Origin of the sequence: Pseudarthrobacter sp. WHRI 8279, from assembly GCF_040224115.2 — a bacterium.
In the GTDB taxonomy this organism is placed as follows: Bacteria; Actinomycetota; Actinomycetes; order Actinomycetales; family Micrococcaceae; genus Arthrobacter.
Genome location: NZ_CP168164.1, coordinates 55,440 through 103,360, shown reverse-complemented (window position 1 = coordinate 103,360; position 47,921 = coordinate 55,440). Strand labels below are relative to the sequence as shown.

The window sequence follows — 47,921 nt, the reverse complement described above, 5'->3', positions numbered from 1 at the left end:
CGACGTTCCTTGCTCCGCTTGTCGTTACCGGAGTCCGTGCCGTTTTAAGACGTTTTGGAGGGAGCGCAGCACAGAACGTTGTACGAGCCGGGGGACGCGTCCCAGGTCTTCGCGGTACAGTCAACCGCAGCCTCAATCAAGTGGAGGGTTCGTCTCCTGATGACTGATTCGAGTTCCTCGATGGCGTCCTGGTCGACTTCGAGTATGTGGACGACCATCGGCTGCATCAACGCCCTTAGTGCGGGTGGAGGGCTTTAGGGACGAAGTTTCCGCTTCGATACCCTGCTCTATGAAGGCAGGACAGACGGGATTTGTGCAGGATGAAGCTCACAACACGGATTAGATCGGCTGCTGATGGGTGGCTTGCCTTGGAGGTCCTTGAGCTGCCCGGTCTAGAGGCGTATGCGAAAGCTTTTGAGGACATTCCTCAGGCAGTGCAGGCGGCGGCCGCTGCACTGACAGGCCGGCCAGCGGATAAGTTCGACGTCGATGTGAAGCTGTAAGGGATGCTGCAGCTATTTTCATTGGTGGTCGGAATCCGTTGCTGACCACGCCTTGGCTTCGACGAGGTCGACTGGAACACCCGACTGGACGTCGGCGACCCCTCCGGGAGCTGGACGTATCCGCCCGCGCTCGGTGAGGCCATGACCCCGGCCGCGAGTTCGTCGGCGAGGAACTCATCGTTCATGTCACCCCAAGGCCGGGGACTGGCTCACCTGTTGCTTCTGTTTCCTGTTCCGGCGCCGGTCCCAGCTCGCGCGCGAAAAGAAGGCCACTCGTACTGCATCGAGTGCGATGGATAGCACGATTCCGGCTGAAATGCCGGACGCTTTATGTGTCAGCGGTGGAGTGGGCCGTCTTGGTTGCCGCGGCAATGCCGTCAATGTCGACCGGCAGGTGCGAAGGTCCGCGCAGGAAAGGGCTCGGTCGGTAGGGTGGTGGGTCGGCGACCAGCCGCGGGTTCTTCAGTCTGCTGGCGAATGCGGTGAGGGCGATTTGGGCTTCGAGTCGGGCGAGGGGTGCGCCGAAGCAGATGTGGATGCCGCTGCCAAAGCCGAGGTGTTGGTTGTTGGGTCGGTCCGGGATGAACAGGTCGGGGTCGGTGACGTGTGCGGGGTCACGGTTGCCTGCGGCCAGGAGCATCGTGATGGAGGCGCCTGCGGGAATGGTCGTGCCGGCGACGTCGATATCGTCGAGGGCTGTGCGGAAGGGAAGGAAATGTACCGGGGGCTCGTAGCGCAGCAGCTCCTCGACCATCGGAATGGCCAGGTCGGGATCGTTGCGCAGTTTCTGAAGCTCCTGCGGGTGGCGTAGCAGTGTCAGCGCGCCGTTGGAGATGAGGTTCACGGTGGTTTCGTGTCCTGCGATGAGCAGGAGAAGCCCGGTGCTGACCAACTGGTCGGCGGGCATGCGGCCTTCCGGGCCGTCGCCCGTGGCCATCGCCGAGAGCATGTCATTGCCTGGTGCCTGCCGGTGGGCCTCGACTAGTTCTTCCATGAATGCGCGCAGTTCCTTGCCGGCCTCAGCCCTCTTCTTTTGTTGTGTTTCCGGATCGAGGCCGGGATCCGTGGATTGCAGGGCAACGTCCACCCAGACCCGGAAACGCTGTTCGTCGCCCGGGGGGACGCCGAGAAGTTCGCAGATCACGGTGACGGGCAGTGGATACGCAAGGTCATCGACGACGTCGATCCTGGTGCGGTCAGCCATGTTGTCGATCAGTTCGGTGACGATTTCCGTCATCCTTGGCTCCATTCCGGCGACCCGGCCCGGCGTCGTGGGCGGTCCGAAGTCGCGCATGGCGATCCGCCGGAATTTGTCGTGGTCGGGCGGATCCATGCTCAGGAACGTCGGAGTCATGCCCAGGATGCCCCCGTCGTCGTCATCGTCACCGGCGGCGCCAGCGGCTGCGGCAGCGGCAGCCGGGTTGCGGCTGAGGTCAGAACTTACCCGCGGGTCATGCAGCAGGGCGGCGATCTCCGCGTAAGTGCTGACGACGTAGCTTTCGTCCGGAAGCTTTGTCACCGGATTCTTGCGGAGTTCCGCGTAGAACGGGTAGGGGTTTGCCCTGTTGGAGGGATCGAGGATCTGCTCCCAGAGGGTGGCCTGGCTCATGGTGGAGGCTCCTTTATTCGTGGAACGCGGTTTCTGCGGTCCTTCGCGACGGCATGTCACCGGCGGCGAGGCGGGTTAATCTGGCGCGGCGTTCATTGGGATCGTGACCGGTCACGACGACTGTCGCGTCCTGGGTGGGGCTGGTTATTGGCCGGAACTTCGCCGGCACGGGCCGGGCATCGGCTGACTCGTCGACGTGGCTAAACGACGGCGGGAAGGGGGCGGCCTGCTCAATCAGCGGTTCGTAGAATTCGAGCCATTTGTTCTGGTTGAAGGCGACGGCCGCAACGATACGCCCCTTGTAGCCATAGACAGCGACGAAACGTTTCAAGGCCACCGATCCCTGGACGATGGCTACCTCATCGGCGACCGAAGGCACGCCGACGCTCTTGATTTCGGTGCCGAACTGGACGGACCAGAATTTTGGCATCGCTAGGTGCGGCCACCGTTCCGTCTCGCGGCTGACCATGTTGTGCGCCGCGACCTCGGCCTGGGAGATGGCGTTGCCCCAGTGCTCGACGGCGAGGTACTGATAGCCGTACATCGGCTGCGGGGCGCGCGCTATGTCGCCGGCGACGAAGACGTCATCGGTGACCAGGCCGTTCGCGTCGAAGGCGCGGCAACCGGTGTCGCATGCGACGCCCCATACGCCGCAGGCCAGGCCTGAATCTTCCAACCATTCGACATTGCGGACGGCGCCGAGCGCGGCGACCGCCACGTCCACCTCCAGCGTAGTGCCATCGGACAGGACGGCCCGGCGCAGCTGCCCGGTGGCGTCACCCTCAAGGGTCAGGACCCGGACACCGCAGCGCAGATCCACACCTTTCTCGAGCTGCAGCTCCCCGGCGACTGTGCCGATCACCCCGCCGAGGGCGGCAACGAGCGGTGCCGGGCCGGCCTCCGCGACGGTGACCTGCAGGCCGAGTTCACGGCACACGGAAGCGACCTCGCACCCGATGAACCCCGCGCCGATGACCAGCACCCTGCGTGGCCCCCGGGCGAGGAGGTCGCGCAGCTTCGCTGAATCCTCCCGCGTGCGCAGCGTGAGCACTCCTCTCAGGGCTGCCTCCGCTGCGTTGGGCCAGGGTCGGGCGCGCAGGCCGGTGGCGATCAACAGCTTGTCGAATCCGATCCGGGCGCCGTCGGCGAGGTGAAGCTGCTTCGCGGCCAGGTCCAGACTCGTGGCCGCTACGCCCAGCCGCCAGTCGGCGTCGATGTCGCGGCGGCGTGGCAGTGTTGTATCGTCCGACCGCGCGGACCCGGACAACAGCTGTTTGGAGAGGGGCGGCCGGTCGTAGGGTTGGTGCGGTTCCTGCCCGACCAGGGTCAGGGAGCCGGTGAAGCCTTCCTCCCGCAGCCGCTCTGCTGCGTGCAGCCCAGTCAGCGATGCACCGACGATGACGATCCGTCCCGTCTTCCTGAACGTTTCGGAGCCCTCCCAGTCGTCCCTGGCCGTGTCCGGTGTTCCCGCCTTGGTGCCCGGGTGCAGCGACCCGGTCTGTCCGTCCGCGTGTTCGAGTCTGATGGCCTGGACCGGACATGCAGCGGCTGCCCGGCGGATCCTGGTGCGCTGCGTCCCGTCGGGGTCGGGGTCGTAGGTGAGTGCCTCGTCTCCCTGGATGGTGAAGACATCCGGTGCGAGGAAGGCACATTGTGCGTAACCCTGGCATTTATTGAGATCGACGACGATCCTCATGCCGGTTTCTCCGTCCTGCCGGCTTTCCTCTGCCGTGGGGCCGACGCCTCGCCCGATTCGAGCGGGCCGCTCATCTCAGAGCATGGAGGGGGTCCGGGAAGGCGTCGATTCCATTCACGATCAAGTGAATTTGAGTCTAGACCCGGTGCGCAGCCAGCGGAAGAGTGTGCAGTTACTGCATATTTCTTCCAACTGCACTATCGTGCGTGGCCTGCTTTGACGCAGGGCGCCGAGTGTCCTTGGGGTCTGTTCGCTGATCGGCAACGACCCCGCGGACACGCTCCTGTCGCACCTGCAGGACATCAGATGCTGGATTTCGCGCCCACCCTTCTGTGGGCAGGATTATCCTGTGGTCATGCTTATCGCGTTCCTTGGCCGCACGTTGCCCGCCGGCCGGGCATCCCGGCACAACCCGATCGTAGCGCCGTGTTCCGAGTAGGGAGCACACCATGGCTGTAGACGGGTTACGGGAACGCAAACGGGCGGCTACGCAGGCCGCGATCGAACGCGCTGCGATCAATCTCGCACTTGAACACGGCTACGACAACATCACTGTAGACATGATCTGCGAATCCAGCATGGTCTCGCAGCGCACCTTTTTCAATTACTTCGGTTCCAAGGAAGGCGTCATCCTCGGGGTGATCCCGCCACTGCCCTCCGATCAGCAGATCGACGCCTTCGCCCGGAAGGCGGGAACGGACGTGTTGGGAGACTTCCTGACGTTGGTCGTGGAGTGGCTCCTGGACCAGGAGCCCGACGCCGACGTGGTCATGGCCCGCCGGACAGTGATCATGCAGACTCCGGAACTGCTGAACAAGCAAACGGCGCGGATGGCCGAATTCGAGGAGCAGTTTGTCGCGATCGTCCATACCCGCTACGAGGCTCAGGGACGCGACCGGGCTGCCGATCCAGACCTCGAAGACGAGGCGCGCATGGTCGTCTCCCTGAGCACCGGCGTTATGCATTACGTGATGCGTCAGCGGTTGAGCGCCTCGCCGGCGGCCTCCACGTCGGAGCTGTTGCGCAGGTCCATCAAGCTGATCCACCGCATCACGAACGATGCGTCGCAACCCCAGAACCGCATGGCACCAAAACCACGATCGATACGCTCCCGAACGCGCCGGTAGCTGGCGCCGATGCGGCGTCCAAGCGCCACATCCTGCTGATCTTCGCCGGCTGGCCTGTTCGTGGCGGAGGGAGTTAATGGGTCTCGGCTTGCTGCGCGCCAGGTTGGGAGGGTGGCGGCCGATGAAGGCGATGGCTCCTGGACCAGGAGGCTGACACCGCGGCTGGGTTCCAAGGGGAGAGGGCAAGGATCTGCAGGCCTTCGAGCTATTCGGAGCGGTCCCGGGAGAGGGCGCCGCTGATTGCAGCGCCCTGTCCGACAGCGGTGATGAACGGATGAAGTTGCCGAGGAAGCCGGTTACTGGTGCTCCTGTGCTGAAGAACACAAAAGACTGATGTGCCGCCCATGCCATGGCGTTCATCAGGCCTAGCTTCGCGGGCCCTTCGCCGCATCGCTGCGCGGAATTTCAAGTATGCATTTGTGCAGAAAATGCATTCATGCAATTATCTATGCATGACCAAAACTGCGACCCCCTCCCTGCGGGAGCGTCGGAAGGCCGAAACCTGGACTGCCCTCCATGAGGCTGCCGCGTCGCTGGCTCTGGAGCGTGGCCTTGAGCACGCGACGGTGGGGGCCATCGCCGACAGTGCCGGCGTATCATCCCGGACATTTTTCAACTATTTCCGGGCCAAGGAGGATGCCGTCCTGGGCCTCCAGGAGCCTGTACTGGATCCGCAGCTGCTGTCCCGGATGTCCCCCGGCGTTGATCTGGTAGGGCAGGTTTCGCGGCTGCTGGTGGCGGTGGCGCGGACGGCTCTGGGGAGCACTGACGCGCTCCGACGCCGTCAGCTCATGGCCGCGTATCCCCATCTGGCCCAGCGTCAGATGGAATACATGGTCAAAGCCGAGGCACTGGTCTGCGAGGCCGTGGCCAGCGTACTCGCCAGCGATCCTTCATGGGCTGCCGGAGACGAGGGATTCGGCGCTGACGATACGGCGCGGATGCTTGTCATGATCGCCGGCGTCCCCGTCCGATTCAATCTCACCTCCGCGGGCTACGACCCTGTCAGGGGCCTCAGACCGCAAGACCTTGATCCCTCCCTGGCCCTTCTTCGCCAAATTCAAAGGAAACTTTTATGACTAACATCCCTGCCCGCCAGGCCGCGACGGCCGAGGGAAAGCAGCACATCATCCTGCTGTTCGTCGGGCTGATGCTTTCCATGCTCCTGGCCGCGCTGAACCAGACAGTGCTCAGCACCGCGCTGCCCACGATCGTGGGGGAGCTTAATGGTGTGAGCGACATGCTCTGGGTCATTACCGCGTTCATCCTCGCCTCAACCATCACGATGCCGGTTTACGGCAAGCTGGGCGACCTGATGGGCCGCAAAGCCCTTTTAATGGCCGCGATCGTGCTGTTTATGGCCGGTTCCGTGGTCGGCGCGCTGGCAGAGAATATGGGTGTTCTGATCACCGCCCGTGTCATCCAGGGACTGGGTGGAGGTGGCCTGATGATCCTGTCGCAGGCGATCATCGCCGATGTTGTTCCGGCCCGCGAACGCGGCAAATACATGGGCGTCATGGGTGGCGTTTTCGCTATTTCTTCCGTTGCCGGCCCGCTGCTGGGCGGCTGGTTCACCGAGGGCCCGGGGTGGCGCTGGGTCTTCTGGATCAACATTCCGCTGGGCCTGCTGGCACTGGCCGGCGCTGCGTTCTTCCTCAAACTCCCCAGGCGCAGCGGGAAACCGCGTCTGGATCTGGGCGGCATGGTGCTGATTGCCGTTGCGACGACCTGCCTGGTGCTCTTTGCCACCTGGGGCGGGAGCAAGTATGAGTGGAACGATCCCATCATCCTGGCTCTGATTGCCGGCACCATCGTGGCGGCCGTGGCTTTTGTCCTCGTTGAACGCCGCACGGCCGAGCCGATCATTCCCCTGCACCTGTTCAAGGACCGCAACTTCAACCTCACCACCATCGCCGGCCTGCTGATTGGAGTGGCGATGTTCGGCGCCATCGGCTACCTTCCGACGTATCTTCAGATGGCTTTCAGCGTCAACGCCACGGATTCGGGACTGCTGATGATCCCGATGATGGGCGCCCTTCTCGTCGCCTCGGTCGTCTCGGGTCAGCTGGTGTCCAAAACCGGCCGGTACAAATGGATGCCGATCGCCGGCGGAGTCATCGTGGCGGCGGCATTGGCTCTGCTCTCCACCCTCAAACCGGAGCAGCCGCTATGGGAGATCTGCGCCTATCTGGCCGTCATGGGCCTGGGCCTGGGCCTGAACATGCAGATCCTGGTCCTGATCGTCCAGAACTCCTTCCCGCTGCGGGAGGTCGGCACGGCAACAGCATCGAACAACTTCTTCCGCCAGATCGGCGCCACCCTGGGATCAGCTGTCGTGGGAAGCCTCTTCGCGAGCCGCCTGCACGACCTGCTGATTGAACGCCTCCCGGCAGCGGCCGCCGGCGGCGGGGCGCCAGGCGGGTCCAACTCGCTGACGCCGGCAGTAGTCAACGCCCTCCCGGCGCCGATCAAGGAGGCCATCATCTCCTCCTACAACGATGCCCTGACGCCCATCTTCGTCTGGATGGTTCCCCTGGCGCTGATCGCGACCGTGCTGCTGTGCTTTGTTAAGGAGAAGCCGCTGGCCACCGCCGTTGAACACGACGTGCTGTCAGAATCGATTTCCGAGGGCAACATCCTGATCACCGCCGACGACGCCGAAGACGACGCCCCTGCCCAGGCGGCCAGCTCCGGCCGCTAAAGTCCCTGACACCTGCCCGCAGGTTTGCACGCCGTGCAAACCTGCGGGTAGGCTTTTTCCATGAGTGTTTCTCCGGGCACGGTCCGGTCCGTCCAGCCCGGATGGGAAGCGAACAAAACCGCGACCCGCAACGCCATTGTGGACACGGCGTTGAATCTTGTCCGGGTCAAGGGCCCGGGCCGGTTTACAGTGGACGACATCGCCGCGGCCGCCGGGGTGTCACGGCGGACTTTTTTCAATTACTTCCCCAGCCGTGAGGCGGCCCTGGTGGTCAACATCGAGGAGTTCCTGGACCATGCGGCGGACCAGTTCCTGGCCCGCCCTGCCGAAGAGCCGCTGGTCGAGTCCATGTACGAGGTGCTGACCGCCCTGGCGGATCCGATCCACCTGGCCGCGATGGCCGAGGTGTACGGCCTGGCCGATACTGACGCGCAGATGAACCGGTTCCAGCTCCAAGGCTGGGAGAACTGCGCCGAGAGGCTGGTCACCGCTATCAGTCAGCGCCCGGGAGCGGATCACGATCCCCTGTATGCCAGCGCCCTGGTCGGCTCGGTGCTCTCCTCAGGGAAAGCCGCACTGTCCCAGTGGTACCGCCGCACCGGCGGTGATGTTACCGAGGAGTCCCTGACACTCCTGCGCCAGCTCCTGGTCGACGTGGTCGGATACCTGCGCCACGGCTTCACCCTGTAGTCCAACCTATTAATCCCCCCCTTTTATCAGAACGGCTGAAATCCATGGCATCCATGCTTTACCACTTGGGCCGGTTGGCCTATCGTCGCCGCTGGTGGGTCCTGGCGCTGTGGATAGCCGTGGTGCTGGGCACCGGTGGCGCCGCGGCCGCGTTCCACGGCACCATGAGCAACAACTTCAGCATTCCGGGCACCGAAAGCCAGCGCGTCCTGGACCAGCTCGAAGAGGAACTGCCAGAAGCAGCCGGAGGCAGCGGCGCCGTGGTCTTCCATGCCACCTCCGGCACTTTCACGCCCGACCAGGAAAAGGCCATCGGAGATGCCCTGGAGCGGCTGAAGGACATTCCGGAAGTCCAGTCAGCTGCCAGCCCTTTCGAACTGCAGAACCAGATCGACGCCGGAGCAGCCCAGCTCGCCGAGGGCAAGGCCCAGCTGGACGCTGCCGGGAAACAAATCACTGAAGGCCGCCTGCAGCTGGACGCGCAGCAGGCCCAGTTGGACGCCGCTGCAGCCGCCGGGGTCCCCGGCATGGACCAGGCCCTCGCCCAGCTGAAAACAGCCCGTGAGCAGCTGGACGCCGGTGCGAAGGAAATCGCCGCCAACGAGGAAGCTCTGGCCTTAGGCCAGCGCAAGCTGGATGCCTCAGCCGGGATGCGGACCGTGTCCGCGGACCGAAAATCAGCCGTCACACAGATCCAGTTCACCCAATCGATCTACGAAGTCGCTCCCGAAGTCCGTGAAGAGGTGAAGGAAACCATCACGGCTGCCTCCGCCTCCGGGGTGGAGGTGTATCTGAGCCAGAGCATCACCCAGGATGTCTCAGAAGTCCTCGGCACAGCCGAAATCATTGGTGTGGGCGTCGCGGCCCTGGTCCTGATCGTCATGCTCGGAACCCTGGTCGCTGCCGGCCTGCCGCTGCTGATGGCCATCATCGGCGTAGCCGTCGGTGTCGGCGCCACGTTTGCGCTCTCCGGTGTGATCGAAATGGCATCCGTGTCGGTATTCCTGGCCCTGATGCTCGGACTCGCTGTCGGCATCGACTACTCACTCTTCATCGTCAACAGGCACCGGACCCAGCTGCTGCACGGGATGGCCATGGAGGAATCCGTGGCCCGGGCCACGGGTACGTCAGGAAATTCGGTGCTGTTCGCCGGGCTGACCGTCGTCATCGCCCTGGCCGCCCTGGCCGTACCCGGCCTTCCGTTCCTGACCATCATGGGCCTGGCAGGTGCCGGCACCGTCGCCCTGGCCGTGCTCGTCGCCCTGACCCTGACCCCCGCAATGCTCGGATTCATCGGAACCCGAATCCTGTCCAAACGGGCATGGGACAAGGCACGTGCCGCGGCTGCCGCCGCTGCCGAGAAAGCGACCCGGGCCGGGACATCGGCCGAAGCCCTGGAAGAAGCCGAGGACCAGGAACACAGCCGCCACGGCTGGGGCGCGTTCGTCACCCGCCATCCCATCATCGTTCTCACCGTGACGGTCCTGGCACTGGCCATTACCGCCCTTCCGGCGGCCCAGCTCCGGGTAGCCCTGCCCGACGGAGGCACCGAGCCGGTGAACTCCGACGCCTACAAGGCCTACTCCACCCTTGGCGAGTCCTTCGGCGAAGGCGTCAACGGCCCGATCATCGCCGTCGGCAAACTCCCCGAAGGGCTAAGCGCCGCCGAATCAGAGAAACTGCAGTACGACGTCGCGGACCGGCTCCGGGACGTAAAAAACGTCACCGCCGCCCTGCCCGCCCTCCTCAGCGAGGACGGCCGGACCGCGATCTTCCAGGTCATCCCGGCCGAGGGGCCGGCCAGCGCCAGTACCGAACAGGTCGTCGCGGACCTGCGCAGCGCCGCCGCAGACATCGAAACGGACACCCGGGTGAGCATCGGCCTGACCGGCCAGACAGCAGCCAACATCGACGTCTCCGAGAAACTGTTCAACGCCCTTCCCCTGTACCTGGGCGTCGTCATCGGACTCTCCCTGGTGCTGTTGCTGCTGGTCTTCCGCTCCATCCTGGTCCCGCTGCTGGCAACGGGCGGGTTCCTGCTCTCCATGGCAGCGACCTTCGGCGCCATCGTCGCCGTCTACCAGTGGGGCTGGCTCGGCGAGATCTTCGGGGTCCACAACCCGGCGGCGGTCCTGAGCTTCCTGCCGATCATCCTCATCGGCGTGCTGTTCGGCCTGGCCATGGACTACCAGGTCTTCCTGGTCTCGGGCATGCGCGAATCCCACATCCACGGAGAAGACGCCCGGACCGCCGTCCGGACCGGCTTCAGCCACGGTGCACGCGTCGTGACCGCCGCCGCGATCATCATGACAGCCGTCTTCGCAGGGTTCATCTTCTCCGGACTGACCATGGTCCGCCCGATCGGGTTCAGCCTCTCCTTCGGCGTTTTGGTCGACGCATTCCTGATCCGGATGACCATCATCCCCGCAGCGATGCACCTCCTCGCCGAAAAAGCCTGGTGGATCCCCCGCTGGCTGGACCGCATCCTGCCCGACGTCGACGTCGAAGGCGCCAAACTACCGGCCGCCCCCGCCGCCACCGGACCGTCAGCCCCTGTACTGGTCAGCACACGCGACTGAGCAGGATCTCAGGTGCCGCCTTGAACATTGCCCCAGGCCGCTGTCGCTCAGGAAGGCACCTTTTCTGCCCTGCAGCAGGTCTCCTGTGGGCATGTTGCGTCGCGGGACCGCTGGAAAAGATTGGATCCGTAACGCATGATCCATGCCCCTTCCCGCAGCCGCGGGACTAAGCGGACAATGCCCTGCCGCTGTTTGGAAAAACCGCCGGACTTCCCTGCGCCGGACGCGGCAGGGAGCCCGACAGTTTTTCAGGCTACGAACTGTCGGGTCGCCGTAGCAGGCAGGACAAGCCCCAGGGAGGCAGGGGACTCAGCGTCTCGGTTGTTCTTCCCTGGGCAACCAACCAACGTTCGTGGTGGCCTCCGGAGTGGGAAAGCCTCAGTAAGCCAAAAGAGCGAGGCTACCAATGCTGCGGCATCGGCGAGGAAGCACAGCGCCGGCCTGCTTAGCCCAAATGTATAAAGCGAAGCGACTCCGGAAAGAAGGCAGGAAGTGACCGGTCATGCAATGGACGCTCAACCATCCGGCGGTGGCCCGCAGTATTCCAATCACGGACGGGACAAACTGTCCCGGGACGAAACACGCACGCAGTTCCTAAGTGCGGCTCAGGAAGTGTTCGCAGATAGGGGCTATCACGGCGCCGGCATGAATGAAATTGCCCGGGCGGCCGGAGTAAGCAAGCCGGTACTCTACCAGCACTTTCCCTCCAAGCGGGAGCTCTACATAGAGCTGCTGGACATCAACCTCAGTACCTTGACCGATCTCCTGCTGCGAACCCTCAACTCCACGAAGGACAATAAGGAAAGGGTACAGGCAGCCATACATGCGTTCTACCGCTTCATCGACAGTGACAACCGGGCCCACCGCCTCGTCTTTGAATCCGGCCTCATAAACGACCCTGACGTAAATTCGCGCCTTGAGACATTCAACAACGCCTTTGCCGGTGCCATTGCCCGGGCCATCAACGAAGATACAAAACTACCGGTAGCAGAGGCAGAACTGCTGGCCAGAGGGCTGGCAGGCTTAACCCAGGTAAGCGCACGCTATTGGTTGGAGACCAACGGAAACCTGAACCTCAAGACGGCCAGCGGCCTCATCTACAGCTTGGCCTGGCAGGGAATTTCCGGCTTCCCCAAGGAAACCTGAACCGCTTCCCGGCGGGCGACCGCTAGTCCACGCTCCCATAGCTGCAGGCACCAGCCACTTCAGCAAGGGTGGCTCAACTAATGGGAGCCTTACCAAAAAGCTGCGGACGGCTTCATCGAACTGAACATTCGGGCTTCAGCACGGCAGGAGTGGCGCCGCTCCATGCCGGTGGCAGCAGGCTCCGGTCGGTGGTTGGCTGTTCGTCGGTTCAGGGTCCATGAGCTGCCCGGGTCTTTGTTCGACGCAGCTTGCGTATCGAGAGGACGGACGAGCAGCAACAGCAGCTGAACGATGCCGCCGCTATCAGCAGTGCCACCCAGTCACTACATAAGTAGTATGGAGTATGTTCACTCGTGCACGGATCCTGGATGCTGCCGTAGAGCTGCTTGGCACACAGGGCCTGAAGGCGCTCACACATATCAGGGTTGATGTGGCCGCAGGGGTTCCTAAAGGTTCGACATCGAACTATTTCCGCACTCGCGCCGCGCTCCTGACCGGTGTGGTTGAGTGGCTTGCGGACCAGGACCAGGACCTGGCTGTTCTGGTTCGGCGGCCAAGCCCGCCGGCTAATGTTGGCGCCTTTGTCGCTCTGCTGGCCCACTGCATTGAAGCCGCCACCACAGCATCCAGGCCCCGGACCGTTGCCCGGTATGTGCTCTTCCTCGAAGGTACGCACAACGAAGACGTCCGCCGCCCCCTGCTCCCCGGACGTGCGTACATCCGATCCTTCATCGAAACCTCGATGGAGAGCCTCGGAGCCCATGATCCTGCCGGGGCGGCGACTGCCATCACCGCAGTCGGCGAAGGAATGATTATTCAGCGGATGACTGTAGACCCGGATGCGGACGTGCGCGCACCCATTGATGCCGTCGTGCGCGCGTTTGTGCCGCGTCGGCACAACCGCGCGGACTGATAGGGCACTGCCGGAGACCATGGCCACCAACGCCGGCCCGCTGATAGGTGTGGCGATGGTCGGCGCCATATCGGCTGCCTTCCGACGTATCTTCAGATGGCCTTCAGCGTCAACGCCACCGATTCGGGGCTGCTGATGATTTCGATGATGGGAGCCCTGCTCGTCGCCTCGGTCGTATCGGGTCAACTGGTGCCCAAAACCGGACGGTACAACTGGATGCCGATCGCCTGCAGTAGTCAACACCCCGCGGGCACCAATCAAGGAGGCCATCAACTCCTCCTATAACGACGCCCTGGCACCCTTCTTCATTTGGATGGTTCCCCTGACGCTGATCGCCCGTACTACTGTGCTTTGTCACGGAGAAGCCGCTGGCCACCGCGGTGGAGCATGACGTGCTGTCAGAATCGATTTCCGAGGGCAACATCTTGATTACCGCCGACGATGCGAAGACGATGCCCCCGCCCAGGCGGCCAGCTCCGGTCGGTAAATCCAACTGCCACACCCTGCCCGCAGGTTTTGCACTCCGTGCAAAGCTGCGGGTAGGCTTTTTCCCATGAGTGCTTCTTCGGACACAGTGCGCTCCGAACCGCGATCCGCAACGCGATTGCGGGGAGACGGCAATGAATCTGGTCCGCGCCAAGGGCCCGGGCCGGTTTACCGTGGACGACATCGCCGCGGCCGGAGTATCACGGCCCTCAGCCCGTGAACTGGCCAGCACAAGCGCCTGACGCGATGTCTCCAGCCTGCCGAACGTGGCCCCCGACAACCGGCCCTCAATGAACCAGCTCAGGCCACCATCCGGGCCTCCCGAAAGGAAGCGAGAGCACCATGACATTGCAGGAGGCAACCGTTGCGGCCCTGGAAGAAAATATTGTTACCCTCCAGCGGGTTTTGCGGCGCCTGACCGTCGCCAGCATGAGGCCTGGCCGGCCGGGCGCGGCCCTGCAGACTGTAATGCGCATGATCGCCGAGTCAGGTGAATGCCGGGCCCGGGACCTTTGCACGGACCTCGGGGTCGGCGCCCCCGTGCTGAGCCGCCACATCGCCGACCTCGAAGAGCGCCGTCTCGCCGTCCGCCGCCCCGACCCCAAGGACGGACGCTCACAGCTGATCACGCTCACCCCGGCAGGATTCGCCGAGCTGCAAGAAGCCGGGGACAACCGGTCAGTGCTGCTACGAAGCGCCCTTGCCAGCTGGCCAGAAACCGAGGCACGGAACACCTCCGAAGTCCTCGGCCAGCTCTCCCGAACCCTGAACACCTACCTCCGCGAACACCCCGATCCCACGCCCCCTCCACAGAACCTATCTGGAAAATAGTTCCCGACCTATCTGGAAAATGGCTTCTCCCCGTCGGTCGGTAGTCCCTCCCGGCGAGAGGCGTCGATACACCACAATGAGCGGGCGATCCGTTCCCGGCCCAGGCGGTTCAACTCCGCGGGGTTTGTCCGTGGGCCGCCGCATAGGTAGCTATCACTTGACCCGGAGTGTCCCCGCTGCCCAGGAAGTCTTTCTTGAGCTTGTTCGTCAGTTGCACCAGTGCATCAGACGCGGGGTCAGGGTAAGACCGGTAGGCTGGGCTATGGCTTGCGGTGTGTCTTCCTGCTCAAAGCAGCAGGCACGCTCAGGCTGTGAGTGCAGCGAGTCGGCCATCACAGGCGAGGCTGTGTCACTGGCATGCCCTGCAGAAGCCGGCGCCGCGGAGGTCATAGCCATCGACCTCATTTGGTCCGTCTGCAGGCACATCACCGCTGCCGCCGACGTTGTGAAAGTCACCGTGCCAGCATCAGTGATCACAGCTGCCTCCGGAAATAGTTGCCAGGAGCGGGCAGGAGGTCCTGGTTACGGGCAGCCCATCCCCGATCCGGCCATTATCTCCTGCCCCCTGCCGAACCGTGAGTTTCCTATGCATCAAGGTGGAGTCCTGCCGGGCCATCAAGGCCTAATGGAGCAGCCATTTCATGGCCTCGGTTCTGGACGTGAAGAAGCGTGTCGGGCAGGGATAGTTTTGTGAGCCGCCAAGGGACCAAGTGGCGAGTACCTGGTCCACTGGGCTGGTGCCCAGCAAGGCGATGCGTGAAGCGGCGCATCGAATGGCGAAGACCGAGCGAGCCTGGCGGCTCAGGGACTCAGTGGCGGCCATGTTCACGAGCAGTGGGTATTTCGATTCTTGCGCAATGGTGTTTACGGCCGCCAAGGCGGCTCTGGCGTCGGCGGCGTCGATTTTGACTTTGGGCTTCCAGAGAAGATGAATGAGTTCGTTGTTCTCGAGCGCCACGGTGGCTTTGCCGCCCTCAACCACGATCGGTTCCATCTATTCATCCGCCCCAGGCTCGTCTTGACACGATCCTAATGGGACCGGAAACCGCAGGCCAGAAAGATCAGAGCTGGAAAAGGATGCCGACAACAAAGCTCTGGCACCCGCATATCGCCTCGGGGCGCAGTTTTGCTGACCGCCCCGAATTTTCTTCATAGCTCTTGGTAAGCCCCATGAACGCCTGAACCATGTTTCCGGCACGACCCGATATCACTGAGCCCCGAACTTCCCGAGACTGCCCTGCGGGGCCGGCCTGACCTGGCATTTGCTGGGTGCGGCGTCGATATTGTGGAGGTGAACAAGCGCACTGCATGGACAACGGCTGCCTTGTGTCGGCGCTTCGCTTCGCTTATTTCCTCCGCAAACCCCTAAACCAGCCGCAGGAGTCCGTGGACGACATCACTGAGATGCCTCCGGCTTCTAGGCGTAATTGTCCAGTGTCGCTGCCCATGTATAGATGGCTTCGATGACCGGACGCAGACTCTGCCCTTTTTCGGTGAGTACATACCTTGGAGCCGCCGCAGGCTCCCCGCAGCGCATCAGAAGTCCTTCGCATTCGAGCTGCTGAAGGCGCTCGGTGAGCATGCGGTCGGACAGGCCAGGGACGGCTGCGCGGATGCCGTTGAACCGTTCAGTTCCGCTCAGCAGGGCAAGGATGATCACGCCGTTCCAGCGGCGCCCCAGCAGCTCGATCGCGTGATGAAAGGACTCGCAGTACCGTCCGCTCGTTTCGTCCATTCCAGAATCCTGGGCCCTTTCCATAGCCACCGAATCGACTTACTATTAGTAATTACTAATAGTAAGGGCATCTCGAAGGAAATCACTATGGACGTCCTTGTCCTCATTGGTCGTATCCTATTCTCCGCCATATTTCTCACCTCTGGCTACGCACATCTTGCGCGGCGGCAGATGATGACCGCTTATGCCACTGGCAAGGGCGTTCCCTTGGCCCGACTGCTAGTGCCCGCCACGGGAGTGCAGATCATCCTAGGTGCGTTGATGATTCTCCTGGGCATCTGGCAGGACCTCGGCGCACTGCTTCTCGTAATATTCCTGGTGCCGACGGCCGTTCTGATGCATCCCTTCTGGAAAGAAAACGACGCTCAGATGCAAGCCGTCGAGCAAAGCCAGTTTATGAAGGATATGGCGCTGGCCGGCGCCGCGCTGGTGATGTTCGCGGTATTCGCCGGGCTCGGGGATGATCTCGGTCTGGTCGTCGCCGGGCCGTTGTTCAATTTCCACTGAGCGCCGCTCCCGTGAGGACAGGCAACCCCTCGGGGCCGCGACCAGGCATCGAACGCATGCGCCTGAGCCTTTGACCCTGAGTGGAGGTAAAGAGATGATCGCCAGGGACCCGAAGAGCTTCTTCACGCTTCCTGGGTAGTGCTCCCCTAAGAATGGGGCTAGTTGCCCCTAGCGGATTTGTCGGGCAAGCACCTATCTTAATCGCCTGATGAGGATCGGAATCAAGGGGCATCTCATCGAGGAAGCGGTGATCTCATTCATGACCTACATTGACCTCAGTGCTGAAAGCACCGCGGCAGGCGGTTCTCCCGGCCTTCGTGGATACCTTGCTACCCCCGCCGGTGCAGGCCCGTTTCCTGCTGTCCTGATGATCCACGAGATCTTTGGGCTGAACGACATGACCCGAGGGCACGCTGACAGGCTCGCGCGCGCCGGGTATCTCACCTTTGCGTTGGATTTGTTCGCCAGCGGAGGGGCTCGTCGGTGTCTTGCCGCGACGATACGAAGCATGGCCCGGGGGAGCGGCAGAGCCTTCACCGACATTGACGTTGCCAGGGCATGGATCGTTGCCTCGCCGCAGAGCAACGGCAGGACAGGTGTCATTGGATTTTGCATGGGAGGGGGCTTCGCGCTGTTGCTGGCCAATGACGGCTATGACGCAGCGTCCGTCAATTACGGCCAGCTGCCCAGGGATCTGGAGAGTGCTTTGCAAGATGCCTGCCCGATCGTTGCCAACTATGGGGCCGAAGACCGGATGCTGAAGGGTGCCGCGGCCAAACTGGAAAAGACACTGGACCGTCTCGGCGTCGAGCACGACGTGAAGGAGTTCCCCGGGGCCGGACATGCCTTCCTCAATGACCAGGATCTGGGCCCCGCATTCTTGAAGCCGCTGATGCGGGTCATGGGTATAGGGCCTAGCCCTGAGGCGGCGCCTGAAGGCTGGCAACGTATCGAAGAATTCTTTGGTCGGTACCTCAAGAACTAAGGCCAACCAGCGAATGGACCGAAGATTGCGGGGCTCTAGGTAGACGGCCCGTCGTTTTCCGAAGAACCGACCAGGCCATACCTTTTCAGCAGATGGGGAAGAGACTCAAAGTCCAGCTCTAATCCATATTTCTTGGCCACCAGGGCAACGTTCCCAAGGTCAGGTGCGCCATTCTGCAACAGGGATCCGATCTACTGAAAATAGTGCTCGAACCCGGCGGGGAAATGATCTCAAGCACCTGGGCAGGTTCGTAAAGTGTGCCCCTGCCCGCGCGGCTTCCGGACAGGGCCCCCGGTCCGGCATGCGATTACGACGGTGAACTCATCCTCTCGGCTGTGTCGATGCAGGGGCACCGCCTACTCACTGCCTCCCAAGCTGTTCCACAAGGGAGAAGCCACCGATCTAATGTCGCCTGAAGAAGTGTTCTAGCCGTCATGGCATGGCCGAGATGTACCACTGGGCATGCGTCTGTTCCCACGGGACCTGCCCGGTTGTCACCATGATCCATGGTGATGCTGCTTATCCCGCGTTAGCAACAGCCACACGCTAGCTGCCATCGCTTCTAAATTAGGCAGCCCTAGTCGAACGGCGGCACATCCTCTACGCTGCCTCGCCATCAGTCGTTTGGGCCTCAGCGTGGACTGCGCTCCCGACTGCAGAAGGAGGCCGGCGCCGGGCTTTGGTCAGAACAATCAACAAGGTCAGGATGGTGACCATCCAAGCAAGCCCTGTAAGGAACACCAGGCCGATCGCCACTAAGGGGTGCATACCTAAAGTCTAGGACTGCGCCCCATTCATTTTCGGACGCAACTCCACAAGGATCGGAACACGAAAAAGCTCCGGCCCGCTCGCTGAGCCTGAAGTGCAGCGATTCGCGAAAACACGCATGAGCAGTCTGAGACGAGTTCTCTCATCTACTTCTACTCGTCCCCTTCAAGAGCCGATAATAAATATTCCGTCAAGCTGCACATGTTTGAGAAGTCGCCGCCGGTGCCCCGCAGCGGCTACTCCAGGGGACTCGAGCGGCCGATGGTGGGGGTCAATTCTGGCTTTCCACGGCTGGAAAATGGGAGTCGTTGATGTAGCTCCCTGGTTTCTTCTCGTTATGGCGGTCAGGTGCGGCTAATCAGTTGAACTCGAAGGTGCGGTAGCTGCTGCGAACGTTGAAGCGTTTCCCTTCTTTGCGGCGCTGTACGTAGCTCACGATGGTGTCCACATCCTTTGGCCGCATTCCGAGCTCACGGCACTTGGTTTGCACTTGGTCGGCGGTGACGGCTTTCCACCGGTCCGGGCGGTTCATTATGTCGGCCTTGAGTTTGTCTTCTTCGTTCCATTTCATGCCGGATGAGTAGCCTGCCGCCATGCTTGCGACATGCTTCAGGATTGAGTCGATACCGTTGGGAAGTTCCTCGCTTACTTGGGAAGCTATCGAGTCCACGACGGGGTGGACGGTTCGATCGCAATATAGCTGTATGGACCTCGCGTCCTCGATCCACTTGGTGGTGTGGTCCTCGTTCCATTCGATGACGGCGATCGCGTCGGTGCCGCTTCCCCATAGCTCGTTAAGGTGTTCTCGGTCCGGCCATGCGTAGAGCACCCGAGCGCCGGCGAGTGATCCTGCGGAGAAGCCGCGCCATGTCATGTGGGTGACGTCGGGTCTTGCGACCAGCCGTTTCATGCTCTCGCCGGAGAAGTCTTTTCGTGGCGTAACCACGACTAAGGGTCCGCCCTCCTGGGCAAGTAGCCATCTGATCGCTCGAAGGTTTTGCGGCTCGCGCGACTGTTCCCCTTCGCTCAGGCGGGAGATAGCGACGCTGTTCGGGTACGGGGCAGATGGCATGTTGGTCTCCGGTTAGTAGCGAATGCGCTGACCGTAGCATCGGCCCCCGACAAGCTCTCCCGTCTACGCCTCCCCGCTGTCACCCTTAGAGCCGTGGTCCTCGGCGTCCTGCCTCGGGTCCGCCGGTTGCGGGGCCGGCCTGTTGTGCCCGCCGCTTGGCGTCCTCGGCTTCCTGAGCTTGTTGGGCTTGGTGGATCTTCTCGGCGGCGGTTGGCGTCTGGGGCAACGCCGCTTCGGTTTCTTGGCGTACCCGGGCCAGCCGGTCGCGCAGAGATTCTGCCGGCGCTGAGGGTTGGGTGTCTTTCTCAGCGTGCCGGCGTTCGGCGATGTCCTTCATGGCTTCAGTGACTGCTTCCGGGGTTTGTTCTGGCGTGGAGGTTTTGCTGGTGCCTCTGATGCGGCGTGCCATCGCGGCGATGCGTTCGGCTCGTTCCTGTTCCGGGGTCAGGGTGGTGTCCTGGGACCGTTCCTGGCGCAGCTGGTCCACTACCTGCTCGGCGGGTGTGGGTGCTTCGGCCACGGTAGCTTCCACGTTCGCGGCCTCTGCCATGAGTGCCGCGTCAGCGCCGGACAGGGGCTCCTTGGCGGTCTGGGCGGAGTATTTGTGCATGGCGGTGACGCGGGTCCTCAGTTCGGCGCCGGTGCCCTGCTGGGTGTACTGGTCCGGGATCACGGTGGTGTCGGATTCGAGGATCCGGTAGGTGTCGCGGAAGGTCTTGACCTCCACTGCCAGGTCCCGCCATTGCTGCTGCTTGGCGGTATCGGAGGGGACGGGGCCAAGGGCCGCCGCCCAGGCCGGCGGTTCGGCCGCGAGCTGGGACCCGAGACGGTTCACTTCCAGTGCCATGGCCTCGCGGCGTGCCTGCAGCTCGGTCCGCCACGGTGCCGGGGTGTCCTTGTGGGTGATGACGTCCGCAGGTGCCATCCATGGGGCAAGGCCGTCCGGGGCGGGTGTGGTGGCTACGGGTTCGGGGAGGCGTCGGCGGAGGTTTTGTTCGGCCTCGATGCGGCGGAGGATTTGTTCTGCTGCGCGGACGCGTGGGGCGTTTTCGTCGCGGGCATAGTTGGTGGTCGCGCCACGTTCGTATGCTTCATCTGCGCGGACGGGTTCTGGCATCAGTTCACGCAATGCCTTCTCCTTTTGCAGGGAACCGGCGAGCCAGTTGGCTTTCGCGGCAGCGGGGGAGTCGTTGACCGTTTCATCGGTCCGCAGTGTTTCTTTGGCCCGGCGGATCCGGGTATCGAGGTCATCGTCAGTGAGGTGTCCGTGGAGTCGGGACTGCCACGGGGTTTCCTTGTTTTCCTTTAACCAGTTGCGGCTTAGTTCCTGGCGGTCCGGGGTGGAGGCGGGGTTCGTAGCGGAGTCTGCGCGGGCGCGCATAAGGTCCCCGGTGGCGCGACGGGCGAGGCGTTCCAGTGCCTGATCGCTGACGGCTTCAAGCGGGCGGCGGGACGGGGCTTCGGCGCGGGCGCGCCAGTAGTCCAGTTTGTCCTCGACCCTCCAGGCCAGGACGGCCCCGGAGTCCTGGGATTCTTCGAAAGGTGTCCCGGTGGCGTCGGTGAGAAGGTTGGCGATATTGAAGCCTTCGGATTCCGCGTTGCGCAGATGGGTCGCGACAGCTCCCCAGGCGTCGGAGGCGATGAACGGTTCCGCGGTTCGTTCGCCCAGGATGCTCCGGGCGGTGTTGGCCATCCTCAGTTCGTTGGCCTGGTCGTCGATGTCTTTGTAGACGGTGACCATCTCCGGCAGGGACCGGGTCGCTGCCCGGGCGGCGTCGATCTGTTCGTGTGCGGTGAGGTTCCCGTGGTGGTTTCCTGCCACGGACCGCAGCACATCGGTGAGGGTTTCGCCGTCGGTGAGGACACCGTAAAGGTGGTTTGCTTCCCGGCCGCGGGACGCTGCGACGTAGGCGAGGGCGCGGGAGAGGCCTGAGCCGATCATCGCGTGGGTGGTATCGCACGTCATGCCCTGGGTGCGGTGGATCGTTGCTGCGTAGCCGAGCATCGCGTTGTCCCGCACGTAGTCGGCGGGCAGGGTGATGGTGCCGTTGTGGTTCTGGTGGCGGACGGTCATGGCACCGTCAGGGTGGACTTCCCGCACGGTCCATACGTCGTTGTTTTTCACGAAGTCTTTGCCGTAGTTCACGCTCAGGCGACGGTCGTTCTTCCGGGTTACGACGACGTCACCGGCGCGGGCGGTGAGCCCGTCACGGAGCGCAGCGGCCGGCCCGTCAGCCAGTGCGCCGGTACCGAGGCGGTAGGCCTGGGCGCGGGCGTTCAGGTCCGTGACAGTGGCATTGTCGAAGGCCATCATGACCGAGTGCTTCCCGGCTGCGGTGTCCTTTTCCCAGGCGGTGTAGACCTGTGAGGTCATCGTTTCGACGTCTCCGCCGACCACGCGGCGGTTTTGCCGGTAGAACTCCCAAGGGTCATCTTCGCCAACGGCCGGCGGTTCGCGGAGCGCCAGGGTCGCGGCGGCTTCTGCGGTGTTTGGGGTGCCGTCTTCGTTGCGGAACCGGTGGAGGTCTTCGAGGTACACGGCGCCAACGGTGTTCTTCAGGTAGCGCATCGCCCCGCCGGAGGCGACGGCGGAGAGCTGCTGGTCATCGCCCAGGGCGCGGACGAGAGCGCCGTGCTGCTCGGCGATGGTGACCGCGGACGCGAACAGTTCGGTGCCGACCATGCCGGCCTCATCGATGAACAGGACGTCCCCTGGATTCAACGGGATCCGGTTCGGGCTGTGGTTTCGGTGTCCGAGGACAAAGGAGTCGATGGTGGTCGCATTGGCTCCCAGTTCTTTGCCCATCACGGCGGCAGCGGCCGCCGTGGGTGCCAGGCCAATAACGTTTCCTCCAGCGGCGCGGATTGCGTCCGCGGAGAGTTTCAGCGCTGTGGTTTTACCCGCACCGGCAGGGCCAACACCGATGACCAACAGCTTGTCGCTGCATGCGAATTCGCTGGCCATGCGCAGCTGCCCGGCATCGAAAGTCTTCTCTTGGGACGCAGCGGCAGTTTCGAAAAATTCGGTGGTCGCTGCGGGGATGACAGTCCGCTGCGCGGCCGTCAGCAACCGGTCCTCACTGTGCAGAATACCGGAAGAGGTGTAGAGCGTGGAGTGGACTTTCCCGTATCGGCTGGCACCATTGCGAAGGCGCAGGGCTTCCGGGCCGGCGGCTGGAACGTCGGTGGTGATGCGGAGGGAGAACTGGTCAATGGCGCGGGCCTTGACCTGTTCAATGAGTTCTTTCGGGATGGTCAGTTCCGCGAACCTGGACCCGAGCTGGCGGCGCGTTTCGGCGTCGATGTGGTGCTCTCCCCACGTACCGCGGGACCGTTCCAGGGTCCGGATAACCTGCGCGGCTTCAACGGCCGGATCCACTTCATCAGCGTGGGCGACCAACGGTGTGTTGTTCCGGTCGGCAGCGTTCCTGGCGTCGTAGCGGTGCGCACGGGCAGCTTCCACGGCGGCCGGCCCGACGAGCACGCCAGGGACCTGGGCGAATTCCTGCTGCCATTGGGTGACCAGTTCCGAAAGGCGGCGGGCCGACTTCTTCGCCGGCCTCGTGGCCAGGGTTGCCTGCTGGGCCAGGGCGATCATTTGCTTCTGGTTGGGAGCATATCCGCGGTTCTCAGTGAACTCCTGGACGAGGTTATCCAGGACAGGCTTGATATCGCCGCTGCGTGAGGATCCGGCTTCAATGGCCGCGACGTTGACTCCGGCGATTTCGATGACGGGCCGGTCACCATTGACCTTGCGGGTGGTGACACCAACGCCCAGACGGGCACAGACCTTCTCCATTACCGTGCGGTTGTAGTGCTCGGACGCGGCAACCCCGTACTGGTAAAGGAGCCTGCCATCCAGGCTGGACCACTTCCCGTCAGCGCCCATAACCTTGTTCGCCACCACGATGTGATCGTGGAGCTGGGGGTCACCATTCCGGGAGTCATAGTGCCTGAAAGCGGTATAAACGAGTCCGCCTTCAACGTCTTCCTGCCGGACGCCGTTACGTCCCCGGCGGGTGAACGTCGCTTCCTTTTCCAGGAATTCCATCGTCTCTTCGATGGCTTCGTGGTGGGCCGCTTCGATCTGCTGGCGCGCTTCGTCCCCGCCAGTGGCCCACAAAATGGACACCGATTTAGCGGGCGCAAATACGAGGTCATAACCTGCCACAGCCTGCGCTGCTGGCTTGGTTTGAGCCGTAATGAACTTACCTAGTTCTTCCTTATCGGCCGGGTTACGCCCGTTGAGTTCGCGGAAGTACTGGGCACCTTCCTTGGTGCGGATCAATCGCCTGTTATCCGCATCAGGAGCGAAATGGTTCATGCGCGTGTAATCACCGATGCCACGGTCTATGCGTGACTGAAGCTCGTTATCCGTCTGGGAGAACCGCTTGTACCGCTGCCCCAGGGCAACTTTCGCAGTGGGGTCCTTCGCAAGAATCGCGCCCGCATCCGGATGCAGCCCTTCCCCGTAAAGGGCGCTCATCTGCGCCTCGCTGACCTCTCCTGAGACCTCCAGAAGGGCAGCTCCACCGCCACCCCACTGACCAGGAGGGTTCCCGTCCACGGTGTAGTAATCACCCAACGAACGGTTCCCTGCACGCAGCTCATCACCGGTAGCGACTTCACGCGTGTAGTACGTGTATCCGTCGCCGGCACTGAGCTTGTGCACGGTCATCATCGCCTCAGCATACCGGGAAAGGAACCTCACTTATCGATGATGCAAGAGGTGTGACGGATTCAGACGGATTTGCCTTTCGACAGCGGAGAAAGACAGAAGGCCAATCCATCTGTTTTTGGCCATCAAGACTTTGATGCGGTTCTGCACATGAGAATGGGCTGTGGGTAACACGCTTTTCGTTATCCACAGTGCGTTCGATTGTGTTGAACCGCATCGGACTGGTTGTCCCCAGGTGGGCAGCGGAGAGACTTACGCTCTCTCGGAGCTTTCCACGTGTGGGCAAACAGTCCAGGCCACAATCCGAGCGCAGCGAGGTCCGATCCTGTAGGTTTGTGCACAAGTGAATTTCCGTCAGGGGGCGCTTCAAGCAAAAGCAAAGAAGCACCCGGCGGCCACATCCGGACATGGACCAGACGCGGCGCTAGCCGTTAGGTCTGCTCCATGGATCAGTCCAAGGGGAGGGACCCGAAACATGGCAGCACCACGAAAGTCCGCAACGCAGGTAGCGGCCCGCGAGAAAGCACGGGCAAAAGCTCAGGAGCTGACCGCCAGGCATGAAAAGCTCATTGACCTCGCAGCGGAATTCTTTGAACAGCAGGAGGAGGCCGAACAGGTCCGTGCGGATGCACGGACCAAGGCGGAGGCAATTCTTGCCAGGGCTGAGGAAGAAGCCGCAGCAGCAACCGCCGGCGCCGCCGGCACTGTTGCCGCGATGGTCGCCGCAGGCGAACCGAAGGCATCCGTCGCTGCCCGGCTGGGCATCACCGGAGCCGAACTGAAAAAGCTTCTCGACCAGGCACCTGCTGCCTCCGGCCCGGCAGCAGCAGAAGAAAGCGATGCGGCATCTGGGGTACAAGAGGAAACCGCGGCTGAGGCCGCGTAGCTAGCCAAGGGAACTGTGGTTCGCCGGGACCACAGTTCCCTAACGGCTAAGACACTTAGAAGAGTGTTGGTGCATCCGGGTCAGCTCCCTGAAGGAGCGCCCGGATACGCTCCGCGCGTTCCCAGCCGTAAGCACGCACCTCATCACGAAGCGTCCGGGAGCGTTGAGCGAAAAGACCACGGGAAAGTCCGCGCCACCTGAACATGGATCCATTGGAGTCCCGGCCTTTGGCGAGCCGGTCGGCCATGTTCTCCCTGTTCGATCCCGGGTGCAGATGGGTGTCCTCACCGGTGGTTGCGCGGACACAGATCGGAACATCGCACCGGTGCATCAGATCCCCAAAGGCGTCCATTCCAATCCCGTACGCGAGATGGAACGCGTAGCGGTGAGGCCGCACAGCCTGCGTGCGGCCACCGGAGTTCAAGGTGTACCGCCCGTACCCGTCATCGGATACGGCGCCGGCCCACAACCAGCAGTCACCGGCCCGAGGCCCCTTAATGACTTTGGACCAGAAACGGTCCTCCGGCGGGCGCGTCATCGTCGCCTCACCAGGTGCGCCACCGCAGTTCGAGCTTGTTCGCTGCGAAGAAGAAGCCGGCCATAAACAGGAAGGCCGGAATCGCCTGGGCGAAGCCTTGGCTGATCCAGAAGACCAGGGCGCTGAGCAGTGCGACAACCCCGGCTGCCTTGCACAGGAAGATCAGGATTCCCTGCCCGGCCTGGACCGGGTGGGTCAAGGCGTAGATGATCCAGCCGGTGAGGGCCACCGCTGCAAACGCTGCGAGGAAGATGATGATGAACATGTCTGCTCCTAACGTTACCGGTTGGTCCACGGCAGTTTTTTCCTGCCCCCGTCTCTGCTGCGCTGTACCCAGGGCAGGGCCGGCGGCGGTTGCGTTGGGACGGCGGTCCGCCGGTGGTGACCACGCTGGGTGCTGCCACATGGTGAGGCGGACCGCCCGCGTTTTCAGCGGTTCCGGGCCCTGCCTCTCGATCGGTCGAGCTTTGGAGATATTTGCGGTTTTGGCCCGGTAGGCTGTGAGGGAAGAACCCCGGAGCCCAGATACTTGTCCTATCTGGGGTCCGGGGTTCTTCTATGCCCGGTGGATGTTACTTGCCGCTGTCGATGATGATCTTTTCAGTCTCCGATGCGGTGTAACCCCATATGACCAGCTGGTTCAGGTAGTCGCGGTGGGACTGGTGCGGGGACCGCCATGAGTCCTTGGCGATCGTCTTTTCGTACCCGGCGCAGATCAGGGCGATCAAAGAGAACTCGGGCCGGGTCGTGGTCTTGGCCACGTGCTCCCTGAGCGGGTTCCACGCCCACGTTTTCTCCCCTTCGATCTTGGCCCCTGCCATGTTCGCGGCTACCTCCCCGTCGTAACCGCTGGCGGTTTCGGGGTGGTGGGTGATGGCGTGGACGGTGAAGTACTGCCAGCCCTTGGGGGCCTGCTTCTTCGCCAGCAAAGCCGTGACCCATTCCCGCCGGACGGTCGTGGCTTCTCTGCACTTTGCAAATGCGACGTCAGCGGCGCCCCGCAACGAGCTGCATGACCAGTCGGGTGAAAGTCATGTGACATGACCGGCAGGAGGGTGTGAGGTAGCGTCGATGGCAGAATTCCGTACTTTGGGGGAACAGAAATGAAGAAGTTTAGAATCTCGTCGGCAATCGCACTTTTGGCAGTTCCGCTGCTGCTTACTGGCTGCTCTAGTGATGGGTACGGAATTGCGGCCCTGGACGCGCCAGCAGGACCGGATGACGTCCTCCCGGCCGGCACTGAGCTGCGCTTCCCACTACAGATCGATGAAGCTAGCCTGCGCTTGTTAGTCGAGGATGATGATAGGCAGTACTTCGGAGCCGAGAGCGCCGATGGCGCTCACTTCTGCGTGGCAGTGCGCTCTGTTGATCAGCAGTTTGGCAGTTACGCCGGTTGTGGAGATGCCAAGGCCAGTACTGCAAACAGAATCATCACTGTAGGTGGTCCTGACGGGAAGTCTACGACGCTAGTCCGGGACAATGCCGACACTGAACGGCTGGAGAACGAAGGCCTAAAGCGTATTCATCAAAACGTCTACATAGCCGGCTAGCAGGCCGTAGTAAACCGCAGTTAGGCAGCGGCTGACACGAGGGCTCTGTGCCTCAGAACGTCCTTCTTGAGAGCGTAGTAGAGCTTCCGTGCAACATAACGTTTGAGGCCGCGGATGATGTCCCCCGGCAGTGGCCCTGGTTACGCTTTCGATCCCGGTAGGCGGACGTAGCCAGCCAGGTCCTGAATCCCAGCTGCGTATTCACCGTATGGCAGGCATGCCCAGATCAATCGGATCGCGATTGGCTGATCTTCGTGCGTCGGTGCGTTTTTCTTCGAGGAATTGAAGCGTGAGGTCTATGCCCTCAAGTTCGCCCAGCCAGCCCTTAGTTTGGGAGAGTTCGCGGCGGGCTATGAGATCGGTATTGATTTCGTCGAGCCGGGCGGTCATGCCAGGGTCCACTTCGAGCATGGGGCAGCGGATGCAGGCATGTTCGTGTTCGCAGGGGGTGGCGTATGGCCGGGCGCAGTTGCCGAGTTCGACTTTGCGTTTGTCGAAGTGTTCTTCGAATTCAGCCCATTCTGTCTCGGTTGGGGATTTGTATTCCCGTGCCGGGCGGGCGGCGCGGCGCTCATTGAGGTGTTTTTGGTAGTGCCGGATAACGTCTTCGCGGAAGACGGTCACGTAGCCGTGGGTTGTTTGGATATCGAGGTGTCCCAGGAGTGCGGCGCCGATGTGGATGGGCAGGCCGTTATTGACCAGGTCCGTGGCCAGAAGGCGGCGGAAGTCGTGCGGTGTGAAGCGGCAACCGCCCAGCTCGGGATGGTCGATGGCGACGGCGTCACTGAGCTTGGCCAGTTCATCTCGGAGCGTTCCGGCGTTGATTACCTCGGTGCGTTGTCCAATGGTGCGCTGGAAGAGGAACGGCAGCGGCTCGCTGGTCACTCTTTCCGATGGGTTGAATCGCGTCGCCAGTGGCACGCTTTCCCTGTTCCTGGTCAGACGTCGAATGATCGTGGCGACGACGTGGAAAAGGTCAGGGCTCATGGGGATGACTCGTTCCCGATCATTTTTTGAGGGAGCGACAACCAGGAGTGCGATGATTTCGCCGTTCGGCCGGATGTATTGGCGGATACTCAGCTGGGACAGTTCCAGCAGTTCGTCGCATCGAAGGCCGGTATGCCTCAAGGTCTCCACGGCCGCCCACTGCCAAAACACGGCATCTTCGGTGAAGGTCACATTGATCTTGCGGTTGGTGGACAGATCAAGCACGCGGACGTTCGATACTCCATGGAAGCGGCGGTGCCTGGCATCTCCTTCGGTATATAGCCGTTGATACTGCTTCCCTCCGACTGTGATGACCTCGTCTTTGCGGGTTTCGCCGGCCACTTTCAGAAGTTCTTGGAAGTGGTCTTTGCGTTCTGTGGCAGCCGCTATGAATGCCGGCAGCACTGGCTGTAAGAGGCGGATTCTGGAGTCCATGCGTTCTTTTGCCCGGCGCGCCGCTTTGCCCAGCGTCCGGGTCTCTCTGCCAGCGATCGGGCAAGGTGCTACCCATCGGGCCCAGCGTTCGGGTTCTTCGGCCGCCCAGCCCTGCAGGTCAAGATAGAAGGCCCTGATATTCGTCATGACGGCTTCGAGTTGAAGGCGTGGCTTTCCATCGCGGCGGAGGGCCACCACGGCCCGCCAGCTTTCGTAGTGCTCTTGCGAGATGACAAAATTCGGTTGGCCGGGGTTGATCTGTTGCAGGCCCGTCCAAAACTTCCCGCAAATGTCTTCTCCCAGGTCGCGCAATGTGGCGAAGTCGATGTCGTGGCTGCGCCGGGTCAGGTAAGCAATGAAGACGTCACGGACGTCCGGGTTGGTGATGTTGTGCTTGTCGACCAGCTCAGCCGGCGTCTGAGCCGGGGATCGCATTGCGCCGCGGAGAGTTGGCGGGACCTGGGCGGGAAAGTGCCCGGATTCAGACATCACCCGCCAGGCAAGGTAACCGACGTGCGTTTCGTAGCCACGGCCCCATCCGCCTTCGCGCGTGGCAATGGCGTAGTGGAGTAACGCCTCAGCGCTCAGATCAGCGAACCGGATTCCTTGGGTCGTTAGCGCTGATGCCACATCCATCCGCGCGCATCGTTTGAAGTGATTGGACGTGTCCTGTTGTTCAACGAGGGCCAGGAAGCGGTCCAGGTCAGGATCGTTTTGCGCTTGCTCAAAATGCTCGTGGTAGCGGTAGAACGAGTTGATCTTGAACGCTGCCAGCGAAGGGCGAATGACACGTAGACAGCACAGCAGCATCAGGGAATGTCCCAGCTCACCGTCCAGACGGAAGTTTCCCGTGGTCAGCTCCCGTATTTTGCGGTGACCATCATTGAACCCCGACGAGATCCATTTCTCCTGCCAGGTCTGTCCGGCATGCCTCGCTAGATAAGACAGCAGCCATTTCAGCCCGTGATGGCGCAGTGATTCACGTGGCTGGGTGCGGGGCCATATCGCGTCGGTCAAGGCGATGAGACTCTCGGGGCTTGCCGTGTCCAAGTCACCGCGAGGCCATGGCGGAATTTCCGGTCTCGGCGCCGGAGCAGCGATGATGACGGATTGGTTCCGAGTTCTGCCGGGAACAGCTGCGTTTATCGGCCGCTGTTGTGGTCGTTTAACAGCCTTAGGCACCGAACACCACTGAGAAGTCGTCGGGATCGTAGCCCGGGGTCAGCGTAGGTTGGGGCCGTGGGGATGCCATGTGCTCTTGTACTTTTTGGAAGACCTCATCGACCCGAGGCCGTAGATAGGGAGCCATCGAGGAGACCTGTCGGTGCCGGCTCACGGCCATGATTTCAGGCAAGGTCAGATTCGGGTCCGAGACCATGCGGTTGATGGTCGTGTGTCTGAAGTCGTGCAGTGACCAATCCGTGCCCAGCACGGCATTCACCCGTTGCAGCATTCGGCGGGCGGCGTGATACGTCAACGGCCGCGGTTTGCCGTGGAGCGCCCGCCAGATCAGTTCATCTGGCCTGGGAACTCCGTGTTCGTGGAAGTACATCGCCAGATACTGCAGGGATTCCGGTGACACAGGCACCGGTTCCAGGACACGGGATCCTTTCGATACGACCCATACACGTTGCCCGGCCCAGTCAATCTGATCGCCGTGGACGCCGAGCAGCTCACTCGCGCGGGCCCCGGAGGACACATACATACTCACCAAGGCACGATCACGGTTCGTCCGCAGAGCCTCCATCAAACCGTCGAAAAGGTCATCCGGGATGGAACGGGGCAGCCATTCGGACTTCTTCTGCCGCAAAGGAGCCCGACCTACTCCTGGCGCTGTTTCGGTCCGGCCGCGATGAACCATGCGTCTCCGCCCTGCAGCCTCAGGAACCGGGTTGATCAGAGGACCACGACCGAAGCGTGAGTGGTAGGAGTAAAACGACGAAATCACCGAAAGGGCGTGATTGATCGTTGCCGGCGCATAGCCTCCGGCCAAGGGACGCTTACCTGTGCGTGAATTCCTGCCCCGGTTACCGGTCCCCCGCCGCTGGGGATTCACCGCGGACCGCATCCACCCCACGAGGACCTCGACCTCCGCACGAGTCGCTTGCTCCCATCCGCTGCCGAGCAGACCAAGAATGCGCCACCACCTGAGCAAGTCATTGCCATAAGAGCGTACGGTCAAAGGGCTCATGTCGCTCAGAACGAGATCACGAAGGAACACTGAGAAGTCCTCAATCTCTTGCCCCTTGTCGTCGATGACGACGTAGGGCAAGAGGCCCTCCGTTCTTGGGACTACCGCGCCTATCGCCAGCAGGCCAATCTGTCCCTCGAGCAGTTTGAGTCGCACCTCGTCCATGAGAACCGCCTCTCCGGAAAACCCTGATCCAGACTCTACGACGAAGTTCAGTTAACAGGACCGATTCCATTTTTTTATTGTTCTCGATCAGGGTCCGGCGTTCGGCCTTCTGCTCATCGGTCATCGGGCCTTTGTTGGCCGATGAGGACGAATAGCTGTAGCGGTCCGTGAAACCCAGTTCCTTCCAGCCAACAACCACCGGCACGGTGATGTGCTCGCCTGTACCGTCTGTGGCGATGTAGACGGCGTTGCCGTCGTCCTCGGTGGCCCGCTCGCCATCTGCCCGCTTCAAAGAACTCACGCGGGCCACGTCTTCGTCGCTGTAGCCGGGGGCTTCAACGATTCTGATCCCGGTTGCTTCGATTTGGGCTGTGAAAGCGGCAAGGGCGGCGGCGCGTTCCCGGTCGTCCCGCAACTGCTGGGCCACGTGATGCAGCTGGTCCGGTTCGTCCATGATGACCGATTCCAATTCGAGAGTGCGCTCGGCGTCTCCTTCAAATTCAGCCATGATGAGCGCTTCTTCAATGCTCCACCCCTTGCCCAGCGCGGCGGTCCCGGCTACGGATGCCTTGGCCTTCAAAGCACCCTCAACAGTGGTCTTGGTCCGCCCTGTCTTCTTGGCGATCTGCGCCGCGGTCACACCGATCAGGGACAGCTGGTGGTACGCGTCGGCTTCGTCCGCTTCGGTCAGTTCGGCGCGCTGGATGTTCTCCACCACCTGCGTCACGATACGTTCGGCTTCCTCCGGGCTGTCGATGACCATAACCGGGATCAGGGGCCGGGCGGCTTCAACAGCGGCGCGGGTGCGGCGCTGTCCCATCAGGACATGTACGGTCCCGTCGTCCTTGCGGTGAGCGATCACCGGTTCCATGACGCCGTGTTCCTTGATGCTTGCCACAAACGAGGGTGTCAGGGCCGCGTCCTTGCGGACGTTCACGTCTACCGTGAGGGTGGCCGGGTCCAACCATTCCAGCATCGGGGCGGTGGTGGTCGGGCTTTCTGCGATAGCAGTCATCGTGAAGGGTTCTCCTTATTTCATCGGCACGGGGCGAGGGGACTATGGGACTTGTGCCAGCTGCCCCTCTCCCCCAAGTTGTTTTTTGGTTGCTGGCAAGCTTGCTTGCTCGGTGGCCGACGGAGCCCTGTCTACCCGCAGGGCAAGGGGTGGGAAATTCCCTGAAGGAAATAAGCGACGCAGGAGCGCCGTAGGGAAATTCCCGGACCGCAGGCCCCGACGAAGGAGGGGCTAGACGGGGTGGAGCGGACGCCTAGAATCCGCAGGACAGCAACAAAAAACGCTTGTAAACAAGAGGTGATGACGGGCCGGAGCTCTGCGACGGACCGGCAGCACCCAACAGCCGGCCGCGCCAGCGGACGCCCGTTCAACTGGTTGCACCGCAACCAGGGCGAGCCCAGCGAGCCTGCCCGAACACCAAACAAACTCCCGTACTTTGGTCGCGCTGGCCCCCGTAGGGTCCTGTTAACGGGCGGAAGGGCAGGCACCCTGCGGTGCCTGCCCTTCCTGTTTTCCCTCAGCAAAAAGGAAATCTATGGGTGCAGCATCATCGCTGCAGGAGTCTTAGTACTGCTGGCCCTCGTGGTCCCAGGTGAAGTCTGCGGGGGTTTTTGTTTCGTCGTTACCCAGGATGGCGAGCTCGATGGCCTCTTCGGCCGCGGTGATGCCTTCGGGGGCTTTGTCCTGGTCGGTGAGGATGAATCCGTGGCTCATGGTCTATTCCTGCCTGGTCGTTGTGTTTCCACTCTAACCCGGCGGGTGTTTTCCGTTTTTCCCTGTGGTGCTGCGCCCGCGCAAGCGTGACCGGCGGCCGGCGGAGCTTGCGGGGGAGGCCGCCGGTCCCCACCTGAGGGGACCGGACCGTTCTGGCCCGGCCCCTCAGGTGGTTGTTTGTTAGCGCTTGGGCTTGTACGCCGTGGCAGGGTTCATCGCGATGTCAGCGACGGTGCCGAGGTTCATCACTCCGGTCAGCAGTTCCGCGAGCCGGAAGCCGGGGCTGTCGGCGGTTGCTTGGGTGAAGTGGTTTGCTGCCGAGGATGCCCGGCCTTTGAGGTAGTCGGTCCAGCCGATCATTGTCAGCAGCGGCGCGCGGTACCCTGCGGGGGCTGCGTTGATCAGTTCCCGTGCGCGTTCCTGGGCTTTGTCCACGCGGGTCCAGTCCGGTGCGATCTTGCCCATCAACAGATCCCCTGCTCCTTCTGGTGTGGTCCTTTCCGGGTCGATGATGTTGCACAGGAGCAGGTCGCGGGCGGCCGGGATCTGAAGCGTTGCCAGCAGCTCGATCCGGTCCTGTTCGGGGATCTGGCCGGTGGTTCTCAAGGCGTTGGCCCAAAGGGCCGCGGCGTGATCGGTTCCGGTGATCATCTGGGTAGCGATGCTGGCAATGATGGTTTCTTCCGTGTCGGCGGGGCCGGTGAAGGGGGCGTAAGTCGCGCCCGCGTCCTGGTTGTAGGTGCTGCCGCGGTAGACCATTTCGGCGTTCAGGGCGCTGTCAGTGATGGCCTCCAGCGGGTACGCGGGGCAGCAGCCGTCCTGCCCGTCGCACAGGAGGTTCTGCCAGTGGGTGGAGGTCACCAGCCAACCGTCTTTGAGCGGGGTTCCCGCCGCGTCGAAAACCTCAATGAGGGCCTCGACGTGCTCGTGGAACGGGCGGGGCCGTTCCGGGGCACCGGTCACGTCCGTGTAAACGGCCAGCAGCACCGAGGTAGCGGCGGTGTCCGCTGCAAGGTAATCGGCCACGGTCCGGGCGAACATGGCCGGGGTGGGTGCCAGCGGCGCATCAATGCGAAGGGTAGCACCCAGCCGGGTGCCGTGGAGGGTGATCAAAACGAACGATTCCCGGGGCACCGAGCCCAGGGCGTGCAGGACGAAACTAAGAACGTCGGCGGGGCCGGAGGCGCGTACTGAATCAGTCATGGTGTTGCTCCTTTGCTGAGGAATGGGATGGTGAGGGGACCGCGTCACCGGGCCAGCTGCCCCTCTCCCCCAAGTTGTTTTTTGGTTGCTGGCAAGCTTGCTTGCTCGGCGGCCGACGGAGCCCTGTCTACCCGCAGGGCAAGGGGTGGGAAATTCCCTGAAGGAAATAAGCGACGCAGGAGCGCCGTAGGGAAATTCCCGGACCGCAGGCCCCGACGAAGGAGGGGCTAGACGGGGTGGAGCGGACGCCTAGAATCCGCAGGACAGCAACAAAAAACGCTTGTAAACAAGAGGTGATGACGGGCCGGAGCTCTGCGACGGACCGGCAGCACCCAACAGCCGGCCGCGCCAGCGGACGCCCGTTCAACTGGTTGCACCGCAACCAGGGCGAGCCCAGCGAGCCTGCCCGAACACCCGCCGCGGTCCCCTGGGTCCTGTCCACGGTGCGGCACGGCACCGGTGCCGCGGTGGTGTGTCAGTGGTGCAGAAACGGCGGGCTGCCGCCAGGTGATGATCACCTGTGCCGGGTACCGCTGAGGCGGTGGCCCGCCCGCGCTTGGGGCGGGCCGGGGAACTGCCCCGGCTCCGCCCCTGCCCCTGTTTCCTAGGCGGTGGGCTGGGCGGTTCCGATGATCAGGGCCGCAAGGAACCTGACGCGCTCGGGGACGTCGGCCTCGTCCCCGTCCGGGGTTTCGCCCAGAAACACCACATCCCCGCAGTAGATGTCCTGGACATCTTCGGTGAGCTGGAGGACAAGGGCCCCGGCGCGGACGTTCGGTTCAAGGCCGAGGATTTTTCCTTCCTCGTTGAGGTAGAAGTGCCAGTCATCGCCGCTCACTGCTTCAATGTTTCCCCTCACCAGGTACTGCAAGGTCTCCAGGTCCGCGGTGATGGAGTCGACACGGGCGGGTTGTGACTGGTCGGCGGGAATGATGAGGGCTTTACAGGTGGTCATGACGGTCTCTTTCTAAAAGAAGTGGGGGGCGGTGCCCCGCCCCGGACGGGCAGGGCACCTGTGATGCTGGTTAGGCCACGTTCTGGTACATGGAGGGGATCCGGTACCGGCTCGGAAGCTCTGCGGCGGCCTCTGGCAGGTCGTCCGGGCCGTGGGCCTGCCCGTTTTTCCAGTGGAAAAATGCCTGCTCACTGACCGCGTCCCAGAACTTCGCTTTACTCCGATAGAACGTCGTCTTCACGTCGCCCTCGCAGTAGGTGGCCATGCCGAACAGGTTGCCGATGGCATCGGCCGTGCGGGTACCGGCGACCATGACATAGGGCCACTGGCCCAAGTCCCAGCCGTCACACCCCCAACTGGGGATCACGGCCCAGCCGTGTTCGCCGATCAGTTCCATCCAGTCGTAACCGGTGTTCATGTGGTAATCGCCCAACACGGTCACGTCCTCGATGCTCTCGCCGGTGTCCTCGGTGGTCACCGTCTTGATAGTGATTGCGTTCATGGTGTTGCTCCTTTGCTGAGGAATGGGATGGTGAGGGGACCGCGTCACCGGGCCAGCTGCCCCTCTCCCCCAAGTTGTTTTTTGGTTGCTGGCAAGCTTGCTTGCTCGGCGGCCGACGGAGCCCTGTCTACCCGCAGGGCAAGGGGTGGGAAATTCCCTGAAGGAAATAAGCGACGCAGGAGCGCCGTAGGGAAATTCCCGGACCGCAGGCCCCGACGAAGGAGGGGCTAGACGGGGTGGAGCGGACGCCTAGAATCCGCAGGACAGCAACAAAAAACGCTTGTAAACAAGAGGTGATGACGGGCCGGAGCTCTGCGACGGACCGGCAGCACCCAACAGCCGGCCGCGCCAGCGGACGCCCGTTCAACTGGTTGCACCGCAACCAGGGCGAGCCCAGCGAGCCTGCCCGAACACCCGCCGCGGTCCCCTGGGTCCTGTCCACGGTGCGGCACGGCACCGGCAGTTCCCCTCAGCAGGCCGGCGACGGCGAGGCCAAAAGCTGCCCCGCTCCCTCCTGTTGTGTGGGATCCTCGAAGGCGTAAGCAGCAGGATGTTTACACCCCAGGCAGAGGGCCGCTTTCTCACCGCTTGCGGCCCTCTGCCTTGCCTTCGGTGACTGCTTGGGGTGTTGGTACGGTGGAAGTGTCTCGCCAGTCGCAGCGAACTTGGGGAAGTTGTTGCTCCTGGCGGGACTCTATGCGGGGAGGAATCTTATGGGCCTGTGGAGCTGGTTCGGTCGGCGCAAGAAGACAACGGGTGCTGGTGAGTCCGGCCAGGTAGTGGCGGCTGCGCCCGAGGAACAGGAGCCGTTGAGCCCTGAACAGGTTGCAGATCTGGAAGCGGCATGGGCCGAGCTGGCAGAGGCGGCTAAAGAGTCAGCGGTCACCGGTTTTCGTGCCTGTTCACGGGGCGGCAAGCCCTGGCAGGAAGACCCGGCATCCGTGCGGAGCATGGTAGCCATGCTCCGCAGCTTCCCCGCGGAGGACGCTGCTGCCGAATCGCCAACCACGGCCCAAAACGGTGATATGCAGTAGCTTCGGACCAGGAATGACCACAAGTAAGAGTGTCACTCCTTCCGCCTTTCCGCCCAAGCCCCCAGTGGCTGAACTTGAGAACCTGCAGGGGCCACGATGCTCGGATTTTTGTCCAACCTAAGGGACGTTAAGAGCGCCCTGAGCGCCGGCATGCTGCTTCTATTCGCGGTTTGGTTGCTAATAGGTGAGCAGATAGCGAAGGTCACGCCGGGTGACACACTGGCCGGGAAGGTGGCTACGCTTGTCGACTATCTCGGACCGGTGGCGACACTCGCTGTCATCACCTTTCTCGCCTATGTGGTTGGGCTTGTATTCCCATTTCACTTGCTAGTGCTGGCCGGTATCAACCGGCACAACAGGAAGAGGGCTGAACGCGAAGGTGACAAAACGCGGGAGTCTCGGCTTCTCGACTTCATCGAGGATCAGGTGGGGCGGGCCGCGAGAAAGAAATCTGTGGGGGAGCTCACCAAGGATTTGGTGCGCGAAATTCCAGCTCTCACGAAGATGGGAATCCTTTACCCGTGGTGGATTCGTCTTTCGCCTCGATTCCTGAGGTCATCCCTCGAGCCCTGGTGGGACAATCGGGTATCACGTCAAGCCTTGGAAAGTAAACAGCCGGACGGCAAGGAGCCACCGCAGGTAGGCAGTTTTGGAGCATACAGGGCCGGGCGTACGGAACAGAAGGTTTTGGCCTCGACACTGCTTCGACGTATCTACTCAGAAAGCGCTCTTCTGGCAGTCGACCTAGGCCAGAAGGACGACAAAGCTTACGAGCGGTTTGATAAGGCCAAGAGCGAATCTGACTTCCGCTCCGGGCTGTGCATACCCTTACTAATCCTCACCACCGTTACCGCACTGCAGCTTCCCCCTGACCAGTTTCTTTTGGCAGTGGGAGTCTGCGGGATTGGACTTTTCTCAGTGCTGGTACTCGCGCTGCGAGCGGCACAAAAGGCCCGAGAGGCACAGGAAGAAGTAAACAGCGCGATCGTTCTCGGACGAATCAAGGTCCCCGAACTGCAAGTTCTCGAAGGGGCCATCAACGAGGACTCCACGACCCCGAGCCGGTGCAGTACGATCCTGAGGTCCCTGCTCCCCAGGAAGTAGAGCCAGCCGTCCCCGATGCCGAATGGATGCCTGCACCTATTTAGACTTGTTCCATCCACAAGTCGTCGATGACATACCGAATCTGGCTGCGAGCTTGGTCATGCTCCAGTCAAATCAAGAATGCCCTGATCCTTTTGTGCTAAGTGGCGCTCCTAACGCGTCTCGTATCCCTAGGGATTCGAGGCGGAATGGTTTCGAGACGCCGAGTCCCACGGGTGGAACCGCACCTGATTACCAAATTCTGATCTTCGGTAGGCTGTGCCCATGGCGTTGGGGGACGCGGTGCAGCCGCAGGCAGTTCAGTCGTACAAGGTGGTCTTGGATGCTTACGGGTTCATCAAGGGCTGGCTGATCGCAACATCGCTGTGGGTAGGAGCACTGCTGCTGATGGTTACAGCCTTCTATGTCGTACCCGGCGTGCGGAGCGGGACTGACGAAGGCCATGTGTGGGGCTTATTGGGCATGGCGGTTTTCTATGGGTTCGGAGTTTCCCTGCTGTTTGCGGCGCCGCTGGCTTGGGTGTTGGCCTACTTCCTGCGCCCGGTCAAGAATCAATGGATTCACATTGGAGCCTTTTTCGCTGTGCCTACCATCGCGTTCTGGCTTGTGGGCAGCGTCCTCGTTTTCGGCTGGCAGCTCTGGATGCTGGTCCCTTGGGCCACCGTTGGCGTTGCGGCCGCGATCGGCCGTTGGGCAGTCCGCAAGGACGTCGTCCACTCGGATCCTGCAGCTCCTCCCGCTTGAAACTGCCCCTTGACGCTTCGCAGATTGTCTAAGGCTGTGGGCGGTTCTCTTTGCGGCGAGCGAGGGCGATCAGTCCGGCGATGAGGGCGATGACTGCGGCGCCGATGCCGGCGACGAGCAGTGCGTTGCTGTCATCGGGGCGGGGTGCCGGGGTCACAGGTGTCGTCCCAGAAGTGACAGCGGGAGCAGCTGACGCCGAAGGGACCGCCGTCGCTGCTGGTTGGGAAGGCGTTGCTGTGGTGGCCGCGGACTGGACGGTGAAGGTGTAGGTGCCTTCGATGGGGTGGCCGTCTGAGGATACTGCACGCCATTGGACTGTGTAGGGGCCGGGCTGTCCGGCGGTGATGGCGGTGGACAGGGTGGCACCGTTGACCTCGACGCTGTCATCGCTGAGGGTCTTGCCGGTGCTGTCGGTGACTTTCAGGATGCTGGTGTTCAGCTGGGCTGAGTTCAGCGGGGCATCGGACAGTGTCAGGGAGACGGTGGCGGGGGCGGTCTCCAGGACGGCGTCACGTGCTGGCTCGGTGGAGGACAGGCTGTCGTGCGCCACGGCCACCGGCATGGTGAACAATGCGGGAAGAAGGAGCGCCGCGGCGGCTGCCAATACCAGCCGTGTCGTGGTTTTCAGGCGTGCGGTTTTCATCAGTGCTGCTTTCGTCAGGGGCCGAGGCTATTTGGCGGCGTCGGTGAGGAGCTGGCGGAACTGTTCTTCGCTGTTGAGGACGAGTTTTTCGCCGTTGAGGAAGAACGTGGGTGTGCCGGTGACGCCGAGCGCTTTGCCGTCCGCGATGTCCTGCCTGATCCGGTCCTTGGTCGCCTCATTGGCGACGGCTGCGTCGTAGGCGGCGAGGTCGAGTCCGAGTTCCTGGGCGTAGGTGCGGAAGAGTTCGGCTTGGGAGTCCTGCTTTTCTCCCCATTCCGGCTGGGTTTCGAACAGCTTCGTGTACATCTGTTCGTACTTGCCCTGCTGGGCTGCGGCCTCCACGGCCAAGGCAGCGGCACCGGAGTTCCGGTGCCCGGGCAGCGGGAAGTACCGGTGAATGAAGGTGATCCTGTCGCCGTACTCGGCCTTGAGTTCCTGGACCATCGGTTCTGCGGCGCGGCAGGCTTCGCATTCGAAGTCCAGGAACTCGACCAGCTGTGCTTTCTCCACTGCCGGGGAGGTGACGCGGTGGCTGTCTTCCCGGACGAGCTCGGCCTGGGTCACGGGTGCCGCCGTTACCGGTTCGGGCTTGTTCAGGGTGAACACGGCGTACCAGATGGCTCCGGCTGCGACGAGGGCGCCGAGGAGGATCCAGACGACCAGCCGGATTTTCCGGGCCGGGTCGGGTTGGGCTGGGTTCTTTGGGGCTGGGCGCGGGGCTGTGGTTTTGGTGGGGTTCATCAGTGGTGGAGGCTTTCCTGGTCGCGGTGGGCGGCGGGTTCTATCTGGAAGGTGGAGTGTTCGATGCTGACGTCGAAGTGTTCGGCAACGCAGCGCTGCAGGTCTGCCAGGATCGTCGCGGCGTGCCCATCCATCATGCAGGTATCTTCGACGGTGACGTGTGCCGAGAGGACTGGGGTGCCCGAGGCGACAAGGGATGCGTGCAGGTCATGGACGTCGATGACATGGGGCACGGCCAGGATGTGTTCGCGGACTCTGTCCATGTCCAGGCCGGCCGGGGCGTTTTCCATCAGCACGTTCAGCGTTTCACTGAGCAGCTTCAAGGTCCGGGGGATGATCAGCGCACCGATCAGCAGGGACACGACGGCGTCGGCCTGCACCCAGCCGGTCAGGGCGATGATGATGGCGGCGACGATGACGGCAACGGAGCCCATGGCGTCGTTGAGGACCTCGAGGAACGCGGCGCGCATGTTGAAGTTGTGCTTCCGGCCCGAGGCCAGCACGAGCAGGCCGATGGCGTTCCCTGCCAGGCCGATGATGCCGAACCAGAGCATCGTGGACCCGCCGACTTCCGGGGGTTCGAAGAGCCGGCGGATGCCTTCGACAATCACGAACGCGCCCACGCCCAGGAGCAGGGCCGCCTGCCCGGCGGCCGCGACGATTTCTGCCCGTTTGTAGCCCCAGGTGCGCTTCGTAGTGGCGGGTTTGAGCGCCAGCGACGCGGCAATCAGCGCGATCAGCAGCCCGGCGGCGTCGGTGAACATGTGTCCGGCGTCGGCCAGCAGCGCCAGGCTGCCGGTCATCAGCGACCCGATGATTTCGGCGACCATCACGGCAAACGTGATGGTAAAAACGATGATCAGTTTCCCGCGCTGGCCTGCTGCGGCGGCGCCGTGGTCGTGTCCGTGACCGCTCATGGCATCCACGCCCGGTACCGCATGACAAGGCCGGCAATCCCCGGCACAGCCCCGCCGCCATCCCCTGCACAACAGGCACCCTCGGCCGCCCTGTTTTGGGGCACGGGGTTGTGCGTGCTGGCGGGTGAGGTTGTGTGCATCTGGGGATGGGTCATGGCTCCATAGTTCCTAATGGCAGGACCGTCCTGATTTAGGAACGACGTATACGCCCGGGTACGGGATCGTAAGAAGTGGGATTGTGGCATGCCGGTCTTGCAGATGGAGTTTCCTCTTTTCTAGAGCCAGAGGCTGATCAGGCGTTGCAGGGATCCGGATCCGATGAGGATGGTCAAGCCCAGCCCGATGAAGACGGCCGGGACGAGCCAGTGTTCAATTTTTTCCAGGGTTTCGACGACTTTGTGGTGAGTGCCGATGAGCTTGCCCAGAGCACACCACACAGCGACCAGGGCCAAGAATACGAGGACGGTGACGGTGGTGTCGGCCGGTGCCATAGTGCGGAACACCGGGGTGTAGATCGCGATGTTGTCCGCGCCGTTGGCGATGGTGATGCCGGCGATGCCGAGCAGGCCCAGCCCTTCGGTGAGTTTGTTCTCATCATCGTCGCCGTCATTTTTCAGGCCGCGGATGAGGCCGAGGATGCCCAGGATCAGCGGGAAGATTCCCAGCAGCCCGACCCATTCATCCGGGACGATGGTCAGACCCAGGGCGGCCAGGAGGCTCAGCCCGACGAGGGTGATGAAGCCGGTGTACTGCCCTCCGACGATGTGCCAGGCGCGCGGTTTGCCCTTGCTTGAGGCGAGGAAAAGCGCCGTCAGCACCACGATGTCATCGATGTTCGTCGCGGCGAACATCGCAGCCGCTGCCAGGATGGTGGCAAGCATGAGGAGTCCTTTCCAGTGTCAGAGGGCGCCAGAGGTCACCGTCCCGCGTCTGCCTATGCCTTGTGCTGTTCTCTGGATCCGAGCAGGGTCCCCAGGATGTACAGGCCTACGCCGACGGTGACGAAGACATCGGCGAGGTTGAAGGTGGGGAACCAGCCGCTGTGCAGGTAGTCCACGACGCCGCGTCCGTCGAACCGGTCCACGAGGTTCCCGGCACCGCCGCCGAGCACCATCGCAGCACCCGCCCGGGAGATGGCCGGCATGGCCGGGGCGGTGGTCACCGCGTACCAGGTCATGCCCAGGACGATCGCGGCGGTCGCGGCGATGACCAGCCACGGGGCTAGGTTGGCGCCGAGGCTGAACGCGACCCCGGTGTTGTACAGCAGCTTCAGGTTCACCAGCCCCAGATCGACCGTGGCACCGTTGGCGAGCAGGGCTTCGGCCAGGGCCTTGATTCCCAGGTCGGCCGCCGCGAGCACGGCTGCCGAGACAAGCAGGGCGATCTTGATCCGCCCTGCTTTCCCGGTAACCGGTGCCGTCCCGGCGGGATTTGCCGGTGACTCGGCGCTCACGCTGCCGGTTCCAAAGCCGGCGTGGGTTTGGCCGGCTGGAGTGCGTTTTTGCGGCTGATCCGGCCGGCGCGGACGCCGTTGGCGATCACCACGATTTCGGCCAGTTCGTGGATCAGGACGACCGCGGCCAGCCCCAGTGCGCCGACCAGTGCCAGCGGGATCAGGATCGCGATCAACAGCAGGGACAAGCCCACGTTCTGCAGCATGATGGACCGGGTCCGGCGGGCGTGGTCCAGGACCTGGGGCAGGTGGTTCAGGTCCTCACCCATCAGGGCGATGTCAGCGGTTTCAATGGCGACGTCGGTGCCCATGGCACCCATGGCCACACCGGTGTCGGCGGTGGCCAGCGCCGGGGCGTCGTTGACGCCGTCACCGACCATGGCGGTGGGCTGGCGAGACTTCAGGGTCCGGATGATCTCGGCTTTGTCTTCGGGGCGGAGGTCGGCGTGGACTTCGGTGATGCCGGCGGCCTTGCCCAGGGCCGCGGCGGTGATCGCGTTATCCCCGGTGAGCATGGCCGTGGTGTACCCGGAGGCCGTCAGCCGGGCGATAACGTCACGGGCTTCGGGGCGCAGTTCGTCACGGACTGCTACGGCACCGATAACTTCACCGGCGGATTCGATCAGGACGGCGGTGGCGCCTGCCGTTTGCATCCGTTCGACATCCGCTGCCAGGGCGCCGGGGTTGATCCAGCCGGGGCGGCCCAGCCGGACGGTCTTGCCCTCGAAACGGCCTTCCAAACCGGCGCCGGGAACGGTGTCCACGTCGGTCACATCGGCACGGGCGGGGGATGCGGCGAGGATGGCACGGGCCAGGGGGTGTTCGCTGCGGGCCTCGAGCCCGGCCGCGAGGGCCAGAACTTCTTCGCGGGTCGCGGTCCCGGCGGCGGCGACATCGATGACTTCGGGCTTGTTCCTAGTCAGGGTGCCGGTCTTGTCCAGGGCGATGGTGCGGATCTTGCCGAGGGTTTCCAGGGCACCGCCGCCCTTGATGAGCACACCGATGCGGCTGGCGGCGCCGACGGAGGCGACAACGGTGACCGGGACGGAGATCGCCAAAGCGCAGGGCGATGCAGCCACCAGGACGACCAGGGCGCGTTCGAACCACAGCAGCGGTTCACCCACGATGAAGCCGAAGGCGATGATCAGGGCCGCGGCGATGAGGATGCCGGGGACGAGTTTCTTGGCGATGTTGTCGGCCAGGCGCTGCCCGGGGCCCTTGCGGGACTGTTCGGCCTCGACGATGTGCACGATGCGGGCCAGCGAGTTGTTCTCCGCGGTGCTGGTGACTTCGACTTCCAGCGGCCCGGTGCCGTTGATGGACCCGGCGTAGACATCGCTGCCGGGACCTGCCTCGACGGGCACGGATTCGCCGGTCAGGGCCGAGGTGTCCAGGGAGGTGCGGCCAGTGATGATTCGGCCGTCGGTGGCCAGCCGTTCGCCCGGGCGGACGACCATCCGGTCCCCGGGAACGAGCTCGGCAGGGTCAACGGTGACCTCTGCACCGCCGCGCAGGACTGTCGCTTCGGCCGGGACCAGGTCCAGCAGGGCCCGCAGACCGCGCCGGGTTTTGGCCAGCGAGTATTCCTCCAACCCTTCGGAGATTGAGTAGAGGAAGGCGAGCATTGCCGCTTCCTCGTACTCGCCCAGCGCGACGGCGCCGACGGCGGCGATCGTCATCAGGGTCCCGACGCCGATCTTGCCCTTGGCAAGGCGCCGGAGGGTGGAGGGAACAAAAGTCCATGCCGCGACCAGCAGCGCCCCGATTTCCAGGACCAGGCGCAGCCACTCCGGGCCCCCGGTCAGGGACAGGATCCAGGCGGTCAGGAGCAGCACACCCGAGATTGCCGCGGCCCTGATCTCGTTGATCTGCCAGAACCCGACCGCTTCCTCGGCCTCTTCGGCCGCGGTTTCGGGCTTGTCGTCGCTGCAGCCGCAGGCGTCGCTCATCGGGTGTTCTCCTTCGTCAGTTCCACGTTTGTCAGTTCGGCGCCGGTGCTTCCGGTGCCGTAATTCGGGCACAGGCTCACCGCGTTGCCGGTTGCGGCAAGCAGGACTTCGGCCTGGGCAAGCATGTCCATCAACTCCGGACGGGACAGCGAGTAATAGACGCTGCGGCCCTGCGCGCGGCCCTCGACCAGGCCACAATCGCGCAAACATGCCACATGCGCGGACACGGTGGACTGGGCCAGGCCCAGCTTCCCAGCCAGATCACCGACCCGGATCTCTCCCTCGGCCATCCGCTTCACGATGCTCAGTCGTGTCGGGTCACTCAGGGAATGAAACAAAGCCGCCGCGGGATCCAACTGGCCGCAGTCATCGGCAGCGCCCCCAATTTGTATCGTCATATGGCGATGATAGCGTAAAGCGGTGATGTTATCGACGAGAAGCTGTTACTGCCGGTCCTTGGCCTGTCCCTCCCGGCCCACGCCCCGGACAGGTTCCTTTAGGCCGCGAGGGGTGCGGACGTGACGATCGGCGGGTTTTTCGCTGAGATGGTTCAGTCGGGCACCCTGCTCATGGCCATTCCGCTGGCCATGATCGCCGGGACCGTCTCCTTCATCTCTCCGTGCATCCTGCCGCTTGTCCCCGGGTACCTTGGCTACGTCTCCGGGATTACCGATCCGGGCCGGCCAGATAACCGGCGCCGGGTCCTGGCCGGAGTTGGGCTGTTCATTCTTGGGTTTGCCGCCGTTTTCACCCTCTACGGGGCGGCCTTTGGTGTCATTGGCGGTTGGCTGGTCCGGTGGCAGGACACCCTGATCCGGGGACTCGGGCTGTTCGTCGTGCTGATGGGCCTGGTCCTGGTGGGCAGAATCCCGTTCCTGCAAGCCACCCGCAAGCTATCCTTCAGGCCCCGGACAGGCATCGCCGGCGCCCCGCTGCTGGGAATTGTCTTCGGCCTCGGGTGGACGCCCTGCATGGGTCCGACCCTGAGCGCGGTTCTGGCCCTCAGCACCACAACCGGCGATCCATGGCGTGGTGCGCTGCTTGGATTCCTCTACTGTCTGGGGCTTGGAATCCCTTTCGTTCTGGTAGCGCTGGGCCTGAGCTGGGTGAGCAGGACCCTCGGGTACATCCGACGGCACATGCGCGCTTTCAACATCATCGGGGGTTCCTTGCTGATCCTCGTCGGGCTCCTGATGGTCTCAGGGGTCTGGATGCTCTGGATCTACCAACTGCAAAACCTCGCCGCGACCATCACCACCCCCGTCTAGGAGAAACCAGCACATGAACTCGCAACAGCCCGGTAATCCAATGACAGCGCGCCTGCCGGCCCGGCGCGGCGTTCTACTGGGAGCAGCGTCGGCAGCCATCCTGCTCGCCGGGTGCGCCGGACCGGACGACTCACTGGCCACCCAAGCACGGGCTGGGGATAACAAGAACTACATCGCAGGAGACGGATCCGTCTCTGAGTACGCCGCCGAAACCAGGGCGCCCGCGGTTGATCTCGCCGGAACCCTCTTTGACGGCTCGGCGGTCAGCTCAGCCGACTGGAAAGGAAACGTCACCGTCCTGAACGTCTGGTACGCCGCCTGCGCGCCCTGCCGCAAAGAAGCACCCGACCTTGAAGCACTCCATCAGGAGTTCAAAAGCGACGGCGTCAGGATTTACGGGATCAACGTCCGGGACACCGCCGCAACTGCCGCGGCCTTCGAGCGCACTTTCGGCACCACCTACCCCAGCTTCAACGACAACGACGGCGGGATCCTGCTGGCCCTGGCCGACCACGTGCCCCCACGGGCGGTCCCCACAACCCTCGTCCTGGACAGGCACGGCAAAGTCGCCGCCCGTGTTCTTGGCCTTGCAGAGAAGGGCACCCTCAAAGCCCTCATCAGCAGCGCGCTCAGCGAATCCTGAAAAAACGCGGCGGCAGGATCCCCCGGCCGCCGCGTTATGGACGCGGCGCGATCAGGGGCAGGGCATACGGCTCTGACCTACCCGGCCCTGAAGGCCTGGCCTAGACTCAGGAAACGCCGCCGTTTCCGGGAGAACGGGAGATCCGAGTGACTGCACAATTGCCTGACAGCTCGCTGGCCCTGCTGCGTGAGGGATACACCTTCATCTCCGCCCGCTGCGATGAAGCCGGGACCGATCTTTTCCAGACCCGTCTGATGCTTCGGCCCGTCGTCTGCATCAGGGGGGCAGCGGCTGCTGAATTTTTTTACGGTGGCGGACGGTTTAGCCGCGCCGGTGCCTTGCCGCGGTCGGCCAAGCATCTGCTGCAGGATGCACACAGCGTACAGACCCTCGAAGGGGACGATCATCACCGCCGCAAGTACCTGTTCCTGGAGCTGGGCAGCCGGGACTCCGCCATGCAGCTCGCGGACGCTTTTGACGCTCAATGGCACGATCCCCGCCACGGCCTGCCGTCCAGGCGACGGTTCGATCTGCACAGGGAGGTCCGCCGGATCCTCACCGCGGCAGCCTGCAGCTGGGCCGGTCTTCCCACCGACGCACCCACCATCGCCAGACGCAGCAGAGAACTGGGGCTGATGATCGACCAGGCCGGAGCGTTCGGGCCGGCGAACTGGTACGCCCGCTGGCGCCGCCGTTCCACAGAAAAGTGGGCCACGAACGCAATCCAGGCAGCACGCTTGATCGTTCAGGCCCAAGCACCGGTAACCCCGGTGGAAGCCATCGCATTCCATCGCGACAACACCGGCAAGGAACTGCCCCCAGACACAGCAGCGGTGGAACTGCTGAACCTGCTCCGCCCGGTCGTGGCCGTCAGCAACTTCATAGTCTTCGCCGCCCTCGCCCTCACACAGCACCCCGACTGGAAAGAAAAACTCAGCAACGGTGATGATCACGACCTGCACTGCTTCGCCCAGGAAGTGCGCCGGTACTACCCGTTTTTCCCCTTCGTCGGGGGCACGGCCACCAGGGACCTGGAATGGTCCGGGCACGCCTTCAAGCCCGGAGACTGGGTCCTGCTTGACCTGTACGGAACCAATCACGACCCGCGAACCTGGACAAACCCGGAAAGCTTCAACCCAGAACGCTTCCGCACTTGGCAACCCACCCCCCACACCCTGATCCCGCAAGGAGCAGGCGACAAAAACACAGGGCACCGGTGCCCAGGGGAAGACATCACCGTGGAACTGATCAAACGAGCCATACGCTCCCTCGCGGCCGCACCCGACCTGCAGGTACCCGCACAGGACCTCAGCTTCAGCCTCTCCAACATGCCCGCCCTCCCCAAAAGCGGCTTCATCATCGACCCCGCACCTCCACGACGCCGCTAACTAACCGCAACAGCAAAGGAATCGGCACCAGCCGGCACGGACCATGCGACTCTCGCATATCCCTAGGGTTTCGAGGCGCAGATGTTTCGAGACACTGAATCGCGGCTAGAGAAGGATGTCGGCTGCAAAACAGAAGGGGTCGGATCAAGGCATGCTGAAGGCCGGCGATTCACTGCCCCCAAGGCATTGAATCACCGGCCTTCAGTGGTTTTATTTGCCTGCTCGGACGAAGGTTACTGCGCCCTTGGAGGTCATCCAAGTCAGGGGGTGGACGGCGGTTTCGTTTTTGCCGTTCAGGCCGGAGCTGAGGACCTGGCCGTTTCCGACGTAGATGCCTACGTGACCGGGCTGCATGACCATGTCGCCGGGCTGGGGATCGGTGACGACGGTGCCGTAGTTCATGAACTGCATGGGCCCGAGGTCCCCGACGGGGATGCCGGCTGCGTTGAGGGCGTTTTCGACCAGTCGCGTGCAGTCCTGGATCATCCCGATCTGGGCGTAGGCCGAAGACACCATGGTCGCGTTGATGCCGCCGGCTGCCGGGGCGGCCACGGGGGCAGCGGGTGCGGGGGTGACGGTGATCTGGGCCTTGGCCGGGGCAGCAGCAGCTGCCTTCGCAACAACAGGCGTCGCGGCAACAGCGACCTTGGGGGCATCGACGACGACGGGCTTGGGTGCTTCCACTACAGGTGCCGGGGTTGTCTTGACGGCGGGACGCTCGAAAGCGATCTGGACCGTGGCGTCGGCGCTGAGCGGGGTTTGTACCTGGCTGGTGACTTCCAGGTTCGATGCCGGCTCGGCTTCGCGCTGGGTTGGGGCGTCTGCTGCCTGGGCGGCGATGCCGCTGGTCAGGACGAGGCCGGATGCTGC

Annotated in this window: 40 protein-coding genes and 1 pseudogene (1 of these 41 only partly in view); 18 read left to right on the top strand and 23 right to left on the bottom strand. The window is 63.0% G+C overall.

Annotated elements, in window-relative coordinates; genetic code table 11:
• Nucleotides 1-831 precede the first annotated feature (831 nt).
• Nucleotides 832-2,112, bottom strand: coding sequence for a cytochrome P450 (locus tag ABRP28_RS21590; RefSeq protein WP_104443590.1), 1,281 nt, complete (start codon nt 2,110-2,112; stop codon nt 832-834).
• 13 nt (nt 2,113-2,125) lie between these two features.
• On the bottom strand, nt 2,126-3,808 hold the full coding sequence (locus ABRP28_RS21585; RefSeq protein ID WP_104443591.1) for an FAD-dependent oxidoreductase: 1,683 nt from the start codon (nt 3,806-3,808) through the stop codon (nt 2,126-2,128).
• Between the two features lie 449 nt (nt 3,809-4,257).
• On the opposite strand from ABRP28_RS21585, the gene ABRP28_RS21580 reads away from it, so the two are divergent.
• The 8 genes from ABRP28_RS21580 (at nt 4,258) to ABRP28_RS21545 (ending at nt 14,281) form a co-directional block, all read left to right on the top strand.
• A complete protein-coding gene (locus ABRP28_RS21580) occupies nt 4,258-4,935 on the top strand; it encodes a TetR/AcrR family transcriptional regulator (RefSeq protein WP_104443592.1) in 678 nt (225 codons plus the stop codon).
• 452 nt (nt 4,936-5,387) lie between these two features.
• A complete protein-coding gene (locus ABRP28_RS21575) occupies nt 5,388-6,014 on the top strand; it encodes a TetR/AcrR family transcriptional regulator (protein ID WP_238340858.1) in 627 nt (208 codons plus the stop codon).
• Complete coding sequence (locus tag ABRP28_RS21570) at nt 6,011-7,636, top strand: MDR family MFS transporter (RefSeq protein ID WP_104443594.1); 1,626 nt, start codon at nt 6,011-6,013, stop codon at nt 7,634-7,636. The genes ABRP28_RS21575 and ABRP28_RS21570 overlap by 4 nt, the downstream gene beginning before the upstream one ends.
• A 60-nt stretch (nt 7,637-7,696) precedes the next feature.
• Nucleotides 7,697-8,326 carry a TetR family transcriptional regulator gene (locus ABRP28_RS21565; protein ID WP_350004771.1) on the top strand — a complete coding sequence of 210 codons (630 nt, stop codon included), beginning with the start codon at nt 7,697-7,699 and terminating at the stop codon, nt 8,324-8,326.
• 44 nt (nt 8,327-8,370) lie between these two features.
• Nucleotides 8,371-10,905 (top strand): MMPL family transporter, encoded by a 2,535-nt coding sequence (locus tag ABRP28_RS21560; RefSeq protein WP_104443596.1) that lies wholly within the window; start codon nt 8,371-8,373, stop codon nt 10,903-10,905.
• Between the two features lie 507 nt (nt 10,906-11,412).
• Nucleotides 11,413-12,051, top strand: coding sequence for a TetR/AcrR family transcriptional regulator (locus tag ABRP28_RS21555; protein WP_104443597.1), 639 nt, complete (start codon nt 11,413-11,415; stop codon nt 12,049-12,051).
• 343 nt (nt 12,052-12,394) lie between these two features.
• On the top strand, nt 12,395-12,964 hold the full coding sequence (locus ABRP28_RS21550) for a TetR/AcrR family transcriptional regulator (RefSeq protein WP_104443598.1): 570 nt from the start codon (nt 12,395-12,397) through the stop codon (nt 12,962-12,964).
• 828 nt (nt 12,965-13,792) lie between these two features.
• A complete protein-coding gene (locus ABRP28_RS21545; RefSeq protein ID WP_104443599.1) occupies nt 13,793-14,281 on the top strand; it encodes a MarR family winged helix-turn-helix transcriptional regulator in 489 nt (162 codons plus the stop codon).
• A 622-nt stretch (nt 14,282-14,903) separates the two neighbouring features.
• Here ABRP28_RS21545 and ABRP28_RS21540 read toward each other — a convergent pair.
• Complete coding sequence (locus ABRP28_RS21540) at nt 14,904-15,275, bottom strand: STAS/SEC14 domain-containing protein (RefSeq protein ID WP_104443601.1); 372 nt, start codon at nt 15,273-15,275, stop codon at nt 14,904-14,906.
• Between the two features lie 423 nt (nt 15,276-15,698).
• Nucleotides 15,699-16,016, bottom strand: a complete 318-nt coding sequence (locus ABRP28_RS21535; RefSeq protein WP_104443602.1) for a helix-turn-helix domain-containing protein — start codon at nt 16,014-16,016, stop codon at nt 15,699-15,701.
• An 87-nt stretch (nt 16,017-16,103) separates the two neighbouring features.
• Here ABRP28_RS21535 and ABRP28_RS21530 point away from each other — a divergent pair, with 87 nt between their 5' ends.
• Both ABRP28_RS21530 and ABRP28_RS21525 read left to right on the top strand, forming a co-directional pair.
• Nucleotides 16,104-16,523, top strand: coding sequence for a DoxX family protein (locus ABRP28_RS21530; protein WP_059279687.1), 420 nt, complete (start codon nt 16,104-16,106; stop codon nt 16,521-16,523).
• Nucleotides 16,524-16,782: 259 nt separating this feature from the next.
• Nucleotides 16,783-17,508: a dienelactone hydrolase family protein gene (locus ABRP28_RS21525; RefSeq protein ID WP_104443622.1), complete on the top strand. Its 726-nt coding sequence runs from the start codon at nt 16,783-16,785 to the stop codon at nt 17,506-17,508.
• 1,126 nt (nt 17,509-18,634) lie between these two features.
• Here the strand turns inward: ABRP28_RS21525 and ABRP28_RS21520 are convergent.
• Nucleotides 18,635-19,348 carry a hypothetical protein gene (locus tag ABRP28_RS21520; RefSeq protein ID WP_104443603.1) on the bottom strand — a complete coding sequence of 238 codons (714 nt, stop codon included), beginning with the start codon at nt 19,346-19,348 and terminating at the stop codon, nt 18,635-18,637.
• An 85-nt stretch (nt 19,349-19,433) separates the two neighbouring features.
• On the bottom strand, nt 19,434-24,059 hold the full coding sequence (mobF, locus tag ABRP28_RS21515) for a MobF family relaxase (RefSeq protein ID WP_350004775.1): 4,626 nt from the start codon (nt 24,057-24,059) through the stop codon (nt 19,434-19,436).
• Nucleotides 24,060-24,501: 442 nt separating this feature from the next.
• Between mobF and ABRP28_RS21510 the strand changes: the two genes are divergently transcribed.
• Nucleotides 24,502-24,912, top strand: a complete 411-nt coding sequence (locus ABRP28_RS21510; RefSeq protein ID WP_104443605.1) for a hypothetical protein — start codon at nt 24,502-24,504, stop codon at nt 24,910-24,912.
• A gap of 545 nt (nt 24,913-25,457) precedes the next feature.
• Here ABRP28_RS21510 and ABRP28_RS21505 read toward each other — a convergent pair.
• Both ABRP28_RS21505 and ABRP28_RS21500 read right to left on the bottom strand, forming a co-directional pair.
• Nucleotides 25,458-25,715 carry a chemotaxis protein gene (locus tag ABRP28_RS21505; RefSeq protein WP_104443607.1) on the bottom strand — a complete coding sequence of 86 codons (258 nt, stop codon included), beginning with the start codon at nt 25,713-25,715 and terminating at the stop codon, nt 25,458-25,460.
• Nucleotides 25,716-26,022: 307 nt separating this feature from the next.
• Nucleotides 26,023-26,412, bottom strand: a pseudogene (locus ABRP28_RS21500) (chromosome partitioning protein ParB); the annotation flags it as partial.
• Between the two features lie 141 nt (nt 26,413-26,553).
• On the opposite strand from ABRP28_RS21500, the gene ABRP28_RS21495 reads away from it, so the two are divergent.
• Nucleotides 26,554-27,000: a hypothetical protein gene (locus ABRP28_RS21495; RefSeq protein ID WP_104443608.1), complete on the top strand. Its 447-nt coding sequence runs from the start codon at nt 26,554-26,556 to the stop codon at nt 26,998-27,000.
• A 201-nt stretch (nt 27,001-27,201) separates the two neighbouring features.
• On the opposite strand, the gene ABRP28_RS21490 is transcribed toward ABRP28_RS21495, so the two are convergent.
• From ABRP28_RS21490 to ABRP28_RS21460, 7 genes are all read right to left on the bottom strand, one after another.
• Nucleotides 27,202-29,439 carry a tyrosine-type recombinase/integrase gene (locus ABRP28_RS21490; protein WP_146088611.1) on the bottom strand — a complete coding sequence of 746 codons (2,238 nt, stop codon included), beginning with the start codon at nt 29,437-29,439 and terminating at the stop codon, nt 27,202-27,204.
• Nucleotides 29,440-29,596: 157 nt separating this feature from the next.
• The gene (locus ABRP28_RS21485; RefSeq protein ID WP_374153029.1) at nt 29,597-30,769 is read right to left on the bottom strand and encodes a tyrosine-type recombinase/integrase; all 1,173 of its coding nucleotides are present in this window, start codon (nt 30,767-30,769) and stop codon (nt 29,597-29,599) included.
• Nucleotides 30,654-31,793: a ParB/RepB/Spo0J family partition protein gene (locus tag ABRP28_RS21480; protein ID WP_219821795.1), complete on the bottom strand. Its 1,140-nt coding sequence runs from the start codon at nt 31,791-31,793 to the stop codon at nt 30,654-30,656. Before ABRP28_RS21480 ends, ABRP28_RS21485 begins: the two co-directional genes overlap by 116 nt.
• A gap of 564 nt (nt 31,794-32,357) precedes the next feature.
• Nucleotides 32,358-32,507, bottom strand: coding sequence for a hypothetical protein (locus ABRP28_RS21475; RefSeq protein ID WP_181039493.1), 150 nt, complete (start codon nt 32,505-32,507; stop codon nt 32,358-32,360).
• 180 nt (nt 32,508-32,687) lie between these two features.
• The gene (locus tag ABRP28_RS21470) at nt 32,688-33,710 is read right to left on the bottom strand and encodes a DUF4192 domain-containing protein (RefSeq protein WP_104443611.1); all 1,023 of its coding nucleotides are present in this window, start codon (nt 33,708-33,710) and stop codon (nt 32,688-32,690) included.
• Between the two features lie 604 nt (nt 33,711-34,314).
• Nucleotides 34,315-34,665: a DUF3846 domain-containing protein gene (locus ABRP28_RS21465; protein WP_104443676.1), complete on the bottom strand. Its 351-nt coding sequence runs from the start codon at nt 34,663-34,665 to the stop codon at nt 34,315-34,317.
• Nucleotides 34,666-34,735: 70 nt separating this feature from the next.
• On the bottom strand, nt 34,736-35,167 hold the full coding sequence (locus tag ABRP28_RS21460; protein WP_104443677.1) for a hypothetical protein: 432 nt from the start codon (nt 35,165-35,167) through the stop codon (nt 34,736-34,738).
• 713 nt (nt 35,168-35,880) lie between these two features.
• Between ABRP28_RS21460 and ABRP28_RS21455 the strand changes: the two genes are divergently transcribed.
• From ABRP28_RS21455 to ABRP28_RS21445, 3 genes are all read left to right on the top strand, one after another.
• Entirely contained in the window at nt 35,881-36,201 is a 321-nt protein-coding gene (locus ABRP28_RS21455) for a hypothetical protein (protein WP_104443527.1), read from the top strand.
• Nucleotides 36,202-36,297: 96 nt separating this feature from the next.
• Nucleotides 36,298-37,305, top strand: a complete 1,008-nt coding sequence (locus tag ABRP28_RS21450; RefSeq protein ID WP_104443528.1) for a hypothetical protein — start codon at nt 36,298-36,300, stop codon at nt 37,303-37,305.
• A gap of 264 nt (nt 37,306-37,569) precedes the next feature.
• On the top strand, nt 37,570-38,049 hold the full coding sequence (locus tag ABRP28_RS21445; RefSeq protein WP_104443529.1) for a hypothetical protein: 480 nt from the start codon (nt 37,570-37,572) through the stop codon (nt 38,047-38,049).
• Between the two features lie 28 nt (nt 38,050-38,077).
• On the opposite strand, the gene ABRP28_RS21440 is transcribed toward ABRP28_RS21445, so the two are convergent.
• From ABRP28_RS21440 to ABRP28_RS21410, 7 genes are all read right to left on the bottom strand, one after another.
• Nucleotides 38,078-38,692: a copper resistance CopC family protein gene (locus ABRP28_RS21440; protein WP_104443530.1), complete on the bottom strand. Its 615-nt coding sequence runs from the start codon at nt 38,690-38,692 to the stop codon at nt 38,078-38,080.
• A gap of 27 nt (nt 38,693-38,719) precedes the next feature.
• The gene (locus tag ABRP28_RS21435) at nt 38,720-39,433 is read right to left on the bottom strand and encodes a thioredoxin domain-containing protein (protein ID WP_104443531.1); all 714 of its coding nucleotides are present in this window, start codon (nt 39,431-39,433) and stop codon (nt 38,720-38,722) included.
• A complete protein-coding gene (locus tag ABRP28_RS21430; RefSeq protein ID WP_104443532.1) occupies nt 39,433-40,350 on the bottom strand; it encodes a cation diffusion facilitator family transporter in 918 nt (305 codons plus the stop codon). The genes ABRP28_RS21435 and ABRP28_RS21430 overlap by 1 nt, the downstream gene beginning before the upstream one ends.
• Nucleotides 40,351-40,625: 275 nt before the next feature.
• Nucleotides 40,626-41,231: a cadmium resistance transporter gene (locus tag ABRP28_RS21425; RefSeq protein WP_104443533.1), complete on the bottom strand. Its 606-nt coding sequence runs from the start codon at nt 41,229-41,231 to the stop codon at nt 40,626-40,628.
• Between the two features lie 53 nt (nt 41,232-41,284).
• Nucleotides 41,285-41,803, bottom strand: coding sequence for a signal peptidase II (gene lspA / locus ABRP28_RS21420; protein ID WP_104443534.1), 519 nt, complete (start codon nt 41,801-41,803; stop codon nt 41,285-41,287).
• Entirely contained in the window at nt 41,800-43,752 is a 1,953-nt protein-coding gene (locus ABRP28_RS21415) for a cation-translocating P-type ATPase (protein WP_104443535.1), read from the bottom strand. Before ABRP28_RS21415 ends, lspA begins: the two co-directional genes overlap by 4 nt.
• Complete coding sequence (locus ABRP28_RS21410; protein ID WP_104443536.1) at nt 43,749-44,150, bottom strand: metalloregulator ArsR/SmtB family transcription factor; 402 nt, start codon at nt 44,148-44,150, stop codon at nt 43,749-43,751. The genes ABRP28_RS21415 and ABRP28_RS21410 overlap by 4 nt, the downstream gene beginning before the upstream one ends.
• Nucleotides 44,151-44,270: 120 nt before the next feature.
• Here ABRP28_RS21410 and ABRP28_RS21405 point away from each other — a divergent pair, with 120 nt between their 5' ends.
• The 3 genes from ABRP28_RS21405 to ABRP28_RS21395 all read left to right on the top strand — a co-directional run bounded on the left by ABRP28_RS21405 (nt 44,271) and on the right by ABRP28_RS21395 (nt 47,051).
• Nucleotides 44,271-45,020 carry a cytochrome c biogenesis protein CcdA gene (locus ABRP28_RS21405; protein WP_104443537.1) on the top strand — a complete coding sequence of 250 codons (750 nt, stop codon included), beginning with the start codon at nt 44,271-44,273 and terminating at the stop codon, nt 45,018-45,020.
• A 13-nt stretch (nt 45,021-45,033) separates the two neighbouring features.
• Nucleotides 45,034-45,663 carry a TlpA disulfide reductase family protein gene (locus tag ABRP28_RS21400; RefSeq protein ID WP_104443538.1) on the top strand — a complete coding sequence of 210 codons (630 nt, stop codon included), beginning with the start codon at nt 45,034-45,036 and terminating at the stop codon, nt 45,661-45,663.
• Between the two features lie 146 nt (nt 45,664-45,809).
• On the top strand, nt 45,810-47,051 hold the full coding sequence (locus ABRP28_RS21395; protein WP_350004736.1) for a cytochrome P450: 1,242 nt from the start codon (nt 45,810-45,812) through the stop codon (nt 47,049-47,051).
• Nucleotides 47,052-47,261: 210 nt separating this feature from the next.
• Here ABRP28_RS21395 and ABRP28_RS21390 read toward each other — a convergent pair whose 3' ends face one another.
• A protein-coding gene (locus tag ABRP28_RS21390) for an NlpC/P60 family protein (RefSeq protein WP_104443539.1) crosses the window boundary here: on the bottom strand, nt 47,262-47,921 show its 3' portion. 126 nt of this gene lie beyond the right edge of the window; only the last 660 of its 786 coding nucleotides appear in the window; its start codon lies off the right edge, out of view; its stop codon occupies nt 47,262-47,264.

What these genes read in the sequence shown, in the direction of transcription:
- ABRP28_RS21520 (WP_104443603.1), bottom strand. Translation starts at nt 19,348, where the DNA reads ATGCCATCTGCCCCGTACCCGAACAGCGTCGCTATCTCCCGCCTGAGC.
- ABRP28_RS21415 (WP_104443535.1), bottom strand. Translation starts at nt 43,752, where the DNA reads ATGAGCGACGCCTGCGGCTGCAGCGACGACAAGCCCGAAACCGCGGCC.
- ABRP28_RS21555 (WP_104443597.1), top strand. Translation starts at nt 11,413, where the DNA reads ATGGACGCTCAACCATCCGGCGGTGGCCCGCAGTATTCCAATCACGGA.
- ABRP28_RS21430 (WP_104443532.1), bottom strand. Translation starts at nt 40,350, where the DNA reads ATGAGCGGTCACGGACACGACCACGGCGCCGCCGCAGCAGGCCAGCGC.
- ABRP28_RS21480 (WP_219821795.1), bottom strand. Translation starts at nt 31,793, where the DNA reads ATGACTGCTATCGCAGAAAGCCCGACCACCACCGCCCCGATGCTGGAA.
- ABRP28_RS21570 (WP_104443594.1), top strand. Translation starts at nt 6,011, where the DNA reads ATGACTAACATCCCTGCCCGCCAGGCCGCGACGGCCGAGGGAAAGCAG.
- ABRP28_RS21550 (WP_104443598.1), top strand. Translation starts at nt 12,395, where the DNA reads ATGTTCACTCGTGCACGGATCCTGGATGCTGCCGTAGAGCTGCTTGGC.
- ABRP28_RS21440 (WP_104443530.1), bottom strand. Translation starts at nt 38,692, where the DNA reads ATGAAAACCGCACGCCTGAAAACCACGACACGGCTGGTATTGGCAGCC.
- ABRP28_RS21575 (WP_238340858.1), top strand. Translation starts at nt 5,388, where the DNA reads ATGACCAAAACTGCGACCCCCTCCCTGCGGGAGCGTCGGAAGGCCGAA.
- ABRP28_RS21585 (WP_104443591.1), bottom strand. Translation starts at nt 3,808, where the DNA reads ATGAGGATCGTCGTCGATCTCAATAAATGCCAGGGTTACGCACAATGT.
- ABRP28_RS21560 (WP_104443596.1), top strand. Translation starts at nt 8,371, where the DNA reads ATGGCATCCATGCTTTACCACTTGGGCCGGTTGGCCTATCGTCGCCGC.
- ABRP28_RS21510 (WP_104443605.1), top strand. Translation starts at nt 24,502, where the DNA reads ATGGCAGCACCACGAAAGTCCGCAACGCAGGTAGCGGCCCGCGAGAAA.
- ABRP28_RS21535 (WP_104443602.1), bottom strand. Translation starts at nt 16,016, where the DNA reads ATGGACGAAACGAGCGGACGGTACTGCGAGTCCTTTCATCACGCGATC.
- ABRP28_RS21505 (WP_104443607.1), bottom strand. Translation starts at nt 25,715, where the DNA reads ATGTTCATCATCATCTTCCTCGCAGCGTTTGCAGCGGTGGCCCTCACC.
- ABRP28_RS21470 (WP_104443611.1), bottom strand. Translation starts at nt 33,710, where the DNA reads ATGACTGATTCAGTACGCGCCTCCGGCCCCGCCGACGTTCTTAGTTTC.
- ABRP28_RS21530 (WP_059279687.1), top strand. Translation starts at nt 16,104, where the DNA reads ATGGACGTCCTTGTCCTCATTGGTCGTATCCTATTCTCCGCCATATTT.
- ABRP28_RS21455 (WP_104443527.1), top strand. Translation starts at nt 35,881, where the DNA reads ATGGGCCTGTGGAGCTGGTTCGGTCGGCGCAAGAAGACAACGGGTGCT.
- ABRP28_RS21450 (WP_104443528.1), top strand. Translation starts at nt 36,298, where the DNA reads ATGCTCGGATTTTTGTCCAACCTAAGGGACGTTAAGAGCGCCCTGAGC.
- ABRP28_RS21565 (WP_350004771.1), top strand. Translation starts at nt 7,697, where the DNA reads ATGAGTGTTTCTCCGGGCACGGTCCGGTCCGTCCAGCCCGGATGGGAA.
- ABRP28_RS21410 (WP_104443536.1), bottom strand. Translation starts at nt 44,150, where the DNA reads ATGACGATACAAATTGGGGGCGCTGCCGATGACTGCGGCCAGTTGGAT.
- ABRP28_RS21580 (WP_104443592.1), top strand. Translation starts at nt 4,258, where the DNA reads ATGGCTGTAGACGGGTTACGGGAACGCAAACGGGCGGCTACGCAGGCC.
- ABRP28_RS21425 (WP_104443533.1), bottom strand. Translation starts at nt 41,231, where the DNA reads ATGCTTGCCACCATCCTGGCAGCGGCTGCGATGTTCGCCGCGACGAAC.
- ABRP28_RS21475 (WP_181039493.1), bottom strand. Translation starts at nt 32,507, where the DNA reads ATGAGCCACGGATTCATCCTCACCGACCAGGACAAAGCCCCCGAAGGC.
- ABRP28_RS21495 (WP_104443608.1), top strand. Translation starts at nt 26,554, where the DNA reads ATGAAGAAGTTTAGAATCTCGTCGGCAATCGCACTTTTGGCAGTTCCG.
- ABRP28_RS21445 (WP_104443529.1), top strand. Translation starts at nt 37,570, where the DNA reads ATGGCGTTGGGGGACGCGGTGCAGCCGCAGGCAGTTCAGTCGTACAAG.
- ABRP28_RS21400 (WP_104443538.1), top strand. Translation starts at nt 45,034, where the DNA reads ATGAACTCGCAACAGCCCGGTAATCCAATGACAGCGCGCCTGCCGGCC.
- ABRP28_RS21545 (WP_104443599.1), top strand. Translation starts at nt 13,793, where the DNA reads ATGACATTGCAGGAGGCAACCGTTGCGGCCCTGGAAGAAAATATTGTT.
- ABRP28_RS21465 (WP_104443676.1), bottom strand. Translation starts at nt 34,665, where the DNA reads ATGACCACCTGTAAAGCCCTCATCATTCCCGCCGACCAGTCACAACCC.
- ABRP28_RS21540 (WP_104443601.1), bottom strand. Translation starts at nt 15,275, where the DNA reads ATGGAACCGATCGTGGTTGAGGGCGGCAAAGCCACCGTGGCGCTCGAG.
- ABRP28_RS21590 (WP_104443590.1), bottom strand. Translation starts at nt 2,112, where the DNA reads ATGAGCCAGGCCACCCTCTGGGAGCAGATCCTCGATCCCTCCAACAGG.
- ABRP28_RS21435 (WP_104443531.1), bottom strand. Translation starts at nt 39,433, where the DNA reads ATGAACCCCACCAAAACCACAGCCCCGCGCCCAGCCCCAAAGAACCCA.
- ABRP28_RS21525 (WP_104443622.1), top strand. Translation starts at nt 16,783, where the DNA reads ATGACCTACATTGACCTCAGTGCTGAAAGCACCGCGGCAGGCGGTTCT.
- ABRP28_RS21460 (WP_104443677.1), bottom strand. Translation starts at nt 35,167, where the DNA reads ATGAACGCAATCACTATCAAGACGGTGACCACCGAGGACACCGGCGAG.